The 57,671-nt window shown below is 31.6% G+C and carries 53 protein-coding genes, 4 pseudogenes and 1 other annotated feature (2 of these 58 running past the window's edge); of the genes and pseudogenes, 39 read left to right on the top strand and 18 right to left on the bottom strand.

What is annotated here, in order from left to right:
* Both G9F74_RS13000 and G9F74_RS12995 read right to left on the bottom strand, forming a co-directional pair.
* On the bottom strand, positions 1-601 hold the 5' portion of the coding sequence (locus G9F74_RS13000) for a sensor histidine kinase (RefSeq protein WP_016108463.1). 557 nt of this gene lie to the left of the window's left edge; the window shows 601 of its 1,158 coding nt (coding positions 1-601); the start codon lies at positions 599-601; the stop codon falls past the left edge of the window.
* Entirely contained in the window at positions 591-1,286 is a 696-nt protein-coding gene (locus tag G9F74_RS12995) for a response regulator transcription factor (protein WP_001043192.1), read from the bottom strand. Before G9F74_RS12995 ends, G9F74_RS13000 begins: the two co-directional genes overlap by 11 nt.
* Positions 1,287-1,484: 198 nt before the next feature.
* Between G9F74_RS12995 and yqeK the strand changes: the two genes are divergently transcribed.
* From yqeK to G9F74_RS12975, 4 genes are all read left to right on the top strand, one after another.
* On the top strand, positions 1,485-2,093 hold the full coding sequence (yqeK, locus tag G9F74_RS12990) for a bis(5'-nucleosyl)-tetraphosphatase (symmetrical) YqeK (protein ID WP_016108464.1): 609 nt from the start codon (positions 1,485-1,487) through the stop codon (positions 2,091-2,093).
* Between the two features lie 13 nt (positions 2,094-2,106).
* Positions 2,107-2,781: a DUF3885 domain-containing protein gene (locus G9F74_RS12985; RefSeq protein ID WP_016108465.1), complete on the top strand. Its 675-nt coding sequence runs from the start codon at positions 2,107-2,109 to the stop codon at positions 2,779-2,781.
* Complete coding sequence (mtnN, locus tag G9F74_RS12980; RefSeq protein WP_016108466.1) at positions 2,778-3,515, top strand: 5'-methylthioadenosine/S-adenosylhomocysteine nucleosidase; 738 nt, start codon at positions 2,778-2,780, stop codon at positions 3,513-3,515. The genes G9F74_RS12985 and mtnN overlap by 4 nt, the downstream gene beginning before the upstream one ends.
* Positions 3,516-3,596: 81 nt before the next feature.
* Positions 3,597-4,445 carry a GNAT family N-acetyltransferase gene (locus tag G9F74_RS12975; RefSeq protein WP_016108467.1) on the top strand — a complete coding sequence of 283 codons (849 nt, stop codon included), beginning with the start codon at positions 3,597-3,599 and terminating at the stop codon, positions 4,443-4,445.
* Positions 4,446-4,982: 537 nt separating this feature from the next.
* Here G9F74_RS12975 and G9F74_RS12970 read toward each other — a convergent pair.
* Complete coding sequence (locus tag G9F74_RS12970) at positions 4,983-5,147, bottom strand: hypothetical protein (RefSeq protein ID WP_001115305.1); 165 nt, start codon at positions 5,145-5,147, stop codon at positions 4,983-4,985.
* Positions 5,148-5,341: 194 nt separating this feature from the next.
* Between G9F74_RS12970 and G9F74_RS12965 the strand changes: the two genes are divergently transcribed.
* Together G9F74_RS12965 and G9F74_RS12960 are read left to right on the top strand one after the other, a co-directional pair.
* A complete protein-coding gene (locus tag G9F74_RS12965) occupies positions 5,342-5,716 on the top strand; it encodes a hypothetical protein (protein WP_001106152.1) in 375 nt (124 codons plus the stop codon).
* 540 nt (positions 5,717-6,256) lie between these two features.
* A complete protein-coding gene (locus tag G9F74_RS12960; RefSeq protein ID WP_033668519.1) occupies positions 6,257-8,911 on the top strand; it encodes a M4 family metallopeptidase in 2,655 nt (884 codons plus the stop codon).
* 432 nt (positions 8,912-9,343) lie between these two features.
* On the opposite strand, the pseudogene G9F74_RS12955 reads toward G9F74_RS12960, so the two are convergent.
* A pseudogene (locus G9F74_RS12955) lies at positions 9,344-10,571 on the bottom strand (AraC family transcriptional regulator).
* Between the two features lie 581 nt (positions 10,572-11,152).
* Here G9F74_RS12955 and G9F74_RS12950 point away from each other — a divergent pair.
* The 10 genes from G9F74_RS12950 (at position 11,153) to G9F74_RS12905 (ending at position 24,047) form a co-directional block, all read left to right on the top strand.
* Entirely contained in the window at positions 11,153-12,814 is a 1,662-nt protein-coding gene (locus G9F74_RS12950; RefSeq protein ID WP_016108471.1) for a SpaA isopeptide-forming pilin-related protein, read from the top strand.
* Positions 12,815-12,906: 92 nt separating this feature from the next.
* Positions 12,907-13,719: a class C sortase gene (locus tag G9F74_RS12945; RefSeq protein WP_080119775.1), complete on the top strand. Its 813-nt coding sequence runs from the start codon at positions 12,907-12,909 to the stop codon at positions 13,717-13,719.
* A 147-nt stretch (positions 13,720-13,866) separates the two neighbouring features.
* Positions 13,867-15,537 carry a SpaA isopeptide-forming pilin-related protein gene (locus tag G9F74_RS12940; RefSeq protein ID WP_097855251.1) on the top strand — a complete coding sequence of 557 codons (1,671 nt, stop codon included), beginning with the start codon at positions 13,867-13,869 and terminating at the stop codon, positions 15,535-15,537.
* Between the two features lie 395 nt (positions 15,538-15,932).
* On the top strand, positions 15,933-16,496 hold the full coding sequence (locus G9F74_RS12935) for a class I SAM-dependent methyltransferase (protein ID WP_016108474.1): 564 nt from the start codon (positions 15,933-15,935) through the stop codon (positions 16,494-16,496).
* Between the two features lie 185 nt (positions 16,497-16,681).
* Positions 16,682-17,161: an SRPBCC family protein gene (locus G9F74_RS12930; protein ID WP_000879008.1), complete on the top strand. Its 480-nt coding sequence runs from the start codon at positions 16,682-16,684 to the stop codon at positions 17,159-17,161.
* 79 nt (positions 17,162-17,240) lie between these two features.
* Positions 17,241-20,411 (top strand): ATP-binding cassette domain-containing protein, encoded by a 3,171-nt coding sequence (locus tag G9F74_RS12925; RefSeq protein ID WP_016108475.1) that lies wholly within the window; start codon positions 17,241-17,243, stop codon positions 20,409-20,411.
* Between the two features lie 409 nt (positions 20,412-20,820).
* Positions 20,821-21,162 (top strand): PadR family transcriptional regulator, encoded by a 342-nt coding sequence (locus G9F74_RS12920; protein ID WP_000376293.1) that lies wholly within the window; start codon positions 20,821-20,823, stop codon positions 21,160-21,162.
* Positions 21,159-21,671 carry a DUF1700 domain-containing protein gene (locus G9F74_RS12915; RefSeq protein WP_001243388.1) on the top strand — a complete coding sequence of 171 codons (513 nt, stop codon included), beginning with the start codon at positions 21,159-21,161 and terminating at the stop codon, positions 21,669-21,671. The genes G9F74_RS12920 and G9F74_RS12915 overlap by 4 nt, the downstream gene beginning before the upstream one ends.
* Complete coding sequence (locus G9F74_RS12910) at positions 21,671-23,128, top strand: serine hydrolase domain-containing protein (RefSeq protein ID WP_016108477.1); 1,458 nt, start codon at positions 21,671-21,673, stop codon at positions 23,126-23,128. Before G9F74_RS12915 ends, G9F74_RS12910 begins: the two co-directional genes overlap by 1 nt.
* Before the next feature lie 106 nt (positions 23,129-23,234).
* Positions 23,235-24,047 (top strand): MerR family transcriptional regulator, encoded by an 813-nt coding sequence (locus G9F74_RS12905; RefSeq protein WP_016108478.1) that lies wholly within the window; start codon positions 23,235-23,237, stop codon positions 24,045-24,047.
* Positions 24,048-24,243: 196 nt separating this feature from the next.
* Here G9F74_RS12905 and G9F74_RS12900 read toward each other — a convergent pair whose 3' ends face one another.
* The gene (locus G9F74_RS12900; RefSeq protein WP_016108479.1) at positions 24,244-24,960 is read right to left on the bottom strand and encodes an SDR family oxidoreductase; all 717 of its coding nucleotides are present in this window, start codon (positions 24,958-24,960) and stop codon (positions 24,244-24,246) included.
* Positions 24,961-25,155: 195 nt separating this feature from the next.
* Here G9F74_RS12900 and G9F74_RS12895 point away from each other — a divergent pair, with 195 nt between their 5' ends.
* The 3 genes from G9F74_RS12895 to G9F74_RS12885 all read left to right on the top strand — a co-directional run bounded on the left by G9F74_RS12895 (position 25,156) and on the right by G9F74_RS12885 (position 27,491).
* Positions 25,156-25,494 (top strand): winged helix-turn-helix transcriptional regulator, encoded by a 339-nt coding sequence (locus G9F74_RS12895; protein ID WP_016108480.1) that lies wholly within the window; start codon positions 25,156-25,158, stop codon positions 25,492-25,494.
* A gap of 278 nt (positions 25,495-25,772) precedes the next feature.
* On the top strand, positions 25,773-26,522 hold the full coding sequence (locus G9F74_RS12890) for a class I SAM-dependent methyltransferase (RefSeq protein WP_033668522.1): 750 nt from the start codon (positions 25,773-25,775) through the stop codon (positions 26,520-26,522).
* Positions 26,523-26,660: 138 nt separating this feature from the next.
* Complete coding sequence (locus tag G9F74_RS12885) at positions 26,661-27,491, top strand: alpha/beta fold hydrolase (RefSeq protein WP_000833435.1); 831 nt, start codon at positions 26,661-26,663, stop codon at positions 27,489-27,491.
* Positions 27,492-27,594: 103 nt separating this feature from the next.
* On the opposite strand, the gene G9F74_RS12880 is transcribed toward G9F74_RS12885, so the two are convergent.
* Positions 27,595-28,038 carry a carboxymuconolactone decarboxylase family protein gene (locus G9F74_RS12880; RefSeq protein ID WP_000194102.1) on the bottom strand — a complete coding sequence of 148 codons (444 nt, stop codon included), beginning with the start codon at positions 28,036-28,038 and terminating at the stop codon, positions 27,595-27,597.
* Positions 28,039-28,283: 245 nt separating this feature from the next.
* Between G9F74_RS12880 and G9F74_RS12875 the strand changes: the two genes are divergently transcribed.
* The gene (locus tag G9F74_RS12875; protein ID WP_016108482.1) at positions 28,284-29,078 is read left to right on the top strand and encodes a VOC family protein; all 795 of its coding nucleotides are present in this window, start codon (positions 28,284-28,286) and stop codon (positions 29,076-29,078) included.
* Between the two features lie 44 nt (positions 29,079-29,122).
* Here the strand turns inward: G9F74_RS12875 and G9F74_RS12870 are convergent, their stop codons facing one another.
* On the bottom strand, positions 29,123-29,530 hold the full coding sequence (locus G9F74_RS12870; protein ID WP_001117403.1) for a tautomerase family protein: 408 nt from the start codon (positions 29,528-29,530) through the stop codon (positions 29,123-29,125).
* Between the two features lie 110 nt (positions 29,531-29,640).
* Between G9F74_RS12870 and G9F74_RS12865 the strand changes: the two genes are divergently transcribed.
* Positions 29,641-30,510, top strand: coding sequence for a LysR family transcriptional regulator (locus G9F74_RS12865; RefSeq protein WP_000403088.1), 870 nt, complete (start codon positions 29,641-29,643; stop codon positions 30,508-30,510).
* Between the two features lie 167 nt (positions 30,511-30,677).
* Positions 30,678-31,427 carry an aminoglycoside phosphotransferase family protein gene (locus G9F74_RS12860; protein WP_016108483.1) on the top strand — a complete coding sequence of 250 codons (750 nt, stop codon included), beginning with the start codon at positions 30,678-30,680 and terminating at the stop codon, positions 31,425-31,427.
* An 80-nt stretch (positions 31,428-31,507) separates the two neighbouring features.
* Here G9F74_RS12860 and G9F74_RS12855 read toward each other — a convergent pair whose 3' ends face one another.
* A complete protein-coding gene (locus tag G9F74_RS12855; RefSeq protein WP_000661042.1) occupies positions 31,508-32,455 on the bottom strand; it encodes a phosphotransferase enzyme family protein in 948 nt (315 codons plus the stop codon).
* 323 nt (positions 32,456-32,778) lie between these two features.
* Between G9F74_RS12855 and G9F74_RS12850 the strand changes: the two genes are divergently transcribed.
* Positions 32,779-33,873 carry a helix-turn-helix domain-containing protein gene (locus tag G9F74_RS12850; protein WP_016108484.1) on the top strand — a complete coding sequence of 365 codons (1,095 nt, stop codon included), beginning with the start codon at positions 32,779-32,781 and terminating at the stop codon, positions 33,871-33,873.
* A gap of 14 nt (positions 33,874-33,887) precedes the next feature.
* Here G9F74_RS12850 and G9F74_RS12845 read toward each other — a convergent pair whose 3' ends face one another.
* Together G9F74_RS12845 and G9F74_RS12840 are read right to left on the bottom strand one after the other, a co-directional pair.
* Positions 33,888-35,579, bottom strand: a complete 1,692-nt coding sequence (locus G9F74_RS12845) for a M3 family oligoendopeptidase (protein ID WP_016108485.1) — start codon at positions 35,577-35,579, stop codon at positions 33,888-33,890.
* A gap of 17 nt (positions 35,580-35,596) precedes the next feature.
* Positions 35,597-36,535 (bottom strand): DMT family transporter, encoded by a 939-nt coding sequence (locus G9F74_RS12840; RefSeq protein WP_016108486.1) that lies wholly within the window; start codon positions 36,533-36,535, stop codon positions 35,597-35,599.
* A gap of 127 nt (positions 36,536-36,662) precedes the next feature.
* Here G9F74_RS12840 and G9F74_RS12835 point away from each other — a divergent pair, with 127 nt between their 5' ends.
* From G9F74_RS12835 to G9F74_RS12825, 3 genes and pseudogenes are all read left to right on the top strand, one after another.
* Positions 36,663-38,033, top strand: a complete 1,371-nt coding sequence (locus tag G9F74_RS12835; protein WP_016108487.1) for an aminotransferase-like domain-containing protein — start codon at positions 36,663-36,665, stop codon at positions 38,031-38,033.
* Between the two features lie 260 nt (positions 38,034-38,293).
* Positions 38,294-38,710 (top strand): VOC family protein, encoded by a 417-nt coding sequence (locus G9F74_RS12830; RefSeq protein WP_001285473.1) that lies wholly within the window; start codon positions 38,294-38,296, stop codon positions 38,708-38,710.
* Between the two features lie 237 nt (positions 38,711-38,947).
* Positions 38,948-39,151: pseudogene (locus G9F74_RS12825) on the top strand (hypothetical protein); the annotation flags it as partial.
* Positions 39,152-39,213: 62 nt separating this feature from the next.
* Here G9F74_RS12825 and G9F74_RS12820 read toward each other — a convergent pair.
* Positions 39,214-40,647 (bottom strand): 4-hydroxyphenylacetate 3-hydroxylase family protein, encoded by a 1,434-nt coding sequence (locus tag G9F74_RS12820; protein WP_016108488.1) that lies wholly within the window; start codon positions 40,645-40,647, stop codon positions 39,214-39,216.
* A gap of 18 nt (positions 40,648-40,665) precedes the next feature.
* Positions 40,666-41,109 carry a cysteine dioxygenase gene (locus G9F74_RS12815; RefSeq protein WP_000550163.1) on the bottom strand — a complete coding sequence of 148 codons (444 nt, stop codon included), beginning with the start codon at positions 41,107-41,109 and terminating at the stop codon, positions 40,666-40,668.
* Positions 41,110-41,319: 210 nt separating this feature from the next.
* On the opposite strand from G9F74_RS12815, the gene G9F74_RS12810 reads away from it, so the two are divergent.
* Positions 41,320-41,520: a hypothetical protein gene (locus tag G9F74_RS12810; RefSeq protein WP_000279693.1), complete on the top strand. Its 201-nt coding sequence runs from the start codon at positions 41,320-41,322 to the stop codon at positions 41,518-41,520.
* A gap of 70 nt (positions 41,521-41,590) precedes the next feature.
* Here the strand turns inward: G9F74_RS12810 and G9F74_RS30065 are convergent, their stop codons facing one another.
* The gene (locus G9F74_RS30065; protein WP_002156414.1) at positions 41,591-41,818 is read right to left on the bottom strand and encodes a hypothetical protein; all 228 of its coding nucleotides are present in this window, start codon (positions 41,816-41,818) and stop codon (positions 41,591-41,593) included.
* Between the two features lie 122 nt (positions 41,819-41,940).
* Between G9F74_RS30065 and G9F74_RS12800 the strand changes: the two genes are divergently transcribed.
* From G9F74_RS12800 to G9F74_RS12780, 5 genes are all read left to right on the top strand, one after another.
* Positions 41,941-42,867 (top strand): zinc-dependent alcohol dehydrogenase, encoded by a 927-nt coding sequence (locus G9F74_RS12800; RefSeq protein WP_016108489.1) that lies wholly within the window; start codon positions 41,941-41,943, stop codon positions 42,865-42,867.
* Between the two features lie 81 nt (positions 42,868-42,948).
* A complete protein-coding gene (locus G9F74_RS12795) occupies positions 42,949-43,806 on the top strand; it encodes an NAD-dependent epimerase/dehydratase family protein (protein WP_016108490.1) in 858 nt (285 codons plus the stop codon).
* A gap of 55 nt (positions 43,807-43,861) precedes the next feature.
* On the top strand, positions 43,862-44,359 hold the full coding sequence (locus G9F74_RS12790; protein WP_016108491.1) for a DUF421 domain-containing protein: 498 nt from the start codon (positions 43,862-43,864) through the stop codon (positions 44,357-44,359).
* 263 nt (positions 44,360-44,622) lie between these two features.
* Positions 44,623-45,252: a class I SAM-dependent methyltransferase gene (locus G9F74_RS12785; RefSeq protein ID WP_165406229.1), complete on the top strand. Its 630-nt coding sequence runs from the start codon at positions 44,623-44,625 to the stop codon at positions 45,250-45,252.
* A gap of 315 nt (positions 45,253-45,567) precedes the next feature.
* Positions 45,568-46,200, top strand: a complete 633-nt coding sequence (locus G9F74_RS12780; RefSeq protein ID WP_001194786.1) for a type 1 glutamine amidotransferase family protein — start codon at positions 45,568-45,570, stop codon at positions 46,198-46,200.
* A 149-nt stretch (positions 46,201-46,349) separates the two neighbouring features.
* Here the strand turns inward: G9F74_RS12780 and G9F74_RS12775 are convergent, their stop codons facing one another.
* Both G9F74_RS12775 and G9F74_RS12770 read right to left on the bottom strand, forming a co-directional pair.
* On the bottom strand, positions 46,350-47,051 hold the full coding sequence (locus tag G9F74_RS12775) for a class I SAM-dependent methyltransferase (RefSeq protein ID WP_016108493.1): 702 nt from the start codon (positions 47,049-47,051) through the stop codon (positions 46,350-46,352).
* Positions 47,048-47,950, bottom strand: coding sequence for an SMP-30/gluconolactonase/LRE family protein (locus G9F74_RS12770; protein ID WP_000492438.1), 903 nt, complete (start codon positions 47,948-47,950; stop codon positions 47,048-47,050). The genes G9F74_RS12775 and G9F74_RS12770 overlap by 4 nt, the downstream gene beginning before the upstream one ends.
* A gap of 139 nt (positions 47,951-48,089) precedes the next feature.
* Between G9F74_RS12770 and G9F74_RS12765 the strand changes: the two genes are divergently transcribed.
* The gene (locus G9F74_RS12765) at positions 48,090-48,260 is read left to right on the top strand and encodes a DUF2197 domain-containing protein (RefSeq protein WP_044810524.1); all 171 of its coding nucleotides are present in this window, start codon (positions 48,090-48,092) and stop codon (positions 48,258-48,260) included.
* 78 nt (positions 48,261-48,338) lie between these two features.
* Positions 48,339-48,595 (top strand) — a binding site (T-box leader).
* Positions 48,596-48,677: 82 nt separating this feature from the next.
* Positions 48,678-50,226 (top strand): annotated as a pseudogene (gene lysS, locus G9F74_RS12755) (lysine--tRNA ligase).
* A gap of 59 nt (positions 50,227-50,285) precedes the next feature.
* Here the strand turns inward: lysS and G9F74_RS12750 are convergent.
* Complete coding sequence (locus tag G9F74_RS12750) at positions 50,286-50,714, bottom strand: cell wall hydrolase (protein ID WP_001128413.1); 429 nt, start codon at positions 50,712-50,714, stop codon at positions 50,286-50,288.
* Positions 50,715-50,865: 151 nt separating this feature from the next.
* On the opposite strand from G9F74_RS12750, the gene G9F74_RS12745 reads away from it, so the two are divergent.
* The 3 genes from G9F74_RS12745 to G9F74_RS12735 all read left to right on the top strand — a co-directional run bounded on the left by G9F74_RS12745 (position 50,866) and on the right by G9F74_RS12735 (position 53,592).
* Complete coding sequence (locus tag G9F74_RS12745; RefSeq protein WP_016108496.1) at positions 50,866-51,780, top strand: acetamidase/formamidase family protein; 915 nt, start codon at positions 50,866-50,868, stop codon at positions 51,778-51,780.
* 124 nt (positions 51,781-51,904) lie between these two features.
* The gene (locus G9F74_RS12740; protein ID WP_000239006.1) at positions 51,905-52,612 is read left to right on the top strand and encodes a response regulator transcription factor; all 708 of its coding nucleotides are present in this window, start codon (positions 51,905-51,907) and stop codon (positions 52,610-52,612) included.
* Positions 52,609-53,592: a sensor histidine kinase gene (locus G9F74_RS12735; protein WP_000620173.1), complete on the top strand. Its 984-nt coding sequence runs from the start codon at positions 52,609-52,611 to the stop codon at positions 53,590-53,592. Before G9F74_RS12740 ends, G9F74_RS12735 begins: the two co-directional genes overlap by 4 nt.
* Positions 53,593-53,774: 182 nt before the next feature.
* Here G9F74_RS12735 and G9F74_RS12730 read toward each other — a convergent pair.
* A pseudogene (locus tag G9F74_RS12730) lies at positions 53,775-54,401 on the bottom strand (DUF6518 family protein).
* A 424-nt stretch (positions 54,402-54,825) separates the two neighbouring features.
* Here G9F74_RS12730 and G9F74_RS12725 point away from each other — a divergent pair.
* Positions 54,826-55,725: a LysR substrate-binding domain-containing protein gene (locus G9F74_RS12725; RefSeq protein WP_307838068.1), complete on the top strand. Its 900-nt coding sequence runs from the start codon at positions 54,826-54,828 to the stop codon at positions 55,723-55,725.
* Between the two features lie 74 nt (positions 55,726-55,799).
* On the opposite strand, the gene G9F74_RS12720 is transcribed toward G9F74_RS12725, so the two are convergent.
* Positions 55,800-56,789 carry an aldo/keto reductase family protein gene (locus G9F74_RS12720; protein WP_016108500.1) on the bottom strand — a complete coding sequence of 330 codons (990 nt, stop codon included), beginning with the start codon at positions 56,787-56,789 and terminating at the stop codon, positions 55,800-55,802.
* A 518-nt stretch (positions 56,790-57,307) separates the two neighbouring features.
* On the opposite strand from G9F74_RS12720, the gene abc-f reads away from it, so the two are divergent.
* Positions 57,308-57,671, top strand: partial view of a ribosomal protection-like ABC-F family protein gene (abc-f, locus tag G9F74_RS12715; protein WP_016108501.1) — the 5' portion only. It continues 1,265 nt past the right edge of the window; 364 of the gene's 1,629 nt are visible here — the first part of the coding sequence; the start codon lies at positions 57,308-57,310; the stop codon falls past the right edge of the window.

Here is a 57,671-nt window from a genome sequence, read left to right as displayed (position 1 = left end):
TGTAATGACGTAATTCCACTTCATCTCTATAATTATCATGATGGATTAAATTCACGTATCCAACTATTGATGTAAGGGGAGTACGTAAATCATGTGATACATTTGTAATTAGTTCGCTTTTTGCTTGTTCTGCCTGTCTTTCTTCGTCAATTGACTCTTTTAATTGTTCAACAATTTGATTGACCCCAGTCGCTAACTCTTCTAAATAATTATGATTTACGATGGAAACTTTATGATTGAAATTTCCATTTGCAATATAACGAATCTCTTCTATCATTTTTTTTATACAAGTTTCATAGTAAAGCTTTCTCTCGTGACGATAAAAAATATATAGATAGGATGAAAAAATAGAAAATAAAAATAAATAAGAAACAATCATCATCCATAAAGATTCTTTAATCCCTTTATACTTTTCATAACCAAAAATCCGAATGAATTCTTTACCGAGTTCGGTTAGAGTAAGTGAACTCTCGATTACACTCGTAATGAGGCGATATATAATTAATTCAGTAATAGGTGTAAGAGTGATAGCTAATAAAAACCAAAAAATTATCTTCCATTTTGGGATATCTTTTAAAATATCAAATGCTTCATTTCTCAATTTTATAGCCTACTCCCCATACAGTATGAATAAATTTTTCTCCATTCATTACTGTTTCAAGTTTATCCCGTAAATTACTAATATGAACCATTACAGTTTTATTTGAACCATAACCATCTTCATTCCAAACACGTTCGAATATTTCTTCGGAACTAAATACTCTTCCTGTATTGCTCGCTAGTAAATATAAAATATCAAATTCAATAGATGTAAGTTTAATATATTCATTATTTACTTTAACAGTATGATTATGCTTATGGATTTCAGCTGTTCGAATACGAATGATACCATCGTCTTTCTTTTGAGTAGCAGCGTTTTGGAAAGTGGATCTTCTCAGCAAAGCTTTCACTCTAGCGACTAATTCTAGTGGATTAAACGGTTTAATCATATAATCATCTGCACCTGTCATAAGCCCTAATATTTTGTCCATGTCTTCAGCCTTTGCACTCAGCATAAGGATAGGTACAGTATTATTTTCACGCACTTCCTGACAAACTTCTAATCCATTTCGCTTTGGCATCATAATGTCCAAAATCATGAGGTCAACTTCATATGCAGATATCATTTGTATTGCTTCATCACCGTCATAAGCTTTAAAAATGTTATATCCTTCATTTCGTAAATAAACAGCGAGTAACTCTACAATATCTTTATCATCATCAATAATTAATATGCTTTTATTCATTATATAGTTAGTTCCTTTCCTTACAAATCATCAACACTACTATAATAACAAACATTTATGTACTTTGTAGCAATGATTTTACATAAAATTTCATGTAACGTATTAAAAAGGAATTAAAGCATTCATAACGAATTAAAAATAGAAGAATTATTTGAATTTCCTATTATATTGAAGGGACGTAATAAGGAGGAGATTAACGTGTTATATAATGAAATATGTTCATTTACTCCAACTGGGAAAATAGAACATGATATAAAAGAGTTTCTATTAAAATACAATAAAGAATTTACATATAAACATTCAATTCGTGTGGCAAATGAAGCCCGAAAAATAGCGATAATGTTTCATGAAAATGAAGAAAAAGCAGAAATTGCAGGGTATTTACATGATATAAGTGCAATCTTTCCGAATGAGGAACGGATTAAAGTTGCTGAAGCAGTTGGAATCGAAATATTACAAGAAGAACGGAAATTTCCAATGATTATTCATCAAAAACTATCGAGAGTAATCGTAAAAGAGATATTTAAAGTGGAAGATGAAGAGATTTTAGATGCAATTTGTTGCCATACTACATTGCGTAAACATGCAACGAAGATGGATTTAGTGTTATTTGTTGCAGATAAAATAGAATGGGATCAAAATGGGACACCATCATACTTAGTAGGTATAAAAAATGGATTAGAAAAATCTTTAGAACATGCTGCTTTTGTATATATTTCATATTTGTGGGAAAGAAAAGATACATTGAAAGTTATACATCCGTGGCTAGAAGAAGCTTATTGGCATTTAAAAGAACTTGTAGAGTAGAAAGGATACGAAAATGCAGTTAAAAGAATATATGAATCAAACATTTCCAGGAGTTACGTTAGTACCGTCCATATACTCTCAGTGGGAAAATCATCTACATTTTAATTTTGGGAAAGATAAATATCAAATTGTAGAAGGAACCGACGATTTAAATATGGAATACTTCTCTCAACTATATACATATAATAAATACTTATTTGAAGATAGATTTTTAAAAGAAGATGTAGTGTTTATAGTAGCAAATGTTTATCGGTTTAAAAAGGAAAATATAAAAACTCCACAGAAAATAAATATATACAATAAATATATTAAAAAGAGAGATTTAAAGTTTCGTATAAGACAAGAAATGTTACCTTTTCTATTTGAAGATAAAGAAGCAGATTTATATTGTACATCTCAATTTTCTTTAAAATGTCTTGCGGAAGATATTAAATATGAACCACTTATTCAAGCTGTTAATCATGAGGATTTTCCAGATCTTTATCCTCGTTTTGGACGCAAAAAAGAGGTTTCTTATCCTGACGTATTTCTCATTAACGCAACGAAAGATATTGTCATGTTTATTTATGATGATAGAGGATGTGAAGTCATTGCGAAGAATAAAGAAATAATACGAGGCTTATATGAAAAATACAAAGAGTGGATTCCAGATTATGAACGAGAAAGTATAGATAGCTTATTTAAATGACAGTAGGGGAAGTGAAGTGTGTAATGAAACGTATCGCAATCGTATCCGCATGGGAACCAGAACTTACGCATTTGCATCAACATTATCCGAGTGAACGCATTGAAAAAAGAGCAGCTTGGGAATTTCATTTTCATTATATAAATGATCTGGAAATTATTTCAGTAATAACTGGTGTTGGCAAAGTAAGTTGTGCTAGTTGTGTACAATTATTAATAAGTGAATTTCAGCCGGACGAGCTATTTATGACAGGAATATGCGGAAGTTTATCAAATAAGGTGAAAAATGGTCACATTGTAGTAGCACTTAATGCAATACAACACGATGTTACTGCTGCTGGTTCAGGGGAAGATGTTTTTAATTTATATGATGGTAGAACAGCACCTATTGAAACAACAAAGTCAATTGTAAGAAAAATAAAAAAAATACGATCTTATGATCCAGTTCACTTCGGTACGTTCTTATCTGGAGATCAGCGTATTCGTAGTTCCGAAATGAGATATTTACTGCATACTGTATACGGAGCATTGGCGGTTGATCAAGAAGTCGCTGCTTTCGCTTACGTATGTCATATAAATAAAAAACCATTTTTATGTTTAAAAGCTGCTTCAGATCAAGCGAATGATAAAACGAAAGAAGAACAAAAGGTTTTTAAAATGTTAGCATGTGAACGAGCATGTGAGCATTTAATTGCTTTTTTACGTGTTTATGAGATTACTGTAGTAAATAATAGATAGTTAAAAGATTCAGGTGAAAGGAATTCATTTCATGTATTTGAATGTAGTATATAACAAGCCAAAGCGGAGGATTATATTTATATGATTCAATATAAAAGATGTAGTGAAGTAAGTATAGATTTAGTGTATGGAGCTTTTAAGGATGGATTTTCAGATTACATCATTAAAATGGATGTTTCAAAAGAAGATCTTATACAAAGGTTTTTGGGACCAGAAGGTAACTCGCTAGAACACTCTTTTCTTGCTTTAGATGGTGACAAATCTGTTGGCATAATACTTGGTGGTATAAAGGTTTATGAAACTATAAAAACAATGCGTTGTGGAACATTAGCTGTTCATCCAGAGTTTCGCGGCATTGGAGTAAGTCAAAAGTTATTTGAGCTACATAAAGAAGAAGCGATACAAAATGAATGCCAGCAACTTTTTCTTGAAGTTATTGTAGGTAATGATAGGGCGATTCATTTTTATAACAAATTAGGTTATGAAAAAGTGTATGATCTTTCTTATTATAATTTAAATGATGTAACTAAATTAACAAATAAAGATAATAAAAATATTGAAGTGCAAAGATTAGAATTTCAAACATTTAAACTTGAAATTCAGAAATGGCTTAACTTCCATATAAATTGGCAAAATGATATTGATTACATGGAAAAAACAAATAATACGTATTACGGTGCATATGTTGATAATGATTTAAAAGGGTCTGTATGTGTAAATGAACAAGGTAAAATTAGTTATATTTTCGTAGATAAAGATTATAGAAATATTGGGATTGGGATGAAATTATTACAAGTAGCAAGAGTAGAATCGAATTTATCAAGTTTATCTATTGGTTTTCCAAACAACAGTTTACTGGAAGGGTTTTTAAAGAAATCTGGGTTTAAAAAGAATTCTTTAGCACAATATGAAATGTATTTATTGTTATAAAAAGCGGAAGGAATTATTCTTTGCGCTTTTTATTTTTGCACTATGAGCGTAAAATGGTTCACACATATAATCCCCACATACTATATGTGCGGTTTTTTTATTAGAGGCTTATTTATAAAGTGACAGTAAAATAACGAGAGATTACATATTGAATAAGAAACGAGGAAGCAGGTTAGAAATTATATAACAGTTCCAGAAAGCAGGGAATAGTTTTTTGGAAATTAGATTTTTTTGAAAATAAAAAGGCGGTTGTTTCCGCAACCACCTTTCAGTAAAACAAAGCACTTTTTCAGAAATAAATTATGGATGATTCTAAAAAAAGTTATAGGATATAATCCCATTTTTATAACCGAAGTGACGAGCTTAATTTATAAGAAAGGAATGACTATATTATATGAAAATTTGTGTATAATGGTTACAAAGAAAAGAGCAGCTAGCAAAAGTGAACTGCTCCATTAAAGGCATATGGTTAAGAAATGGGTGTTTACAGTATTGATTGAATAGTAAGGTTTATCGAGACGAGAGGAATTATATAAATTAAATTATGATAGTCGATATTCTCCATATTGACCAGAAAAAAACTAAAAATTCTAGTGAAATTCCAAGCGTTCTTTTCTTAGGTTTTTGAATTTCTTTTATTAGATAACCTGCAGCACTAATTGCTATAAGTATGAAAAGAATGAGTTCTAATGTTTCTGGCATTACATCTACTCCTAATTATATATTTAGTTTATTATATAACAATTAAGAGATTATTTGAAGATTAAAAGTAAGGATTGAAAAGTTTGAATTTGTTTCTTCTTTCGTTATCTTTTTAAATGTCACTTTCATAATAATATTTTATTTTGTAAAATATTATTATTTTATGTAGAATAGATAGGATGGGAGGGAATGAAATGAATTATGGTTTAAAGTTTAAGATTCTTGAATTACAATGCTTCATTCAAAAGACTTATTCTGATATTAAAACAGCATGTGATATTGCTATTTATCAAGAAAACACTTCTAAATATTTAATTTCATTAGGATTTTTAAATAAATCATATATGACTTATATAGAAGCAAAAAGATTTTATCGTGAAAATGACGAGCTTGTAAGTGTAGAATTTGATAATTTCTTTGATGCGTATGACAAATTAGAACACGAATTAAAACAAGTTATTTCAAGAGAAGATAGAAATCCTTCATTGCTACATAGCAAATTTGATCAGTTTCAACAGAAAATTGAAAATATAAATGACCTAATAAAAGTTTTGGAAAATGCTCGTTAATAAATTATTTTTCTTTGTTACATAGAAATTATACATTATAAACATTTTTGGGGTAATATGTATTGCGAATCTATTGTAAGAAGGTGACTTTTGTTGATTACAGAAGTCACCTTTTTATAATATGCTTTATATCTGTAATTAATATATTGTGTTACACAATTCACTTTTATATGACTTCATTTATTGATGAAAATTAAAATAGAAAGATCTGAAAATAGAAACCTACTAAGGCTTATTTGCTATGCTAACCTTAAAAAACTCAAACTGGATCTTTAAAAAAAGAGAATTTACATGTGAAATTTAATTTATCGAATCTTATATATAGCGATGTAGTGCAACCATTATATATATCTATAAAAGAAAAGTTCATTAAAAGTAGTGATTTTTCTAGAATAACTATATTTAAATAATGAATTAACATCATTGAATTATACGATTTTGTTTAATTTTATATACTTTTTATTTTCTTTTTTTTGATACGAATGAATAGTATAATTTTTAGCAGTTTTATATTTTAGGAAATTATAAGAGGTAAATATCATGAAAAATAAAAAAGAAATAGCTATAGTTGCATTAACAACAGGATTGGCTTTAACAGCTGTAGCGCCATACGGAATAGGTCATGCAGAGGAAACAGATCAACTACAAGTTCAAATGCAGGAGGAATCGTTCCGCTCAGGTGAACTTACACAACCGTCACAAAAGGCACCAGAAAATGTAGTAAAGGATGCACTTAAGGAGAAAACAGAACAAGCGCTTTCTCCAAAGCAAGTCAATGGAGAAACAGGAGTAGATTATAAAGTCCTTCAAAAACGTGGTTCGTATGATGGGACTACACTCGTACGTATGCAGCAAACATACGAAGAAAAAGAAGTATATGGCCATCAATTAACTGCACACGTAGATAATAAGGGTGTTATTAAAAGTGTTTCAGGCGATAGCGCGCAAAATTTAAAACAAGAAGAATTGAAAAAGCCTATTAAGCTATCAAAAGAAAAAGCCAAACAATATATTTATACGAAGTACGGGAACGATATCAAGTTTATATCTGAGCCAGAAGTTAAGGAAGTTATTTTTGTTGATGAAAATAATGGACAAGCTTCAAATGCATATCAAGTTACATTTACTGCTGCAACACCAAGCTATGTATCTGGAACTTACTTAGTGAATGCCGATAATGGTGAAATGTTGAAGAATATGGTACAAGAATCAGGTTTAAAAGTAAGTGAAGAGTATGTTGAACCTTTAAAGGAAAGTAGAAAAAACAATTTCGTATCACTAACTGGAACAGGAAAAGATGATTTAGGTATAACTCGCACTTTTGGTATTTCTGAACAAAGTAATGGGAAATATTCGCTTGCTGATTACACAAGAGGGCAAGGAATTGAGACATATGATGTAAATTATAGAGATATTACAAATGAAGAAAAATATTATCCTGGTATATTAGTATCTAGCACTTCACCAACATTTACTGATCCAAAGGCGGTAAGTGCTCATTTTTTAGCAACAAAGGTATATGATTTTTACAAAGATAAATACAAGCGCAATAGTTTTGATAATAAGGGAAAAAAAGTAGTATCAGTTGTACATGCATGGGATTCTGGAGGAACAAATAACCCTAAAAATTGGGAGAATGCATTTAGTGCTAATATTAATAATATTAGTATGCTTATATATGGTGACCCCATGGTGAAAGCGTTCGATATAGTGGGCCATGAATTTACACATGCGGTTACCTCTAGCGAATCTAACCTTGAATTTTTCGGAGAATCTGGTGCAATTAACGAAGCGTTATCTGATATTATGGGAACGGCTATTGAGAAATACATAAATAACGGGGAATTTAACTGGACAACAGGAGAACAAACTGGATCGGTTTTCCGTAATATGAAAAATCCATCTTCAATCAATTATTCAAATGGAGTACCATATCCAGATGATTATAGTAAATATAATGATTTAAATGGAGAGGATAATGGAGGCATTCATTTCAACTCAAGTATTATTAATAAAGTTGCGTATTTAATTGCTCAAGGTGGTACTCATAACGGTGTAACTGTAAATGGTATTGGTGAAGATAAAATGTTTGATATTTTCTACTATGCAAATACTGATGAATTGAACATGACTTCTAATTTCTCAGAATTGAGATTAGCGTGCCTTAAAGTTGCAACAAACAAATATGGAGCGAACTCAATTGAGGTTCAAGCGGTCCAAAAAGCTTTTGATGCAGCAAAAATTAAGGGAGCAGTGACAGAAAACGAAAAAACTGCCGAAAACCAAGTCCCAGAGTTAACTGTACCGTCTACAATTACATTACATGTAGGTGACACGTTTGACCCGATGAGAAATGTAACAGCTGCTGATAAAGAAGATGGTAATTTAACAACTAGAGTACAGCATAAAGGTGATGTAGATACATCTAAACCAGGTAAATACATTGTGGACTACTTGGTTGTCGATTCCCAAGGGGGTAATGCAACGGCTACGCAGACTGTAATTGTAGAGGAAAATGGAGAAATATTAGATATAGAGCCTAAATTAACAGTGCCTGTTGGAGTGACTATTAATGTAGGAGATTCATTTGTTCCAATGACAGAAGTGTTAGCTATTGATAAAGAAGATGGCGATCTTACTTCTAAAGTAAAAGTAGATGGTAAAGTAGATACATCTAAAGCTGGTACTTACGTATTAACATACACAGTTACCGACTCTAAAGGTCATGAAGTAACTGCGAAACAAACTGTAACGGTTAAAGTTAGAGAAGAAGTTAAAAATGAAAAACCAATACTAAAAGTACCTGCTACAACTACAATTAATGAGAATGATCAATTTGACCCAATGGTAGGAGTATCAGCTACTAATAAAAAGAATGATGACCTTACTTCTAAAGTAAAAGTAGATGGTAAAGTAGATACATCTAAAGCTGATACTTATGAAATAATATATAGTGTCAGAGATTCCGTAGGTAATGAGGTAAAGGCAATACAAAAAGTACTAGTGAAAGATAAAGACACTAGCAAAGCTAATGGTCTTGCTAGTAATAGTAATTATGATAAAAAAGAATATACATATAAAGAGCTTCCAAAAACGGGTGCAAGTACAACTAACAGTGCAATAATGGGCATGTTGATGGTTATTGCAGCAACAGTACTCACTTTGGTTCGTAAATGTAGAAAGATACAAAAATAATGGCAGGCATAGGCATCATTCATTTGAAGAAAAGAATTCATAATCCAGAAAAAATAAAGTGAAAAATAAGTAAAACAAAAAAGGCAGTTTGTCTTAAGCGTAAATTATATTATTGGTACCGAAGGGCGAATATCACTAACTGAAAAATAGTTTGGCTTTTTTTTACACACAATAATTTTTAGATGAAGTTTTTACTTACTAAGATGTTAGTAGCTAAGTGGTACATTTGGCTTCCATAAAACTTTGCGCTTGGATGTGATTCTGTCTACAGAAATATATTACGTAAAAAACACGTTACTATTCTCATTAAAAATAGTAACGTGTTTTTGTTGTTTAAAAATAGCCTGAATCGTAAAGTTCATGAATGTTAGAGTAGTTTTAAATAGCCATTCATTAATTACTGAAAACACTTTGTATTAATGGAAGTTTCACCTATATGACAAGATGAGATTTCCGGTATTTACCAGGTGTTTCGTTAGTGAATTTTTTAAAAATTTTAGTGAAGTAGCTTTGATCAGTAAAATTGAGTGAAGCACAGATGTCAGATAAAGAATAGGTTGTAAAAGTTAATAATTTCTTTGCTTCTTCGATTCGTTCACGCTGAATATATTCACTTAATGAAATACCAACTTCTTTTTTAAATAATATAGATAAATAATCCGAATTCACGTTTGAAAATGTAGCAAGTTGTTTAACAGATATTGGATTGTAAATATTTTTGAAAATGTAGTTTTTGCAAATAGCAATAGTCTGTGAATGTTGCTGTGTTTTTTGTGCCTTCACACGGTCTGCAAAAGTACAGAAAACATTTTTTAATAAATGCCAAACAGATTCTTTGTCTTTTAAATTTTCTGTTCTTTGGATGTGTAGATCATAAATCTTGTAAGCAATCCCGGATGGAAGCCCTCCTTTTATCGCATATCTAGTAGCGAGTGTAATGGATGAAATACAAATGTTTTTATGTCTTCTTAATTGATGGAATGAAGGTAAGGATGAAAGAATCTCTTGTTGAAATACATAATAATATTTGAGTACTGTTTCTTTATCCCCGTTTTCTATAGCTCCAAGTAGTTGTTGCTCTAAATACAAATTATGACAGATAGATTCGTTATTTTGCATTGAAATATATACATCTTCGTTTAAGATACTGCTATGACTTACATGAAATGAGTCACTTTTATTTGCAAATGTACTTACATTTGCAAATTTTTTTATAAAGAATGTTATGGAACAAAATCGTCATATTTACAAAGAAATATTGATCTTTGAGTGACAATGAAAAGTAATAGTCTCTTGTTTTTTTATAATTCGGCATAAAATGAAAGCTGCTATCCGTTTCGTTTTTAGAAAAGCTTACATCTGTTACAGGTCCAATAATAACAGTGCCGTTCACCATATAATCGCTCTTTATGTGAATTAAAATGAAGTGCCCTAGATGTTGGTGAGTCCTGAAGATGGGAGAATTATATGAATCATTTCTCTGATAAAGCATATGTAACTGTTCTATTTTTGATGTATACAATGAAAGTGAATCATTTTTTGATGTAAAAGCTAAAAGAATATTTTTGTTGCAATCTAAAAAACAAACTGGAACTTCAAAAGATTGGAAAAACATATTGCAAATGTACTCTATCTCAACTAGACTGAGCTTTTTAGTCATATTCTTCCTCCTTACAGTTGTGCGTGATAGTTGAATAAACACATATTCCTTTTTTCATAAGTAGAAACGGAAAAACTTTATCAATAAAAATTATAAACTTCTAAGAATAATACCATAATTTAACATGAATAGCACATATTATTTGAATATACAGGTAATAGTTTTGGGGAGTAGCATAAAATATGAATCATCACACTTATTTGCTAGTTACTGCTAACATGTATCAAAAAATGTTTAAGATTGGATTCAAATAGAGATAAGAGGGGGAGATTAACGAATTGGCGCCTAAGTAATTAGTAAAAATTAGCGATGAAAGCTACTATGTAACAATAATAATTATTTTTGAAGTAGAGACATAAGTGAAATGTAGGAGAGAAAATTACATATATCATACGGGGAGACGACGTAATAGTAGAAATAAGAACAGTGAATAAGTGATTGTAAACAATGGGGTGTGGGGACAACTATGTTTTATGTTATTCGTTCAAGGCTAATACTTTGTACACAATTTTATTTTTAGATGGTAATAGTAAAAAATAGATTTTTAAAATGATAGAAGTAGTAAAGGGGATAATAGAGAAATGAAAAAAATATTAAGTGTGCTTCTAGTTGTATTCTTAACATTTTCAGCGTGGTCTAATGAATTAGTAAAGGCAGCTTCACCAACCAAAGGTTCTTTAACAATTCATAAGTACGAACAAGAAAAAGAGGGAACAACAGGAGTAGAAGGTGATGGTTCCGCAAATCAAGAGGTGCCAACAAATGTGAAGCCGTTAAAAGGTGTAACGTTTGAAGTAAAAAAGGTTGCATCGTTTGAAAAAATTTCAAATGATGGGAAAATCGTGAAAGAAGATGTGAAACCTGTAACGGGGGCAACTCCATCTCAAGTAGTAACTGATGATAACGGACAAGCTGTATTAAAAGATCTTCCGCTAGGACGTTATGAAGTGAAAGAGGTGGCAGGCCCTCCACATGTTAACCTAAATCCAAATACGTATACAGTAGATATTCCATTAACGAATAAAGAGGGTAAGGTGTTAAACTATGATGTTCATATGTATCCAAAAAATGAGATTAAACGCGGTGCAGTTGATTTAATAAAAACTGGTGCAAACGATAAAGCATTAGCGGGTGCAGCATTCTCTGTATTTAAAAAAGATGGAACAGAAGTGAAAAAAGATTTAGTAACGGATGCTAATGGTCATATTCGTGTGCAAGGATTAGAGTATGGAGAATACTATTTCCAAGAAACAAAAGCTCCGAAAGGCTATGTAATAGATCCAACTAAACGCGAGTTTTTTATTAAGAACTCAGGAACAATTAATGAAGATGGAACAATTACTTCTGGTACAGTAGTTAAAGTAGAATTGAAAAACTATGAAGAACCAACTATTGATAAAAAGATTAATGGTAATTTGGAAGCGTTACCAATAAATCCGTTAACTAATTACAATTATGATATTAAAACATTAATTCCAGAAGACATTAAAGAATACAAAAAATATGTGGTAACAGATACTTTGGACAATCGATTAGTGATGCAAGGAAAGCCAATCGTGAAGATTGATGGAGCGGAAGTAAATGCAAGCGTTGTAGATGTAGCTGTAGAAGGTCAAAAAGTAACAGCTACAGTAAAAGATTTTACAAAATTAGATGGTAAAAAAGAATTTCATTTACAAATTAAATCACAAGTAAAAGAAGGAGTACCATCTAGTTCGGAAATTTTAAATATAGCAAAAATTGATTTTACAAATAAAAATGATGTAATTGGAGAAAAAGAATCTAAACCAGTAGTTGTTGTTCCGACAACTGGAATTATTGAGTTATCAAAAATTGATGGTGATAATAAGAAGAAATTAAAAGGTGCAGAGTTTGTACTTAAAGATAAAAATGGGAAAATAGTTGTTGTAGCAGGAAAAGAAGTAATAGGTGTATCAGATGAAAATGGTGTTATTAAGTGGTCTAACATTCCATACGGAGACTATCAAATTTTTGAAACAAAAGCACCAACATATACAAAAGAAGATGGTAAAACAGCTTCTTATCAATTATTAAAAGACCCAATTGATGTAAAGGTTAGCGAAAATAATCAAACGGTTAAATTAACGATAGAAAATAATAAAAGTGGATGGATTCTTCCAGTAACCGGTGGTATAGGAACGACTCTTTTTACTGTACTAGGCCTTACGTTAATGGTTACAGCAGCGTTTGTTTTCTTTAGAAAAAAATTTGCTAATAAATAAAGTTTTAGGAACATGTAACCATGTGATGTGAAAAGGGGAGAAGCAAAATGCTTTCCTCTTTTCGATATTTTAGTATATACAGAGGTGGAAATATGAAACGAAATCTTTTTTTAGGAGGTATTTTTTTATTTGGATTAGGTATTTTTTTATATCCTACTATTAGTAATTGGTTGGCGACTCGTGCTCATTATTCTGAGATTAGTTCTTATGATAAGAAGATTAAAGCGCTACAAAAGAAAGAAATTGAACGTAGGGAAAAAGAAGCAGCCGACTATAATAAACAAGTTCAAACTTCCACGAAAACATTTGCAGATCCATTTGCTGAGGAAAATAGAAATCAACAAGCGTATGCCGATGCGTTAAATTTAGGTGATGTAATGGGGTATATTGAAATATCGAAAATTAAAATAAAACTGCCAATCTATCAAGGTACCTCTGAAGAAGTATTGAGTCGGGGGATAGGTCATTTAGATTATTTGTCACTCCCGGTAGGTGGTGAGAATACGCACACTATTTTAACCGGACATCGTGGTTTACCATCAGCAAAGTTATTTTCAGATTTAGATAAGTTAAGTGAAGGAGATCTTTTTTATATTCACTCTTTAGACAAAATTCTTGCTTATAAAGTAGATCAAATTAAAGTAGTTTTACCACACGAAACGGACGATTTGAAAATTGTGGAAAATAAAGATTATACAACATTAATTACATGTACGCCTTATGGAGTAAATACAAATAGATTGCTCGTTCGAGGTGAGCGTGTAGAGTTCAACCAGAAAGAAAAACAAGAAATAAGTACAGAGGTATTTATGTTTAATAAGTGGACGGTAATAGTTGTAATAGTTCCAATCCTATTGTTATGTGCGTTTCTAGTCGTAATTTATAAGAAAAAAATAACTAGATAAATTGCATGTATCCCGCAATAACGGGCAGTGGATCCATTAATTTAGGGATAAGTAAGGAAGGTATAGAAGGGATGAAGTAAATCCACACTGATTAATGTTCACTTTTTTTGACAGTAGAAAAATACGGTAAAGGTGGGAACAAGGAAATTGAGGCTACGATTAAAGCTGGTAAGTATTCATTTAATGGTTTTGTTAATGATATGTGTAAGTTTTGTCATATATGTACCAAAAGAAGTTTATGGATCCACGGTAGACTTAAAAGGTTTAGGTGACATATCGCGTTATAATGCAGTTATCTTTGGTAACCATAAAGCAGTTGGTGGAGACGTTGAAGGTGCAATCGCAGTTCAAGGTGATATGGATGCATCAGGTTATACGATTGTAGGTGCAGCGGCAGGTACATCTAATATAGCTGGCGAAAAATGGAGTGATGAAGGATATCCGTCCTTGTTATTGTCTGGAAAATTTAAAAAATCAAGAGATGAATCTTTTATCATTCAAAACGGAATAGTCGTTATGACAAAAGAGAGTGATCCAGATCGTACAATACAATCTTCTTATGATCGTATTGTTTTTAAAGAAAAACAAGAAATTGATGCGAAATTTAATGAGTTCCGTAACATAGTGAACCAAGTCAATCAAAATGCAGGTCAATATAAAACGAATACCTCAATTCCAAATATGAGTTTTGGTATCGGAAAAGAGATAAACAATCCTAATATTTATGTTTCATCAGAATTGACAGGGAAAATAAATTTAGAAATAAGAGATGTATTTTTACCCAATGCTAAGGACAAAGATTTTATTGTTATGTACTCGGATGCAAGAGAGGTTACATTTAAAAATGGGTCTATTCTATATGACACGAATAATATAGGAAGGGCTACAGAGATAATTCCTACATCACAACCCTATTCTCCAGATTCACCGTTTACTGAGCTATATGGGAAAGTGATTTGGGTATTTCCTAATGCGAAACAAATCACAGCAGAGGGGTATGGTGTTGTTGGAAGTGTATTTGCTCCAAATGCTGTATTAGAAACAAAAGGCGGCTCAATTAATGGACAAGCATTTGTCGGTGCAGTGCAACAAACTGGTGGATTCGAATTTCACAATTTCAAATTTAACTGGAAACATTGGAACAAGCCTAGTACAGGAAAAATAAAAATAAAAAAAGTAGATAGTAATAATGATGATAAAAAATTAGTGGGAGCAAAGTTTTATATAGAAGATTCAAACGGAAAAGTAGTTGGGGAGTTAATAACAGAGGAAAAAGGAGAAACGATATCTAAAGATTTACCAATAGGAAACTATAGCCTAGTGGAAATAGAAGCGCCTAAAGGTTATGAATTATTGAAAGATAAAGTAGCTGTAAAAGTAGAAAAAGATAAAGTAATAGAAATGAAAATAGGAAATAAGAAATTGCCAGATCCGGGTGGGAAAATTGAAATTGAGAAAGTTGATGACAAGGATATCAATTTAAAACTAAAAGGTGCTGTATTTCAAGTGTTAAATAAAGAAGGGAAAGAAATTGCTAGATTAACAACAGATGAAAAAGGAAAGGTGATTTCCAGGCAATTAGTACTAGGAAAATATACGATTAAAGAAATAAAAGCACCAAATGGATATATGTTACTTAGAGATCCAATAGAGGTAGAAATTACAGAGGCAGTAAGGACACAAAAAATAACAGTAAAAAATGCGAAGAATAATTGGATGATTCCTAATACTGGTGGCAGCGGTACAACAATTTTTTATGTGGTTGGTATTTTGGTAATGTTTGGTGTGTTATATTTCTCTAAGAAAAATCATGTGTAAATAGTTATGAAAACAGTATATATAATGAACTGTTTTCATAAAATTAGACAGATTTTGCATTAGACAATTTTAATGGCATGAATTCGGTATTGTACCGGGCTCATGCTACTGAATTTCCCCTTAATTCGTTTGTTGTGATAATAATCATTATATTTTTATGACGTTTAACAATTCATTTTTTCGCTAAAGTACCACATAACGGAATAATAGAAAAGTTACATTCGACTGAATGGTTTTATTTAATAAATCCAATTTGCTTCTTAGTTCATTCGGAAACAACTTTAAACTTTTCTTTCATATTAGAGGAGGGATATATGTTTCTTAATTTGTTGAAGCAGGAAAGGTTATAGTAAACATAGAATATATTAATAAATCAAAATGTTTACGGGGTGAAAATGATGGTAATAAAACAAGATGAAATTAAAGTAGTAGTTGGAGCTGGAGTGTTTAATAATAATCCAGGTTGGATTCAAACGCAAGAAGAAGAACTTAATTTACTAGACAATACCACTTGGGAAGAAAGATTTGAATACAATTCCATTTCAGCTATTTTAGTTGAGCACGTATGGGAACATCTTACGTTTGAAGAAGGTGTAAAAGCAGCTGAAATTTGTTATGAATTTTTAAAACCATCAGGTCATATTCGATGCGGCGTCCCTGATGCATTTTTTCCGGATGAAACATACCAAAATATAGTTCAAATAGGCGGACCTGGGCCGAAAGATCATCCTGCTGCAAGTCATAAAATAGTTCATAATTACAAAACATTAACGAAAATGTTTGAAACGGCTGGATTTGAGGTAGTTCTACTTGAGTATTGTGATGAAAATGGTCAATTTTATTACAACGACTGGGATGCGAATGACGGGGTTATTTTCCGTTCGAAAAGGTATGATTCTAGGAATCGAGGCGATAAACTTGGTTTTCCATCGTTAATTGTTGACGCAATTAAAAGATAAGTCATTCAAATAAAGTAGGTATTAGTTCATGAGCCGCAAATGCGGCTTTTTTATTTATAATAAATCAATTTTCAAAATGTCATCTACACATTAAATTAATATTTAGTTGCCATATAGATTTTTTTTATGTATAAATTCGTGTAAAATAAGAACATATATTCTGCGCGAGAGTGAGGGGAATAAATATGTTAGCTGAGATAGAGAAACAATCTAATGGGTATATTGTAAAATTTCAACGCCAATTTCCTTATACGATAGAGGAAGTTTGGTCTGTGTTAACTGAAAACAGTAAGCTTAAAAAATGGATGTCTAATTTGCAGATTGAAAACCTTAAAACAGGTGGAATGATAAAGTTCGATATGATGGATGGTTCATTTTTAAATATTGATATTTTAGAGTGTCAACTAAATGCAGTACTTGAATTCAAATGGGATAAAGATCGTGTCCGATTTGAAATACATAAAGCAGGAAATGGATCCCTATTACTTCTTAAAGAATTCATTCATGAATTAACAGATCATACACCGAAAGATATTGCTGGTTGGCATATTTGTTTAGAACTTTTTTCTTCCGTGTTAGAAGGAAAAGAGAAAGAATTTCCAAAAGATGAGTGGCAACAATGGTTTGAAAAATACAAGGTCAAGATTCATGAACTGAAAGGATAATTACATAATAGGTAATATTAATTATGTAATTATTATATTATAAAAATGATTTTTTAAGAAGATAAGAATAGAGGTTAATATGAAAGTAAATCAATTAATTGCAAATAACATAAATAAATTAGATGCAACTATACCATTTAATAAATCGTTTGGAATTGCTGGTTTATCTGGATCAGGTAAAACAACTTTTTGCCAAACAATTGGTGAAGAGTCAAAAAAACGATTAGTTTCTTTATTACCAAAGGCTGAATATCAATATTTATTTCCTAACATTATGGAAACAAATTTTAGTGCTATTAAGATGGAAGAAATGCCATTAGTACTTTTTCTAGGAAAATCATCGATTTCGTCTAATCCGCGTTCAACGATTGGTACTCATACTGGTGTTTTTACAGCGGTTCGGGAAAAACTTGCTGAAGTATTTAATCTTTCTCCAGAGGTCTTTTCATTTAATAATCAACTAGGCTGGTGTACTGGTTGTAAAGGTCGTGGTACTACAAAAAATGTTGAGTGTAAAAAATGTAAGGGAAAACGTTATAGTGAAGAAATTGAACAATATGAAATTGATTTGTTCGCTAATCCGCATTCAATTTCAAATATTAATGATTTAAGTGTTGAATCTATTCTTTCACTAGCAAAAGAATTAAATATTAGTGAAGAAAAACAGCATATACTGCAAAATATTATTAATATGAACATTGGCTATTTAACATTAAATCGAATTATGGGTACGTTGTCAGGTGGAGAATTAACACGACTTTACTTAGCTGAATTCATGGCAGTAAGTGAAAATGCAGTAATTATTATTGATGAGATTTCTGTGGGGCTTGATCACGTAACATTATTACAAATATTAGAAGAGATCAAAAAATTAGGGTGCAAAAATCAAATTTGGCTCATTGATCATTCAGATACAGTACTGGATACAACTGATGAGCAATTATTCTTTGGACCTGGTAGTGGAAAATATGGCGGGAAAATTGTGAAAGAATCACCAAGGCCAAAGCCATTACTATCAGAACGAAATAACGAAATGCCAACAGAATATTATACATTCCATGAATTATATTGTCGAAATATCCAAATGACTAAGTTTCAGATTCCTAAAAATAGACTTGTAACTGTTACAGGGGAATCAGGATGTGGAAAATCTACACTTGTTAATGAATGTATCGCTAAAGATTTTCAAAAGCGATATCCAAAAGACAAACTTGTTATGGTAGGACAAGATCGCAATCAGTCAATTACAAGTCGATCAACCGTTGCTACTTTCCTTGATATTAAAAAGAAACTGACAAAGTATAGTGAAGAAATTGATGATATTTTTGAACGTTCAATTGAGGATATTATTGATGACCTTCCAAATGAAGATATCGCATATAAGCGCTTGAGTTTACTAATCAAATTAGGACTCGGCTATTTAACATTAGAAAGAAAAACACAAACATTATCAACAGGTGAGTTTCAATGTGTTCATTTAGTGTCGGAGTTATTTGCCAACACAAGAAACCCACATACTTTATTTATTTTTGATGAGCCTTCAAAAGGTTTATCACAAAATATTTTAAATCAATTTATAGATAGTGTCAGAGGGATTTTACAAGATGAATCAGTCTCAATCATAATGATTGAACATAATAGTTACATGCTAGAAAGTTCGGATTACATTGTTGATTTTGGGAAAAGACAGCTTGAATCTGTAGAACATCTTGATGTTATTAGTCATAATGATTATTATCGTCAAAAGAGTAGTGTGAAAAAGGCTGCGCAAATACATATTTCTTCAACGCTAAAGTGTAAAGAAGGAATTCACTATGTAAAAGAAAATCATAATAACTATTTTAAAAATGCTGAAAACGTTTATAAGGGTGGTATTTTAAAAAGTTTATCATCAATGGCCCGATTAATTTATGGCGAATATGAATCTGATACAATTGCACCAATAATTGCTATTGATCTTGAAAGACATTTGTATAGTCAATATAGTTTCTTATATGAGATTGGTGGATTAATTAATCAAATTATAGCTTCCCATCCAACCAATAAAGATACGAGAAGTTTTGATTTTTATTCACAGGATAATCACTGTCCGTCTTGTTCAGGTCGCCTTAAGATTGAAATCTTTAATAAAGACATTACAATACAAGATAAAAATGTTCCATTTTGGGATGGTTTATTCGATCCGGAAATCATGAAAGTATTGAAATTTTATCAATATGAAAAAATAGAATTTTTATTTGAAGAAATTAAAAATGAACTCGGTCATGATTTATCAAAGAGCTATAATGATATGTCAGAAGAGGAAAAACATACATTTTGGTACGGGTATTTTGAAAAATCATTTTATGATAAGAAAGGTAAGACACGTAGAACATGGGTAGGATTTAATACGATCATTGGTGGATATATTGTGATTTCTAAAGCAGCTATTAAAGAACAAATTAAGGAATCTAAAGAAATCATGACATGTCCAATTTGTGAGGGGACGGTTTTAAATCATCATAAATCGCTTAAGTTTGGAAACTCAGATATTCGTGAAATAATTAATCAGCCTATGGATGAAGTGTTGAACACAGTTGGTAATTTACCGGCACTCGTTAAATTGAAGTCTATAATAAGTGGAGATATGAGATTGACGGAAGATGTTTCTTTATTGCCAAGAAAAGTACAAGTTGCACTGAAAATGTTCGAATTAGAACAAGCAAGTTTTTCAAATTATGAAATAGTGTTACAAAATGTTTTACCATTCTGGGATGAAATTAAAGGGAATATAGAATCCATTAGCGCCAATAATCAAGTAACTATTTGTGATTTTTCTAATGTTTATGAAACAAGAGAAACCATTATAGATCAGTATTTCACAAATGGAAAATATAAAAAACTAACATATGTTTACGAAGCATTTGGTTACAAAAAATTAGTTACACAAATTAATAAAATTAAAAAAAGCAAACCATGTCCATTCTGTAACGGAAAGAAAGTTATAACTGAAGATAACCTACATGATGGCGTGTTTAAATTAACAATTCCATGTGTAACTTGTAATGCAAGTGGTATTAATGCTGAAGGGCTTAAAGAAATTGTTGATGGCATAGATGTGCAAACATGGTTAACTGGAACAGTTAGTGATGTTGTGGATGAAAGTTTATTAACGGAGGCCGTTGCAGAAATACCGATTTTTAATCGTATTCGTGAGTTGGATAAACGAGATATGATGGCTGTTTATGAATGTTTGGAGATTAATAAGTAAAATTTTATTAGTTTATGTGTTATTAAAACCACTAACTCAATTAATATTTAGCGTGTATTCTTAATGGTAAATGTAATAGCACAGTATGATTATTACGAAATAACGAAAGAAGATCCAACTTCTTAATGTCAAAATTAAGAAGTTGGATTTTTTAGTATTTTTATGTCCCACATACAATATTTCTCACTATGGAAAGAAGTATAAGTGGAAGGGAGAATGAAAACTAAAAGGGATAAAAGGTTGATATATTATGTAATAATTATATTATAAAAATGAAAATTAGAGATAAATATAGGTCATGAGTGCTAATTTTGGTTGTTTATAAACCTTTTTGTTTTATTATCTGATTTTTTAAATTTAACAGAAATATACACTTGAATGAAGTATATATTTCTGTTAAATTTATCCTATGGACAGAACAAGTTTAATTAAAGGTCATTTAGAAATGTGTGTATTATCGATTTTATCGAGAAAGAAAAGTTATGGATATGAAATTATGAAAGAGCTTGAAGTACACAATTTAAAATTGAAAGGAGTAGGAAGTATTTATCCCATTTTAACTAAGTTGAAAAATCAAGAATGGGTTAATACATATCAAGAAGTAACAGCCAGTGGCAAAGTTAGAATTTATTATGAAATTAATGACAGCGGGAAAATACGACTTGAGAAGAAAATTAATGAGTGGCTAGAATTGCAATCTGATATTCAAACATTATTAATAAGCGGTTTGAAAGGAGACCTTTTGAAATGAGGAATGAATTAAAAGGTAAAGAACAGCAATTTTTAACTGACGTACTTAAAGAATTAAAGCAATACGATATAAGCATAGAAGAAAGGGAAAATATTAAACGACAATTATTAGAACATTTTCAAGAATGTCGTGAAGATGGTGAGGATAGTATAAATAATCTAGGAACTCCTCAATTATTTGTTCAAGATTTTTTGGAAATAAATGAAATTGATATACGAGTAAAAATGAAACAATTTCAAAATGTAAACGGAAAATCAAATGCATTACTATTAAGTGGTATATTCATCGCATTTATTACTTACCTCACCTCACAAACTACACTTTCAATATTTTTAACTGAATCATTTCATTCAACTCATAGTAAAAATTCATTTAATTATAATCTTTTATATCGTATAGCAGAGAATCAGTGGTGGAACTATGTATTAATAATGATTAGTTTTACGCTCTCTGTATTAGTATTTATTAGCCTAGTAATTTATAAAAAAAGAAAGCTATCTAAAGTATAATGAAGAAAATTATCTATAAAGTATTTCAAATTTGTATTCTTTGTAATGTATTAATATTATGTATCGTACATTCAAAAGTTTATGCTGAGCAAAATATTAAAGTTACTTTAGATAAGTACATTGAAAAATTTATAAAGGAGCAGAACATTCCAGGAGCTACTGTTGCAATTGTACATCATAAAGATGTATTCTTCGCAAAATCGTGGGGAATTACTGGAGAGTCTGAAAAAAAGGTAACTAGTAAAACGCCGTTTGCAATCGGTTCAATAAGTAAATCTTTAACAGCTTTAGCTATAGTAAAGTTAATAGAAGATAAAAAAATAAAATTAGAGGATTCAGTTCAACAACATCTCCCTTGGTTTAAACTAAAAGATACTCAATTAACCTCGAATATAACAATCCAACATCTACTAACTCATACGAGTGGAATAAATACATTTGAAGGTTTAGCATTATCAGATAAGCAATTAAAAAGTTCTACATCATTAAAAGAAAATGTAATGAAACTTTCAAATGTAAAATTAACGGCTCCACCAGGGGAAATATATCAATATAGTAATGCGAATTATATTGTTTTAGGTGCACTTATTGAGGAAGTATCAAATGAAACATATTCTTCATATATGGAAAAGCATGTTTTTCAGCCATTAAAAATGAATGGTGCAGCAGCAAATAAAGATAGTGCATATGAAAAAGGATATTTAACAGGCTATCAATCTTGGTTTGGAATACCAAGAAAAAGTGTAGTGTCCTATGATAATGCTGGGACACCATATGGTTATATTACCGCGAATTTGGAGGATATGATTCAATATATTATGTTTTTAAATCGTCAAGAGCACACTCAATTTTTAAAGAGAGAAAACATTGACCTTTATTTATCACCACTTTATAAAATAAATCCAGAAAAAAGTTATGGGTTTGGATTAAGAACAACGAATTTAAATGACAACGAAACGATGATTTGGCATTCAGGATCTACCCCCGATGCTCATGCTGAAATGTTTATTTTAAATAATAGCGGTTGGGGTGGTGTAATCTTAACGAATAAAAATCATGTATTAGAAGAGGGGGCACTAGTGGTATTGAAAAAGGGGATTATTAGTATTTTGAATGGTGAAGAACCTAATGAAGTTCCTAAAAATATCCCAATCACACAAATTGTTATGTCGTTAGTTATACTCATACTTTTCATTACATCAATTATGTTAAATAAAAAATATAAACATAAGAAAAATCGTAAAAAATCCAATTGGTTTTTCGTAGGGAGTCTATTTCTAATATTATCAATTATTTTAATCCCACTTCTTACTTATAGCACAAATTCACCGTGGCATACGATTGAAGTATTTTCAGCAGATGTAGCCTTACTAACTAGAATTATAATAATCTTATTTGCTGTAAACGGACTAATATCAATCTTAATTGCCTTAAGAAGGCAGAAAGAAGGTAATTAATTAAAGAATTATAATTCAAGTTGTTATAAACAGTTGACTCTCACACGATGTCATTGTTTAAAATAAAGTTGAGCTTCGAAGTAGACAGAATTTTTAGGAGGAAACCATGTTTAAAATTGGAGATTTTTCAAAATTATCTTCCATTAGTATACGTATGTTGAGACACTACGATAAAGTGGAGCTATTACAGCCAGTAAAAGTCGATGAGCAAAGTGGTTATCGATATTATTCAGCGGCTCAACTAAAGAAAGTAAATCAAATTCAAACGTTTAAAGATATGGGGTTTAATATCTCTACCATTAAAGAAATAATAGAATGCGATAATATGGATAGTATAAAGGAGCAATTTCTAAATCGTAGTACTCAAATTAAAGAAGACATGAATAACCTCCAAAAACAATTACGTCTCCTCGAAAACTCAATGAAAACGATGAGAGAGGATGTTGTTGAGATGAACTATCATGTTTCAATAAAAGAAATTCCAGAAAGAAATGTAGCTACTGTTAGAAAGGTTATTCCATCGTATAATTGTGAAGGCGATTTATGGAGTATATTAATGCAAGAAATTCATATGAAAAATATTAGTATGGCTCACCCGAGTTATAGTATCGCTGTCTTCCATGATCAAGAATACAAAGAAAATGATGTGGATATAGAAATACAGCTAAATATCTTAGGAAAGCATGAAAATACAAAAGATGTTCATTTTCAAAAAATAGAGCCAATCAAAGTAGCTTCTATAACAGTAAGCGGAAGTTATGAACAAATGACAAACGTAAATGAAGCAGCCGCAAAATGGATTGAGACGGAAGGTTACGAATTAGCAGGCCCAATGTTTAATATTTATCATGTGAGCCCAGCGATGGAAACGGATCCTAATAAGTGGGTTACAGAGGTTTGTTATCCAATCAACAAATAAGCAAAAAAAGGCATATTTTATGCCTTTTTTATTTTATTGTACTCAAAAGTGTATAGAAAAATGGTGTGTCTGTTGGATTCATTCACTATAAGTTTGAATGTGAGAATAAATGAGGTACTTAAAAATATTTTTCATCTAATTGAAATTGTGTTTTAAGTAAAGCCCTTAAGATAATATACAGGTGAATAAAATTAATTTAATGATATGTGTATCCTCCATCAGGAAATAATACACTACCCGTAGTAAACTCATTTTGCATTAAAAACAGGACAGTATGTGCAATTTCATCATTATGCCCAGGTCTTTTTACAAGAGAAAGAGACTTATAATCTTCATAAGCAGTTAGTCTTTTTTCGTTTTGTTCATTCTCTCTTTGTATCGTTCCAGGAGAAACAACATTAACTCTAATCGAAGCTAATTCAACAGCTAAAGCTTTTCCTAAACTTTCAATAGCACCATTACAAGCTCCATAAGCAGGAGCACCTTTAAGTGGCCTTTGGCTAAATGCACCAGACATTAACACAATAGATCCTGATTTTGAAAGAAAAGGAATGGCATATTTCACGGCATAATATTGAGGCCAAAACTTTCCGATAAAGCTACTTTCAGCAATTTCCTCTGTAGTGGTTATTGGTCCAAGTGTGTAAGAAGCCCCCGGTGTAAATAAATGATCAAATTTCCCGACATCTTTGAAAAAATTTTGTAATTGCTCTTTATTTTGATTATCCAATACATAAGTTTGAAGGTGATTGTTATTTATTAATTCTTGAGCAGCCTTTAGCTTTTCTTCCGAGCGTCCGGCAATAATAACATGTGCGCCTTGTTCAACTGCTTGTGTTGCTGTCGCTAATCCAATACCAGAACTTCCACCAATAATAACGATTTGTTTATCTTTTAATGTAGTAAAAGACATGATTAAGCCTCTCCCTTAATATAAAATTAAAAATAAATATGTGTTGCTTTTATTATTCGTTAAAAAATGGTTATTGAAAAGTAGGCACTTTACTTGTACTTAGTCGCAACTTTCGTACTAATGAAGTAGTGAACGGAGAAATAAACATGAAAAATGATTTATTATGATCTATGATGGGATGGGAGAGGTGAGAAGATGGATTTACAAGAACCTAAATTAAAAGGGGTAATAGCGACATTACAAATAATCGGTGGGAAATGGAAGCCATTGATTTTATTTATTTTGCTAACAGATGGAACGAAACGGTTTGGTGAATTAAAGAGATTAATACCCGATATATCTCAAGGAACATTAGCGAAGCAGCTTCGTGAATTAGAGCAAGATCAACTAATAAAACGTGAAATGTATCAAGAAATACCACCTAAAGTAGGATATAGTTTATCTGAGCATGGAAAAACGGTAAGCACGGTGTTGGATAGTATGTGTGGTTGGGGTAGAGGACATTTAGAATTCATCGATAAAAATAGACTATAAAATTATTATGTAAACTAAATGATTTTGCGGAAAGGTATTTTTTTGATAATTTATATTTTATTATATTATATATAATTAAACCATGTTATTATACATAGAATCTTCGAATTGAGATGGGGTAGATGAAATCCTATATTATTCGAAGTAACTAGTTGTTCGGGGCTGAAAAAATGCATACTAGATATAAAAGAAGCTTTACGAGAATATAAACTATGAGTCTATATCGAGGATCGTCAGTATTAAACATTTCATGCATTTTACAAAGGGGAAATAATAAAATGAACGAATTAGAATACAAAAACTTTTATGAGAAAGTAGGAAGATTAAATGGGTGGGATTTCAGTAAGCTGAAATGTGAAACGGTAGGAGACACTTGGGACTTTTATGGCGAAGTGAAAGAAAGATGCAAACCATCAGACATGCTACTTGATGTAGGTACAGGTGGAGGAGAGAATGTACTTAACATAGCATCTTCAGCTAAATTGTTAATTGGAATAGATAATTCTAATGGCATGATTGAAACAGCACATTCCAACTTGAAAAAAGTAGGTGTACAAAATGTTGAGTTTCTCCAAATGGGTTCTGAAGCTTTAACGTTTCCGCATGCTTATTTTGATATTGCTTCTAGTTGTCATGCACCGTTTCTAGCATCTGAGTTAGCAAAAGTAATGAAAAAAGGTGCTTTTTTCTTAACACAACAAGTTTGTGAACATGATAAATTAAACCTTAAAGAAGCATTTGGCAGAGGACAATGCTTAGGTGAAAGAGATGGCACTTTAAAAGAAAAGTATATGAGTGAACTTATTAGTGCAGGATTTGAACTCGTGCAAGTACGTGAATATGATGTTACCGATTATTACAGTACACCTGAAGATCTCATTTTTTTATTAAAACATACGCCTATTATTCCTAATTTTGGAGAAGAAGAAGAGGATTTTACTATTTTACAAAAGTTCATCGACGCGAATAGTTCTGAAAAGGGGATTCGTACGAATTCAAAGAGGTTTTTGATTATTGCTGTTAAATAATAATATACATTAGCGTAAAGGCAGATTTTCTTTTAAAGAAAATCTGCTTTTTTGTATAGAAAAAAGCAGGGTAAACTTGAAAAAAGTAGAAATAATCATAATGTAAATTTGAAAATTAAAATATGGAGGATAACTGTTTTGAAACGTTACTATATTAACAATGAAAAATTAAACGTACATATTACTGAGTGGGGAGAAAATGATAAACCCGTTATTTTTTGTTTACATGGATTAGGTAGTACAAGTTTAAGTTTTATAGAAATCGCAGAAAAACTAAAGGAAGAGTATAGACTTATATCCATTGATGCACCTGGGCATGGTAAAACACCGCCCTTTGAAAGAACAGAAGATTATGAGATGCAAAACTTAGCAAATTGGTTAAATGAAATAATAAATGAACTGAAAATTGAACATTTTTATTTTCTATCACATTCGTGGGGAAGTTTTGTAGCGCTATTTTATTTGTTACATAATCCAGAAAAGGTATTAGGGAGTATTCTCATTGATGGAGGGTACCAAACGAAAAGGCTTCAAGAAGAAACGTTGGAAGAAGAAATTGCTTATTATGAAAAGGACTTTGAAGAGTATGTATTTAATAGTTGGGATGATTTCTTTAAAAGTGAAAAAGAAGTGTATACAAGATGGTCTCCATTATTAGAACTTGCAGTTAAGGATCTTGGTATAGAAATAGATAATAAAGTATGTTGGCATGCGAGGGGTACAACAGCTGGTAATATCGTAAAGGGTATGCACAAGGATGAAATAATGGATATATATGAGGAGTTACCATCTAATATAATATTACTTCGTGCTACAGTACCAGAAATTTGGGATGAGTATAGAGGGAAGACAGCGAGTATTTTTAGTGAGAGAACAAAAGCGACAGTAAAACTAATCCCGAATTCTACCCATCTGTTACATTGGGATTATCCGGAGGTTATAGTAGAAGAAATAAGAAAACATTGGTAAAGTCCAATATAATTTAAAAAGGTTGATTCTTGTAATGTATTAGAATCAACCTTTTTGAAGTGGATGTAATAAAACGTATTGAGCAAGTTGTTTGCTTAAAGTGTTATTTTTTTGCCGGTGTATTTCCCATCGCGATAGAAATTCTATTCCAACTATTAATTTGATTAATAATCAAGACAAGGTCAATATATTGTTTTTCATCATAATGTTCACATACTCGTTTGTATAGGGAATCAGGAACTCTTTTAGTAGGAATAAGTGTAATATGCTCAGCTAATTCAATTGCGATTTTTTCCTCCGCTGTATAAAAAGTACATTCACCCCAAGTACTTAAGCAATAAATTCTTTGTTCAGTCTCTCCCATTTTTCGTGCATCAGATGTATGTAAATCTATGCAGTAAGCACAGCCATTGATTTGAGAAACTCTAATTTTAATAAGTTCTCTAGTCGTTCGATTAATCGTGGATTGTTTTGTGTACTTTTCCATGTCCATCATAATTTTCATAGCATCAGGTGCAGCATCATAGTAAGAAATTCTTTGCGTCACAACACAACACTCCTTTTAGCTTAAAATATTATTCATTATATCTTGAAGTGGTCGTTCATACTAATTATTTGTACTAAAACGCAAACTGCTTAAAGCTTAGATTGTATTAGCTGAAATGTTAACGCAACAGTTCTAATACAAAAGTAGTAGTTTGTTAATTAAAGTTTCAATCTCCAGATGGATTTTTCCTGTTAGTTTTTGAAATACAATACTAATAGAAATAATGAATTTGGAGGTTTATTATAATGATTACACACATTTCAGATATTAAACTACAAACTGTTTCTATAGAAGGAATAAAACAAGTATACAGAGATATATTATCTTTTCCGATAAAAAAAGAAACAGCATCATTTATTCAATTTGAAGTAACGCCATACACAACAATTAGTTTTCAGGAAGTGTATGAACCAATTGCACCTGCGCATTTCGCTTTTGAGATTCCATATTCAAAATTTCAAGAAACAGCAAACTGGCTTGAAGGATCTGGTTTACTCATTGTGAAATGGAAAGATGGTCATACAATTGACAAGGAGAGCGGTCGATTCAATTTATACTTTAAAGACGGTGATGGAAATCTTCTTGAAATTATCGCACATAGTTATATTAATGAAGAGGTATTAGTTTCACATTCACCGTTAAACGTTTTATACGTAAGGGAAATTGGTCTTCCTGTTAAAAGTGTACCTGTATTTACGGAGTGGTTGAAATCAAATCTAAATATGAAAACTATGGAAGATGGGGACATTTTTAACTTTGTTATAGGTGGCACTGCATACATTGTTGCAACTTGGTGGCAGCGAGCTTGGATTCCAATTGCTATGAAAGCTTTACCACCAAAAGTACATGTTTCTTTCGGAACACCAGATCAAGCATTTTTACAACGAATACAAAATAATTTGAAGAAAAATAGTGTTCCATATGAATGTAAACATAATGAAGTATTATTTATTGAGCAGGGATATACGTTTACTGTCTTGTATACACCAGAGTTCCGTTCTGATATTGCTAGTAAATTAAACTTACCACTTTCTATTTAGTTATAGAGAGCGGTAAGTTTATATTGTTTTAAAGAATATAAAATCTAGTTATTATGTTGATGTAACATTTGAGCTATTCCTTGACCAAATGACCAGTTCTCAATTGATGTCTCATGTAAAGTAATGAAAACATCAGCACTAGAGATGTGTAATATAGTAGCTGTGGTAGTTGCTATAGCATTATACAAATCCTTTTTTTGATTCATTGTTCTTCCTGGTCCACACGTAATTGAAACATAAATCATATTATTAGATCGTTTTGTTGAATCCTCTAATAGATAAGAAGAATCATAAAACAGCTGATGGGATGCATAAGGTAAAAACATTTGGAAATAATCGTTTTCGGGGATATTAAAATGTTCCATTAATGAATGATGGATTTTGATACTTACATTTTTTAATAACTTATTATCGGATAATTCTTCAGGATGATAAACAGTAACAAATGGCATATTAGAGCACTTCCTTTCTTTTGAATTCATTTTACTTCCAATCATTTCATTTGTATAATTGAAAATATATTAACTTATTATCAATAAAATCGATAAAGATGGTGTGTCAAATGGAAATAAAAGAATTAATTACATTTAAAAAAATTATTGAAGAAGGAACGTTTTCACAAGCTGCTAAACAATTAAACTATGCCCAATCAACTGTAACAGCACATATAAAAAAGCTAGAGAATGAAATAGGTTTTCTATTATTTGAAAGAGGATGGGATGCGAGATTAACAGAAGAGGGAAAACTCTTTGCAGAGGAAGTAGAAAACTTATTAACACATTGGGAGTATTCCAAATCTCAAGCACAACGTATTAGTAATGAAGAGAGAGGGAGTTTAAGGATTGGTCTATTAGAATCTTTTGCTAAAAGGTTAATTCCAATAATATTAAAGTTTTTAAACGATGAAAAACCATATATACATTGTGATTTTGTAGTGGGAAATACTGCACTTTTAGCAGAGATGATTAAACAAAATAAGGTCGATTTTGCGGTGTGTGGACATAATAATAGTTCGAATATAAAATTCACTCCAATAAGTGATGAACAAATTGAATTTATAGTAAACCATCCGAATCATCCTTTACTACAAAAAGATTTTGTTGAAGTATTTGATATTATAGATTACCCCATAATTGTAGGTGAAAATAGTTGTTTTTCATATCAATCTGTAAGTTCTTTATTAGCGGAAAATAATTTGTCTTTTAAGAGAGTATACAATTGTAGTGCTTTGAACCTTATTCCACAAATGCTCTTTGAGAATGCTATAGGAATTATACCAAAAGGTACAATTTTGAATGAAGAAGTACTATCTTTTAAGATTAAGGGTTTTAATTCTAACATTCCGATTGGTATATTAATATCTACTAAAAATAAAAATTATTTAAGTCAAACGAAACAAAAAATTATGAACATCATTAAAGTAGCCCTATAATTATGCAGAAAATAATTATAAGGCTATTTTTAATACGTATTTTTCATTTATTATTTCAAAGGTTTTATAATGACAGGATTTATATGAGTAGAAGGATTCCCTAACATTACAGTGAATTTAAAATAAAGGTGTAGTAATAATACTATATAGTTTAAGGAGGAGAAGATTTGAATTTAGGTGAGTTGATAGCCAAAGGAAATACAGCGAAGATATATCTTCATGAAAATAAAGTTATTAAATTATTTGAGGAATACCTTCCAAACACAGAGTCTACAAATGAAGCAAAAAAACAAAAATATGCTTATTCATGCGGACTACCAGTTCCGAACGTATTTGAAGTGACAAAGATACAAAATAGACAGGCAATTATTATGGAATATGTAAAAGGAGAAAATATTGGCGAACTCCTGCTTAATAATCTAAATAAGGCAAAACATTACATCAATATTTGTGTTAATGAACAAAAAAAGATTCATGCTATACGTGTGAATATAGATGAAATGGAACCAATGAGAGAAAGGTTAGAGCGTCAAATTAAATCTGTTCATAAATTGGATGAAAACAAAAAGAAAAATATTTTACAAAAATTAGATTCAATTGTATTTGATTCTAGGCTATGTCATGGAGATTTTCATCCGTTTAATTTGATTTTGAGTAACGATAACGTAAAAATTATAGACTGGATAGATGCAAGTTCAGGTGATATCCGTGCAGATGTATTTCGTACATACTTATTGTACGCTCAGGTCTCAGTAGAATTAGCTGAAATGTATTTACATATGTATTGTAGAAATACTGGCCTATCAAGAGATGAGATTTTTCAATGGGCTCCAATTATTATTACAGCTAGATTTGCTGAGAAGATATCTCCGCATAACGCAGTTTATTTAAATGGAGTGTTAGATCAGTATGTATAATTAAAAAATAAATAAAATACAGTAAGTAATTATCCTTATATAGGATGTGGTTTAACTATTGTAGCTAAACCACATTTGCTTTACATTTTGATTAATGAATCTTTATTTTCAAGTTTCATTCTATAAAGATTCATTATCCGTACTTGATTCTCAGTTAATTCTTCTTTATTCCAATACATGTGCATTAAACTATATTCAAATATCTCTTTTAATTTGATAAACAACGGAAGCTTGTCTATCATTTCTTTAGGTAGTTCTCTTTCTTCTTGATACCCGTCAAGTATCGCTTTTGTAATAGAATTCTCATAGTCAACAATATTCCCATTTCCAGCAAATGAATATTCTATTGCACTATAAATTGGAACTGCTAAATCGAATATGTAAAAGTGTTTTTCACAGTCTTGAAAATCAATCATGGATAAGTTTGAATCGCTATCAACTAAAATGTTTTCTAACCATAAATCTCCATGGATCAGGCCGTAGTTCGTAGATGTTTTTGGTAGGTTCTTAATGGAAGATAAAACATCGCATGCAATTTCTCTAATAATAGTCTCTTCATTAGGGATATATTTAAGGAAATTATATTCTTCATTTTCATACCAAGCGTTAATATGTTTAACTCGTTCAATACTTTCAAAGTCTTGAGATATCAGATGTAATTTGCCAATTTCTTGACCTAATTGTTTAAATACATCGGGATTCCATTCACTTCTTGGTAAGTGAATGCCAGGAGCAGCTTTATAAACTACAGCAAATACCTCCTTGTCTAATGTTAAATTTTCTACTAAATTCCCCTGTAAAGAAGGTATGATTGGTGGAACACCTAATCCAGTTTGATATAAAAAGTTTGTATATTTAACTTCTTCTAACTGTTCTTCATATGTTTTATAGTTTGTAATTCTAATGAAGTAATTCCCTTGTACTGTATTACATTGATACATTTCGTTTGTTATAGGTTTAATGTTAATAAAATGTAATGGATAACGTTCGTTTACTAATGTGAGTATTTCTTTTTCTAATTCCTTCATTTTGAATTCCTCTCTATATTTAAATTTTTTCAACCTAAAAACTAAAAGTTCCCTAATTTACAAAATTCGTGTTTTATTTTATGAAATCCTTTAAAAAGATATATCCTGTAATTTACGTGTTAATAATTAGTAGGGTAGGAACACTCCACAATGATTAAAGTTAAATTGAAAAGTGAATAGAATATATGACAAAATAAGATAGCTGAAAAAATATAAAACAAAGTATTTAAGGATTTTAGAGAATGGTTCGTGTTATAAACCACAAGAAACATCAAAAGAAAGAAACGTATCCCTCTTATAATTTTTAGTGAGGAGTGAAGTAAATGAATGAGTATATACAGCAAATGATTGATTGGATTGAGAAGAATTTGAGGAAGGGATTCTCATTGGAAAAATTATCGCATTACATGGGATATTCCCCTTATTATTGTTCTTTCAAATTTCATCAAGCAACAGGTGTCAGCATTAGGCGTTATGTTCTTCTTAGAAGATTGTATTTATCTACGGAGGAATTGACGAACGGTAGAAAGATAATAGATATTGCAATGGATTACGATTACTCTTCGCAAGAGGCTTATGGTAGAGCTTTTAAAACTGTTTTTGGTATAACCCCAAAAAATTTCCAACTTAGCAAGATGCCAATTCAATCATTTGTTAAACTCAATATAAATAAAGAAGAGGAGTTTAAAATGAATATTTCTAGAAAAATAGAGGTTGAGCAGTTACGAAATAAGAAATGTGAACTGTTCGATAAAGACGTACTAAATATATTAAATGGCCAATTTATGTATGAAGAATTTAAAAACGAAAAATTAATGGGAGAGTCTGATTATGCCCCATTTAATGAAGCAATGTGTGTAAATGCTACTAGTACACAAGTTTTCGATGAAGAATTCATTGAAGTAAGAGCAAGGGGGCATAATAGTTCAGTAGAGAATTATATAAAAAAGGTTATAGATCCATTAGAAAAGTTTTTTAAGAATAATTATGAATGTATTGTTTTATGGTTTGGTGAAGATATGTTTTGCCAAATGAACCTAGTAACAATACTTTCTTATCTTGAGCAGTCAGGCTATGAGGGGAGAGTGATTTTAAATAGCTTTAGGGAAGATGAATTCAAAGTCAGTCAAACTGAACTTAAGTTAGGTAACTATTGTTCTGTATACAAAGAGGTATTGGTAAACCATAGAAAACCATCTGTGGATTTACTCCCAGTGATGTATCAGGCTATAAAGTTATATTTAGAAATGTTAAAAGAAGATAATGCTGTAACAAAATTCATCTACAAAAATAAAGAATTATCAAACCAAGAATTATTAATAAAGTTGTTCCATCTTTTTCACGCAATCGGATATGGAGATTCTCAGTACATAGAACTTATTAATAAAATAAAGAAGAAAGCTGCACCTAAAATATAGGTGCAGCTTTCTATTTATATACGTTCAAGTGAATCTAACTCTGCTTCTACAAACGTCATTAATTCTTTAATAGTTTCACCAGAGAAATCAAAACGAATACCAGCTGCTTCATACACTTCTTTTATAGATTTTGAGCTTCCTAGTGATAATGCCTTTCTATAATTATTTAGTGCTTGTTTAGGATCTTCTTTATATTGTTTATACATTTGCAGTGCACCAAGTTGTGCGATTGCATATTCGATATAATAGAATGGTACTTCAAAAATATGAAGTACTGGCAACCAACTCGTTGCTATCCAGTTTTCGTAACCATCGATATGTATGACGCTAGACTGATAAACTTTTTGAAGTTGTAAGTATTTTTCGTTTCTTTCCTCAGCAGTATGATTAGGGTTTTCATACAACCAGTGTTGGAACTGATCTACGATAAGCATACTTGGTAAATATGAAATAACATCTTTAAAGTAGTTTATTTTTGCTTGTTTTAAATCTTCTTTGTCTGTATAGAAAGTATCCCAATAGTCTATGGAGAATACTTCCATTGTCATACTAGCTAGTTCAGCCGTTTCAGCAGGAATTTCTATATACTGTCGTAATTCTAATGGTTTTACGCACTCATTATGAATGCTATGACCCATTTCATGTATGAAAGTAATAATATCATCTTGTGTATAGTTTAGGTTCATAAATATAAAAGATAATTGAGAAGCAGGTAAGTACTCACAAAAACCACCAGCTGCTTTTCCTTTACGACTTCCTAAATCTAAGCAATCATGACTATACATTCGGTTTAATAACGCTGAAAATTCAACATCTAGTTTATTGAAGATGTAAGTGCATTTTTCAATTAAATCTTTTTCATTTGCAATTGGTTTAAGCACTTTTTGATCAGGGGCTACAGCTGTTACATCCCATGGACGAAGCGTATCTACTTTTAGTTTCTCTTTTTTCTCTTGTAATATTTTATCTTTAAGTGGTACAACGTACTCTCGTATTGATTCGGCTAGTTCATAGCAATCTGCTGCTGTATAATCAAAACGCTCATATTTTTTAAACATATAATCACGATAATTCTCGACTTGAATGTTTTTTGCTTTTTGATGGCGAATGTTAATTAATGTATTTAAGATGCTTTGGAGTTCTTTTTCAACAGATAAAAACTGTTCAGAAATAATTGTTTTTGCTTTTTTACGGATGTCACGATTCGGATTTTGTAAATAGGATTGTAATTCCGTTATCGTTTTTTCTTCGCCGTCCCAATTTCCACTTAGTCCTCCTGTAATTTCAAAGTACTCTGTTACTAATTGGTCTTCTTTAATTTCTAATTCGATATTTTCCTCGCAAAATAAAGTTTGAGCATTTTTTATTTTTACATCTAATAAACCATATACTTTAGAATCTAATTCCATTCGAAATGGTGACTGTAAGTATTTATTATTAAATAAATTTTGATAACGTTTTAAAAGTGGCTTTACAAATTGTTGATCATGTTCAAAAGTATCTTTTATTTCTTTATTATCTGTATTACTTTGAAAGGCGATATAGTGTAATCGTAATTGTTCTTCGATTTCCCAAATTAATGTAGATTGTTCTTTTAACCAGTGTTCAAGGTCTAGTTTTGAAGAAATCTTTTTATTTATTAAAGTTGAAAGAGCTTGTTCCAATTCAAGTATATTACTAATATCAATCGTATTTACGCGCTGCATTATATATCCCTCACTTTTTATTTACTTAAGGAAGTATTCTTTTTCTTTATTACAATCCCTTTTTTTCCTAAAAAGTTTGTGCCCACTACTCCAAGAACAATCAGAATTGTGCCGATGATATGGTAGTATGCGATTTGTTCATGTAAGAATGCAACTCCTGCGATAATGGTAATAAGTGTAGATAAATTGCTGAAAACACTTATTTTAGCTGCTTCAATATAAGATAATGAATAGTTTAATAACAATGCGGTCAGTAAAGAAGATAGTAATCCTAAATATAAAATGGAAATAAGAAATGTTCCATTCATAAATGGCTTAAAGAATATAGTTAATGTACCTTTGTTTATATGGCTAGTGATAGCAATTACATTAAAACTAATAAAACCAATCGCTGTCATTGTGTAAGTTAGATCCATTAGCCTGAAATTCTTTGTCATTTTTCGAGCTAACACATTATAGCAAGCAGATGATAATGCCGATAACAGAATAAGAATAACACCGATGAGACTAGTTTCATGAGCCCCTAAACCATTCATGATAAATATATAAATGACACCGATGACAGAAATGAAAACAGAGATTTTTTGCCATATATTCGTATATTCTTTTAAAAAATAAGAAGCTAATATCATCGTAAATATAGGAATTGCCGCTTGGATAATTCCAGCTTCAGATGAGCTTGTATACACTAAGCCAAACGCTTGGAAAGCAAAAAATAGTGCTGGATAAAATATTGCAATTGGTAAAAGGGCAAGTATGTTTTTAAATGATATATTTAACTTTACAAAACCGAAAATAACGGGAATGCTTGCAGCTACGAAAGCAATTGTAAAACGATGAGCAAGAGTATCGAGGGGACTCGTAACTGTTAGTGCTAATTTCACAAACATAAAGGAGAATCCAATAATAAATGAATAGAGTAATGCTGATAAATATGCCTTTGTTGTATGTTTCATAATTTCACCTCATAGTAGTTGATTTCATACTGGCCAGTATACGTACATAGTAATCTTTCTGATCTAGTGCTACAATGTGAACAAATACAAACTGTACCGGTACAAATTAAATGTTGAGGTGGTAATGATGTATAAGTATTTACATGTTTTAAACGACTTAGAAAGTATGATTCAAAATGGAGAGGTAAAAGAAGGGGAAAAATTACCGTCTATTCGGGCTTTAGTTACGCAATATGAATGTAATAAGGCGACAGTTATACGTGCACTTCATGAATTAGAAAAGCGTCATATTATTTATTCCGTCCCTCAAAGTGGATACTACGTTGTTAAGAAATCCGGGAGTATCATAGAAACTAACGAGATAATTGATTTTGCTTCCTCAGCACCAGATCCAGATGTGTTTCCGTATTTAGATTTTCAACATTGTATTAATAAGGCCATTGATACATATAAAAACGACTTGTTCATATATGGAACGCCGAAAGGTTTACCAACTCTAATTCCAGTTATTCAAAAACAGCTGACAAACTATCAAGTTTTCACAAAAGAAGAAAATATTTTTATAACGTCAGGTGTGCAGCAAGCGCTTGCTATATTAACATCAATACCATTTCCGAATGAAAATGAAACGATATTAATTGAACAGCCAACCTATCATCTATATATTGAATATCTAGAAATAAATAAAATTCCTGTAATCGGTATTAAACGTACGAATGAAGGTATCGACTTAAATGAATTGGAACGTATATTTCGAACAGAAAAAATAAAATTCTTTTATACGATACCGAGATATCATCATCCGCTTGGAACTTCTTATTCTAAAGATGAGAAAGAAAAAATAGTGCTATTGGCTAAGAAGTATAATGTATTTATAGTAGAAGATGATTATTTAGCAGATTTAGAAACTGATTCAAAAGCAGATCCGTTATATAGCTTGGATAATTGTAATCATGTCATATATTTGAAAAGTTACTCGAAGATTATATTTCCTGGTTTACGAGTCGGTGTGGCGGTTATTCCACCAGCTATTGCAAATGCTTTTCATAAATATAAAAAGATTTTAGATATCGATAGTCCAATGATATCCCAAGCTGCATTAGAAATTTATATAAAGAGTGGCATGTTCGAACGCCATAAAAATAAAATTAAATCTTCCTATTACGATAGATCAAAAAAACTAGCAGAAATATTAGAGAAAGTGCAAAATGAAAACCCACTTTTATTTACATATAAAAAGCATAGTACGATAGGAATTCATAATTGTTTAGAAATACATAAAACAAGTATTTCGGAAATGTTTTTTGAGAAATTGAGTGACATTCAAATAAATATTGATTCTATTGATAAAAATTACGTCAAAGGTTTTCCTAAAGAGAGATTGTTAAAGTTAAACGTATCGAATGTAAAAGAAGATAAGATTGAAGAAGGAATTCGCAAAGTAATCGAGGAAGTAAAGCAATCGGCACGTCTAGATTTTCAATTTAAAAAAGAATAATACGAATAAGGAGGTTTATTGTGAGAGGGAAAATAATAACCTTGTATGTATTGTTGTGAAGTTACTATCAAATTGTTGAATTTCAAATGACATCAGAAACTTCTACAATGAAGATGCTTAAAAATCTCAGCTGTGTCACTAAAGGGTCATTTTCTGAAATAAGAGATAGGAATATTAATAAGAAAATCGAAATTAATTCAGAAGATGTTATTTCGTTAAGCATTGAGAAGTGAAACTCAACAGTATGGAGGGAATCGATTATGAGCGACACAAAGACATTACGAGGATTAACCACCGTTAGTTTTTGGGCAGATAATCTAGAAGCAGCAAAGGAATGGTATGCTGAATTATTAGGTAGCAAACCATATTTCGAACGCCCGGGATATGCCGAATTTCGCCTTGGCGACTACCAACACGAGCTAGGTTTAATCGATAGTCGTTATGCGCCATCTGATGCAGTGACCGGACCATCTGGTGCTATAGTATACTGGCATGTTGATGATGTAACAGAAACTTTCAATAAGCTGCTATCTATGGGTGCGAAAGAGTATGAGGCACCTACAGAGCGCGGTGAGGGATTCATCACCGCTTCCATAGTCGATCCCTTCGGAAACATATTAGGTATTATGTACAATCAACACTATTTAGATGTGCTCATTTCGAACAGGAAAGTGTGAATCACGCTTCTGCGCAACAAGGTATAAGGTTGTAATAATAAATAACTGTAATTAGTTATATTTTAACCCCTTCTTAAAATCAGAACGGGGTAATTTAATTTTAGGTTTTAAAAATAAATAACTGTACTATCATTTTACAGCGGATAATTAATATGATTAAAATTATTACGAAAAAATATGATGGTGAGAGTACGTGGGAAATAATTTAAATTAATTATAAAAAGTAAGAAGAAGTACATGAAACCATTACAAGGAAAAGTAGCAGTTATAACCAGAATGACAAGAGTTGCTGGAAGAGGCATTGCGATGATGCTCGGCGAATCTAGAGCAACTGTATATGTAAAAGGAAGACGTAGAGAAGGAAATCTATCGTATATGGGGAGAGCTGGAACGATTGAAGAAACTGCAGAGCTTGTTACGAAACAAGGTGGTAAAGGAATTTTTTAATTAGACAGCTGTATAATCTTTTTAAGAGCGCTCTTAGCAAAGAGTGCTCTTTTTCATTAAGATAAATATTTATTTAGCATCTTTTTAAAGTGGTTTTTATCGTAATTTATATATTGGGTAGCTGTATTCCGTATGGGGTCTCCTGCATAAAACCTTTCATACAATTCGTGTCTGGATCCTAGCGGGCTTCCGACGATATCCCATGCTAATTTAAATAGTTTTGTACGTTGTTTGGCATCGATGTTTGTTCCTTTAAAATGTTTTTTCAACAAATCGGATATCGGACTTTGGAAATCTTGCATGCTGGAAGGTAGTTGAATAAAGCCACCTGCTCCAATTAACTGCAAAATCTCTATTGCGCGGGGATAATATTTCGAACCAAGATTTCTTGCCGTTTCAATATATTTAAAGTTTGGCAAATATGTTTGATTTTCGTAAATAGTACCTTCAACTTCTGCGGCAATTAAGAGAGCGCGGATTGTTTTAATTTGCATAATTAATTCTCCAAGTTTCTCTTGAACATGCAAATAAGTAGTAGCACCGATTGCTTCAGCAATTTCACAAGCAATTGCCGTTATAAATTCCAGCTTTACTACTAATCGTACAATTGCTTGGTGATAAGCTAAACTACTAGAAGCTATATCTGATTTTAAGGTCCATAATGCTTCAGGGTTGTTATACAGTAAGACACGTTCCCATGGCACAAATACATTATCAAAGATTAATAGTGCATCCATTTCATCGTACTGTGAGCTAATAGGGGAATCAACTGTATTTGAATGTGTATTCGCAAATGGTTCTCTACAAACCATATGTAATCCAGGGGAATTGGCTGCCACAATGAGGAAATGAGCTAAATCTTTTTGAGCGTCAGTCAGCTTTGTTAATGGATAGATTAATAAATCATTTGAATAAGGCGAAGCGGTTCCTATCATTTTTGCACCATTTAAATAAATTCCGTCAGAAGTTTTCTTCGTAACTCTTAGTAATCCTAAATCATCTGCATTTAACATTGATTCTGTAGAGCGATTTATCTGTGGATCACGTTGGACTACACTTAAAAACGAGTGCTTATCTCTCGCTTCTTCATAATAAGATGTAATTTTATCTGGAAACCGCGCATCGAATTTTTTATAAAAATATCTTGATACGTACCAGCCAGTAAGTCTCGACCTTGCGTAATCAGATAATCTACTCATTACGCCGTCTGTAGCATAACTCCACGTTTCAAAAGCTCTTCTCCTCATTAATAATTCGTTATAGGAATTCGGAACTAAAAATGCTGTATGGACAAAGTCTTTCGTTTTTGGACTTACGTATCCAACAGAATCTCTTCGTATTGGATCATCAAACAATGAAAATAAATTGGAAATGGTACTTAGTGTTCCTGCAAAATGTTTGTCTGTAGTTACATCTACTTTTTTTCCATAGAGCCAAACGTTACGACCGTCTTGTAAGCTCTTTATATAAGAATCCTTCAAATTATGCATATTTCCTCCTCCTAAAGACTATTCATATATTTGGACATCTTTTAATGGTGGGGAATATACGTGGAAAGTTATTGCTGTTGAATCTGTAGCATTATACATTTTATGCACAGTATCTTTTTTTACGGTGAAAATATTTCCCTCTGAAAATTCTTCAATCCGCTCGCTATTGTTTTCGTACGTTATATTTTGTAAGGTACCATCGACTATTAGTATACAACCTAAAGATATTCCGTGATCATGAACAAAAGTCTTTGCTTTGCTGGGAAAATTTAATACTAAAATCTCCACAAATTCAGACTGATAGATAACGTTTCTTCCGTATTCGTGGTTAACTGGTGAGGTAATAAAAGGAGATATTTTATGAAGTGAAATATTTAATGATTGAATAGCGTGTATTAAATTCTCCGTATCGTAGCTACATAGGTTATGAAACGCTTTACTTATGTTATGAATCAAATGCATGTACAACTTCCTCCTAAGCATTTGCAGTGAAAGAAAGTAATCTCCTATTATATCGTGTGTAGTTGATTACATAACATTGTATTGAAGAAATTCAAAAAGGTGACTGGTTTTAATTGGGGAATATCTGTTTTATGTGATGTGGTAATTAGTTCCATTTTTATGATATGCTTGAACTATAGCCTATTTTCTATTGGAAAGGTGATGAAATAAATGGCAGTTCTTTTAGTGGAAAATTTATATCAATTATCCATTGTTTTATTACTTTTATGTTCATTTTGTTTTTATAGATATTTAAAGAAAATGAAAAGAGAAAGAAAGCTTACTGGTTTTGAAATTACGATGTATATCATGACGCAACTTGCTTATTTCATTTGGGCGACAACAACTCTTCTTAAAATGTTATCAGAATAGTAATCTTAATATTAGATGTTGAACAGAAATGTATAGAAACATAAACGGTACAAACATGGGCAAGGATAATTTATCTATTAGGTAAATAAATATAGGCGGTATCTAGACTTATAACGTCTTTATAAAAAGAATGGGGAATACGTTCATAATTATGTCGAACACAAAATAAATCGATGAAACCATCATTAGAAATTTCTTCATGTTTTACATTCAAATACATCCTTTGTAATTTCGTAATTGAGATGTATTGTCCAATTACATACTCATTAATTCCATATCCATCAAATTCAATTATCATATTATCACTGTTGATTACTAACCGACTTTATAGTTTAAATTTTGGATGAAACATTCACATTAATGATTATAAATAGTTCAAAAGCTATTTTGAATATATTTTTATAAAAAGAGAGGATATAAATGGAAAGATATAAGTTAATTTTAAAAGGACCTAAACAACTTGAGTGGGAAACGAATGAAATTAGGTCCATACAAGATGATGAAATTATCGTTAAAACAATCGCGGGAGCAATAAGTATTGGGGCAGAGTTACCGCAGTATAATGGATCCGATGTTACAGATACGAATCCTTTTTATCCAAGAAAAACCGGATATGAAAGTTATGGTGAAGTGATTCGAGTTGGGAATAAAGTAACAAATTTAAAAGTAGGTGATAAAGTAGTTTCTTTTTATGGACATGAAACGATAGGAATAGTTAAGGCGCATAAAGTAATTCGAGTACCTAGTTCTATACAACCTAAAGTTGCTTTATTATCTATTCTTTCGTGTGATGCTGCTAAAGGAGTATTAAAATTAAATCCAAGTAAAAATAAAAAAGTACTTATAACTGGATTGGGAGTTATCGGTTTACTCGCTTGTTATTACTTGAAAAACAATGTAGGTGTTGAATATGTGGATGTTGTTGAACCTGATGGGACTAGAAGAGAATTTGCAAAGAAATTTGGTGTAAAAAACACATTTGATTCAGAAGAACAGATAATAGAAACATATGATTATGGTTTCGAATGTTCTGCTACAAATAGCGGATTCCATGTATTGCAAAAAGCTCTTAAAACTAATGGACAAATATGTATACTTTCTGATGGTAATATTGAAGAACTAACATTAACCGCCAACTTTTATCAGAAAGAATTGCAAATTATTGGATCAAGTGATGGATACGATTATCAAAAACATGCAGCTTGGTTTTTTAAAGAAATAAGAAAAACACCATTTATAGAAGAAATCTTTCAACATGAAATACAGTATACTTCACTCATACAATGCTTTGAAGAATTGAGTTTAGGGATAATTAAACCATTAAAAGTATATGTTTCATATGAATAACGAAAAAATAGAGAAAATATTTGTCACAAACCTCACATCTGTTTCGTCACATTTATGATTACTAAATGAGGAGGAACATATATGAAAATATTTGTAGCAGGTGCAACAGGTGTTATAGGACGTTCTTTATTACCTATGTTAATAAAAGAGGGGCATACGGTATTTGCAATGATTCGTAATGAATTACAAGTAGAAGCAATGAAGAAAATTGGTGCTATACCAGTAATAGCCGATGTGTTTAATCGACAGGCTGTATTTTCTGTATTGGAAGAAACAACTCCCGATGTAGTTATACATCAATTAACGTCATTGTCAACATGGAATTTTGAGGATAATGCAAAAATTAGAACAAAAGGCACTTGTAACCTTGTCGATGCCGCAAAAAATGTAGGGGTAAAGAAAATAATCGCTCAAAGTATTTCATGGGCGTATGAAGCAGGGGATACATTTGCGACAGAAAAAGATTCACTACATATTACTGCTCCTATGCCTCGGCAAATCACTGTTAATGGCATATTAAAATTAGAATCAGCTGTTTCTGAGTTACCAGAATCGATTATTCTTCGTTACGGTACACTATACGGACCGGGAACATGGTATGCGGAAAACGGCTTAATTGCAAATCAAGTTCGTAATAATGAAATGATTGCAACAGATGGGATAAGCTCTTTTATACATGTCGAAGATGCCGCTAGAGCAACTATGTTAGCTCTTAATTGGCCTCCAGGAATCGTAAATATTGTAGATGATTCCCCAGCAACTAGTAAAGAATGGTTACCAATATACGCAGCTGCAATTGGGGCACCGGCTCCTAAAGCTCAAGCTGGGAAAAATAGTTGGGAAAGAGGAGCCTCAAATTATAAGGCACGTAAAGAGTATGGATGGACACCTTTATTTCCATTATGGTCTGAAGGATTTAAAAATTTGATAAGTATGTAAAATAATCTTTTAATGGGAATGCTAATAACATTCACCATTAAAGGATTGGGCTATTATGAATATAATTTGGGAAAGTATTATTTTAACCCTTACTGGAATTATTGTTTTAAAAATGACAGGTAGTACATCTGTTAGCCAAATGACGAGAGCTGAAATAATTATAGTTGTATCAATTGGACGTATTATTGTAGAACCTGTATTAAGTAGGAAAGTAGTTCCATCTATCTTTGCTGCAATCATATTTTCGAGCATACTACTTATCATTCATTTCTTTGAATTGAAATCAAGGAAGGTGGAGCAATTCCTAAATGGAAGTAGCATTGTAATTGTTGAAAACGGAAAGATTTTAAAAGCAAATTTGATACGGGCAAAAATGTCAGAACAACAACTTTATATGCAATTAAGAGAAAAAGGGATTCATGATGTGAAAAATTTACAGCAAGTTACAGCGGAACCGAATGGGCGTATTGGCTATCAATTAATAAAACAAGCACAACCAATAACTTTAGAAATATTAGAAAAAGTATTAGATCAGTACAATATAAAAAGATAATTTTTCATGAGAAACAGCCAATACTACAATAAAAATATTGGCTGTTTTTTTATTTTCTATAAACGTAAGGATTAATAAAATAGGGTAGATTTTTAACCAATCTTTATAATAGATATAGGCTTATTATTATGCTATATTCAATGGGGCTACGATGACTAAGGTAAGTCGTATGAATAGAAGAAAAAACTATATACTAACAATACAAAAAATTTGCCTTTACTTTGATACTAAAAATGGATTGAAAATAAGGAGATAGATACATAATGGGATTTTGGGAGTCAAGTTTTATTGAAAAACAAACGATGTGGGGGTTTGAACCTACAGAATCCGCAATTATGACGAAAGATTTTTTTCTTGAAAAGAACGTTAAGAATATATTAGTTCCGGGTATTGGATATGGAAGAAATGCAAAGGTTTTTATTGATAATAGGATAAATGTAACAGGTATTGAAATTTCAAAAACAGCCATCGATTTAGCAAAGCAAAACGGACTAGAAAATATTAGTATGTATCACGGTTCAGTAAATGATATGCCTTTTGATAACAATCTTTATGATGGGATATTTAGTCATGCACTTCTTCATTTGTTGAATAAGCATGAGCGTGAGAAATTTATTAAAGATTGTTATAATCAGTTAAAACCAAGCGGATATATGGTTTTTACAACGGTTTCTAAAAAAGCGCCAATGTACGGAAAAGGGAAACAGTTGGACCAAGATTATTTTGAGATAATGGAAGGTGTAAAAATGTTCTTCTATGATTCTGAATCTATAAAACATGATTTTAATGAATATGGACTAGTACAAGTTTCGGAAATTGACGAACCAAATAAGAACATGGAAAATAAGCCTTCAATCAATTTTTTAATGATAAAATGTAAGAAAGAACAATAAATAAAGAATTGTAAGCATTACTAACAATCTCTATATGTTGAATATGAACCAATAAAGAGGACGAGCATATATTATAAATACCTCTTAACTTTAAGTAACCTTAACTTTCGTTAATAGGATATCTCAAAATCCCCGAAAAGAGCACTTGCGGAAACGAGTGCTCTTTTATTTATGTGATAATAGATTTTTATGGGTATTCTATTTGGGATTTTAAACCATAAATATAGAATATAATGTTAAACTTAATGTAGCACTTGTTGAAATTAATAGTTGTGCTGTAATAGAGAATAAAGTACTTGAACGGAGTGTTATTGAATGCAAACAAGAAAAGCTTATTTATATGTATTTCATACGATGTCAGATTGGGAATACGGACATTTAATTGCTGAACTGAATACAGGAAGATATTTCAAAAAAGGGTTAGCGCCTTTAAAAGTAATTACAGTAGGAGTAAATAAAGAAACGGTTATTTCAATGGGAGGCTTGAATATAAAGCCAGATATTTCCCTAGATGAATGTGTGTTTGAGAGTAACGATCTATTAATTTTACCTGGAGGAAATACTTGGAGTGAAAATATACATAAACCTATTTTGCAAAAAGTTGATGAAGCTTTAAAGATGGGCGTAATTGTTGCTGCGATTTGCGGTGCAACTATAGGGCTTGCAAATTACGAATTCTTAGATGATAGAAAGCATACAAGTAATAGTTTAGATTATATGAAAATGGTTTGCCCGAATTATAATGGAGAAAATTTGTATGAAATGGGACCTGTAGCATCTGACCAAAATCTCATTACTGCATCTGGAGTAGCCCCTCTGGAGTTCGCAATGGAAGTACTGAAAAAATTGGATGTACTTGCGCCGGATACACTTCATTCATGGTATAACTTACATAAGACTCATGAACCTGATTATTTCTTCCAGTTAATGAATTCTCTTAATAATTGAGTAGTTTTATAGTATCTCGAATAGGAACCATGCTTTAGATAGACAACGTCAAAGCATGGTTTTTTTGTTTTATTTCATGAATATTTAAATATACAAATCTCGTATAATAAAAATGAATTCGAGAGAAATATTCTTCTCTTTTTATACGATTATTGCTGAACGACAAAAGTAATAGCATTTGTTTTTAATTGAATCTTTCTTTCATTTCGAACTATATCATATGCTAATTCTTTTATTTCAAGTTTTATTTCTTTCCATCCAGTATAAATGCTTTTTAATAGATGTATCATTTCTTCGGTAGGGAGATTAATTTCAATTAAAGCATCTAATGTTTGATTCGTTTTCTTGTCTATTTCTCGTATGTTCGAGTTGATAATTAAACAATTGATACCATCATTCTTTGTGCCTTTTTTCATAGAGTGGAGCACGTTTTTAAAATCTTCTTCTGATTTAACATGCTCTAAACTTGATACTGCAACGATATAGTCATAAGTGTTAGGAGGAATATAGTAGTTTTCAATTACTATTTGTTCCGTTTTTATTACTTCAAATACACCATGTACTTTGCTATAAACTTGTAACTTTGTTAAAGCAGAATGAAGTAAATCAACACAAGTAACAGTGCCGCTACAATTTTTTATTTTTTGTGCAATTGGAATACTATTTCTTCCAACGCCAGATCCGAGGTCAAGTACTTGCAAGTTGTTTTGTCCTTCGAAATAGTCCATCATGTCCATAACTGTTTTAACTGGTTTGTAAAGCCAAGATCCAGTCTCAAATAGTTTATATTGTTCATAACAAAGGTCATGATATTTCTTTTCTTCTTGTCTTATGTAATCGATACGATTCATATTGTTTCAGCTCCAATATGTTCACTGCAAAATGAATAGGTAGGACAGCCTTTTATATTCGTTTGAATTCGAAAGATACCACCAGCATGTGGGTACTTTTTTAATTCTTCATCCGTCATTCTTGTTCTGGCTGTCGTAACATATAAGTCAGTTGAATTATGGCCTCCAAATGTACACGACGTTACATATAATGCAGGAATTGGAACACTTAATATTTGTTCTCCAGTCAAAGGATTCCATCTAGTAATCTTCGAACCACCCCAATGTGCAATCCATAAGCAACCTTCTTCATCGATTGTCATCCCATCAGGTAAACCATCATTTTCAGGAAAAAGGATAACATCAGTTGGATTACTAATTTCTCCAGTACGTATATCATAATGAAAACGAACTACTTTTTTAGTAGGTGTATCAATAAAATAAAGGTATGTATGATCAGGTGACCAAGCGATTCCATTTGATGTATTTACATATGAAACTTTTTTCTCAACGCTCAAATTATTATATAAACAATATAAGGAACCTGCAGCATTTATTCCATTTAAATCAGTAGTACCCGCCCAGAAGCGACCAGCTGGATCACATTTCCCATCATTAAAACGATTTTCTACTAAATGTGGTTCAGGATCATAAATATGTGTCAGTTTTTCTGTTTTCAGGTTAAGAGAGTAAAATCCGTTTTCCGTTGCTAAAAGTACTACATCCTCTACATATGGAACAACACAGCCGATTTGCTGATTAAGGGCAATTACCCGGTTTGTATTGTTAGTGGGATTATAGATGCATAATGTTTTCTCCATAATATCAACCCAATATAAAAGTTGCTTTTTTTCATTCCAACATGGTCCTTCAGCTAAAGTTGCTTTAGCATCTAAAACTAATTCTATATTACTAAACAAGATGTTCACCTCGCATTATAAGATATTTATATAATTCGATAAAAATAGAGGTAAACCTTTTAGCGAGAGAATCTTAAGATTTGCAATGTAGAAAACAGTCCTTCTCATATTAAAAAAGTGTATAAACACAGAGAGGAAAATGCATATGATGTTTTATGAGGTTGTTTGCTTTTCTTGTAAAAATATATTCCGAGTATATGAAGGTAGTGAACAATATAAGCGGTTTAAAGAGAAATCGAAAGGGATATATTGTTGTGATGAATGTAGCCACAAGATTCAATTAGAAGCGATAAAACATTTTTTTAGATAATTATATGTAATGTATTACCGTTCAGAAAAATTTGACAATAAACGTGTAATAAATTATCATATGTAAAAATCAACATTTAAAATGGCATGGAAGAGAAGAGTAGTTAAGAAAGAATACGTACAGAGAGCTCTGGTAGCTGAGAAAGAGCGGTATACATCTTAATGAAAAAAGACTTGGAGCTGCGCAAGGAACTAATTTATTTAGGGATGGTGCGACGGGTTCTCCCGTTATAGAGATAGGGTATAAGCATATTTTGCCGTACCTGAAAAGGTTAATATGGTGACGTATTAACAAACTGAGGTGGTACCGCGAAGCTAATAACTCTCGTCCTCAAGATGAATAATCTTGGGGGTGGGAGTTTTTTTGTTGTATAAAACTGAAAATGTGAAAACAAAAAATAATTGAGGTGAGTGACATATGCATTGGGCGTATGAAGTAGCACATGAATTAATTAGAAAACATCCAAATAAAGAAACTTTTGTTTGTGCATCTGGAATTAGTCCATCTGGTTCTGTTCACATTGGAAACTTCCGTGAAATAGTAACGACTTATTTTGTTGTAAGAGCTCTGCAAAATTTAGGGGAAAAGACTCGTTTTATCTTTTCATGGGATGATTATGACAGGTTTAGAAAAGTTCCTAAAAATATTGATCCATCTTTTGCAAGATACATTGGTATGCCGTACTGTGATATCCCTGATCCGCATGGATGTCATAACTCATATGCAGAGCATTTTGAAAAAGAGTTTGAGAAATCGCTTCAAGCATTTGGGATTGAAGTGGAATTCATATATCAACATGCTGAATATAGAAGCGGAAGGTATAATGGCAATATATTAGAGGCTTTGCATAAAAGAAATATATGATATTTTAATGCGTTTTAAAACAGGAGTTCATTTTGAAGAAGATAGAGAAAACTTTTATCCAGTTACGTTATATTGCGAGAGGTGCGGGAAAGATGCAACAACGATTACACAATTTGATGAAGTATTAGAAACAGTACGGTATGCATGTGAATGCGGAAATGAAAATGAATTATCGGTAGTAAATACAAATAAAATGAAACTGAATTGGAAAATTGATTGGCCGATGAGATGGATGATAGAGGATGTTATTTTTGAACCAGGCGGAAGAGATCATTCATCGGAAACAGGTAGTTACAATGTATCAAAAGAAATTGTAAGGAAAATATTCAATCGTGAAGCGCCTCATTACGTTGCTTATGATTTCATTGGTATTAAAGGTAATCATGAAAAAATGTCTAGTTCTTCAGGGAATAGCATTACACCTAGCGACTTATTAAAAGTGTATGTACCAGAAGTAATTCTTTTTATATTTGCAAAATATAGGCCAGGCGCAGCTTTTCATATTGGCCTTGATGAAGATGTGATCCGAAATTATACAGAGTATGAACGATTGAAAGATAGTTATGAAAATGAAGCACTAAAAAATGAAGATTTATTTGATGCAATTAAACTTTCTAGAGTTGATAACCGATTTAAAGAATATCCAAAGTTTAATCAAGTTGCAAGTACTTTACCACTATTAAATTTTGATTCCTCTATTTTACAAAATATATTAGAGAAAATAGATAGGAGTTATGCATTACCTGAAATGATTGCGATAAGTAATCGTGCAGAGTATTGGATAAGAAATTTTCAATCTGAAAAATTGATTACGGTAAATAAAGAGAAGAATACGGAGTTTTATAACACATTAGAAGATAGACAGAAAAACTGGGTGGAAGAAGTTTGTAAAACACTTCGTTCTAATAAAGAATATTCTAATTTAATGGAGCAACTGTATACGATTTGTCATCATGAAAATAAAAAAATAATGAAAGGAAATCAAAAGCTATTATTCACCATTATATATAGGCTCGTTATGAATCAATCAAGTGGCCCACGTATACCGTTATTAATACATGTGGTAGGCATCAAAAAAATCATCACTTTATTAGATTTCTAATATATAGCTAAAAGCAACGCAAGTACTCAAAGATCTAAGTGCTTGCGTTGTAAATTTTACTACCGTGTATACAGTTTTGGACATTCATCACCACTTGGCTCATAAAAACAATGGCTTTTAAATTGCCCTACAAACGGCTGATTATACCATTCAGGTAGGCAAGCTCCAACTGGACGGAAATACCAAAGAGCCCATCGTGCTGGCCAGCGCCATTCACCTTGTAAAACCTTTCTTGCAATTTCTTTTTCTGACTCACGAGCGCGTTGATAAAAATATCCATATTGTACCGCTTCAAATCCACCGGGGCTTTGATATACAGCATCACGAACGGTACGGAGTTGTTTGAAATCTAAGCAATCGCAAAATACACGATTCACAACAACGCAGCCAACAAGCTGTTCACCTTGTCGACCTTCTCCTTCAGCTTCAGCACGAATTAAACGAGCTAGTAAATCAACATCGCTTTCGTTATATGGAATAAGGGGCATAGTGATACCACCTTTCTGTTATAGTAAAGAGTGTATGTTATAAAATAAGCTACGTGCTTTTTTACATAAAAATAATATTTGATTTTAATAGGAGTTTGTATAAAAAAAGTTAATTAGTAATAGTAGATAAATAGAAAAGGGGAGAGGTATTATGTATCGAATTCATAAAGATGACATTATTTACGCAATGTCACCAGAAAATAAGCCGTATATGGAAGTGGAAATTGGGAGCCGTCTTGTATTTGAAACATATGATTGCTTTGAAAACCAAATTGATTCTGAAGATGTTGTGTTCCAAGAATTAGATTGGAACCGAATTAATCCAGCGACTGGGCCTGTATATATTACAGGTGCAGAACCGGATGATATATTGGCCGTAACGATTGAAAAGATTAAAATTGCAGAGCAGGGTGTTTTAACTACAGGTGCGAACCTCGGTGTAATGGGTGAAGTGCTAAATGAAAATACAGTGAAAATCGTCTCAATACATAATAAACATGTTTTGTTTTCAAATGAACTGCAAATTCCGATTAATCCAATGATCGGTGTGATTGGTACTGCGCCGAAAGAGGAGAGTATTTCCTGTGGAACACCGCATGACCATGGCGGAAATATGGACTGTAAAGAGATAAAAGAAGGGACAACATTGTTATTACCTGTAAATGTTCCTGGTGCTCTATTAGCATTAGGCGATTTACATGCAGCGATGGGTGATGGTGAAATTGGTGTTAGTGGAGTAGAGGTTGCTGGTGAGGTGACGGTAACAGTTCAGATTATAAAAGGAAAGAAATGGCCACTACCAATGGCTATCCAAAAAGAAAAAGTAATGACGATTGCTTCAGAGAAATTGTTAGACGATGCAGCGAATCGTGCTGTACATAATATGGTGACATTTTTACATGAGGAATTAGAAATGTCTAAAGCAGATGCAACTCTTTTATTATCAGCAGCGGGTAATTTAAAAGTTTGCCAAGTAGTGGATCCACTAAAAACGACGCGGATGGAACTAGGAATGGAATATGCGGAAAAGCTAGGTTTTAATTGGAGTAAATTTAATATTAAATAAGAATACTAGAAGAAGGATGCTGTTTTTTAAAAGTATCCTTTTTTAATTTACGGATGAAATAAAAAGAGGTAGTATTTACTTTGTATAAGTATATTTGAGATTGTGAATTAAAAGGAGTTTAAGAATGGTCAAAATTATGATTGTTGAAGATGATATGAAAATTGCGGAGCTATTATCAACTTATGTTGCGAAATACGGTTACCAAGGAATTGTAATATCGGATTTTCAAAATGTGTTAGACATATTTTTAGAAGAACAACCAGAGTTAGTTTTATTAGATATTAATTTACCAAGCTTTGACGGTTACTATTGGTGTCGTCAAATTCGCGGAGTTTCCACATGTCCAATTTTATTTATCTCGGCCCGTGAAGGTACGATGGATCAGGTTATGGCGTTAGAAAATGGTGGCGATGATTTTATTCCGAAGCCTTTTCATTATGAAGTTGTAATGGCAAAAATTCGTAGCCATTTAAGACGTGCTTACGGTGATTATGCACCGAAACTAGAAGAAAGAATGGTTGAGCAACAAGGACTTAGTTTATATCCCGAAAGGCTTGTATTGAAGTTGCGGAATCAAGAGATTGATATAACGAGAAACGAAGCCATTTTATTAGAAATGTTAATGAAAAATTATCCGCGTGTTGTGAGTAGAGAAGTGTTACTTAATAAGTTATGGGATAGTGAATCTTACGTTGATGATAATACATTAAGTGTAAATACAACACGTGTGCGTAAAAAGTTAAAAACATTACATATTGAGGATGCGATTGAAACAATTCGTAGTGTTGGATATAGGTTGCATATTACTTGGGAAAATGGTGTGGAAAAATGATAAGGCTGTTTATACGTGACCATATACCACTTATTTGTTTTACAGTGCTCCAACTACTAGCCATATTCCTCGTATATTGGTTTGATGGACATAATCATATTACAACAGCATTATATGCAATGTTTTTAGGTGCTTTTTTTATGGTAAGCTACTTAATATTTCGTTATTTTACACATCGTTCTTTTTATGAGCGTTTAGCAAATCCATTGCAATCTTTGGATGAATCCGTTCAAAAATCTGATTTTGCAGTTGTATCTACTGCTCTCCAAGATTTGCTTGATGCACAATATCGTCATTATCAAAATCAACTGCAATTACAAGAAAGAAAAAATAATGATCATTTAACTTTTATGAATCAGTGGATTCATCAAATGAAAACACCTCTATCTGTAATAGAATTAATTACACAGGATGAAGTGGATTCGCGTTTTGAAAGTATTAATGAGGAAACAGATCGCTTGAAAAAGGGATTAGAGATGGCATTATATGTCGCGCGTTTAGAAGCATTTACACAAGATTTTTATGTAGAAAGAGTCCAACTACATAAAGTAGTAAATGATTCCGTGCATGAACATAAACGCTTCTTTATCCGGAATTTTGTATATCCAGAGCTTGAAATTGATAAAGGTATTACTGTAGAAAGTGATGCGAAATGGTTGCAATTTTTAATAGGACAAATTATATCGAATGCGATTAAATACTCATCAGGTAGTAGAGAAAAGATTAAAGTGAAAGCATGTAAGGAATGTAATACTGTTGTACTTGAAATAGCCGATAGTGGCGTCGGGATACCGAAGCAAGATTTACCAAGAGTATTTAAACCGTTCTTTACAGGAGAAAATGGTAGAGATTTTAAAGAATCAACTGGAATGGGGTTATATCTTGTATATGAAATTACGAAACAATTAGGGCATCGTGTAGAAATTCATTCAGAAGTTGGTAAAGGTACCATTGTACAAATAACATTTTTTAATGTGTAAAAAAGTGATCTAGGCTAAAGAACTTTGGAGTTAAGTTTTTTAGCCTTATTTTATAGCGAGTAAATGAAATGATAATAAATACGACTGTTAAATTAGAAGGATTTAATAATAAGTTAATTGATAGATAATTTTTTGTAAGAAACAAGCTACCCCTTTGAAAGAGCTAGCTTTATGAATTGTAATTAAGCAAACAAACTTAATAATTTATATCCAATTAAACCTAAAATAATGATAGGAATCACCACTAAAAAAGAAGAAATTCGATTAGCATTAGATCGTTCCAATACAAGAATCAAGATAATTCCGACTATCACTTCGGTATATCCAACAGGTAACATGTGACTGTAGTCTTCAAAATTTAAAAGAATGTGAAGCCCATCCGTTACAAAAACTCCACTTATAAGTGCGCTTCCGAATTTATGAAGAGGATTTGTAGTATCTTTCCATAGAAAACCTGCAATTCCGAAGATAGTTCCTCCTATACATGCACATACAATCCATACAGATATAAAATAAATAGAGTGAGCTACATTTTTAATAATTATTGCATAACCATAATAGCCTAAAACCATACCTAGCAGCGCAAGTATACCGGAAAGCATAGCTGTACGCTTAGAATAACTAAGACTAGCCACAAAAAAGGATGGAACTAACCAAACACTTCCTAGGTTAGCTAATGAATTCTAATTTCCTGGAAGTATACCTTGACCCAATTTAGTTAGTATACCAACAATAATCCCTACTATAATCGGGATGAGAAAAATCTTTAAAAACATATTTGATTTTATGATTTTTAATGTCTTGTCCATAAATTCAATCCTTACTTTCATATTTTCTGCAAACTTATAATAGCTTATTAAGGGGAAATAATCAATAAAATTTTATTGAAAAACAATAAAAAAATATTGAATAATAAATGATACTTTGTTTTTACAATTAGGTGAATACAATATCAAAAACTAGTTACTCAACTAAAATGGTAAATGAAATAATATATGCAAGTAATAAAATTGCTGAAAACATATAATTCAACTTATCATAAGATGCTCTTGAGGATAACATTCACTCTTATACTTGTAATTTAGAATTTTTAATGATTTTCATCTCGTATTTACAATGAAATGATTTATGATAAAAAAGAAAAGGGATTGATATATTTTCCTCCTGTTTTTTATTTACGATTTATTAGAAGGAGGGCTTCTTTGCTAGTTGTTAATAATAGGGGGGATTGCAATAGATATTCGGAAAATGAGATATTTTATAACAGTGGCAGAAGAATTAAACTTTAGTCGTGCAGCAGAGCGTCTTATGATGGCACAACCGCCTTTAAGCCAAGAGATTCGTAAATTAGAAGATGAATTAGGGGTTCAACTTTTTTACCGGACAAAGAGAATGGTTGAGCTTACCGATGCTGGGAAAATATTTTTAGAAGGTGCGCGACAAACGCTGCTTCAAGTAGATAGAACGATTAAAGAAACACAGCTTGCGGATGAAGGAAAGATAGGACATTTAATAATTGGGTTTGTCGATTCTACAGAAACCGTTATAAATGTATTAAAAAAATTTCGAGAACGGTTTCCTAAAATTAAGCTCATATTACGCGAAATGACAACAGATCAACAAATAAAAGCACTCTATGAAAAACAAATTCATATTGGATTTATTCGTTCCAAGCAGAATAATGAAATTTTAACTTCCGAAGTTTGTTCTGTAGAATATTTAAAATTGGTTTTGCATGAAGATCACCCTTTCGTTATGTTACGTAACATTCCAATTAAATCATTAGTGGATGAACCATTTATTTTATTTCCACGTCATTTTGGTACAAACTTTTATGATGTAATTATTAGTTACTTTTGGGAACATGGAGTAAGTTTAAATATTGTTCAAGAAGCGATTCAAATGCAAACGATTGTGAATTTAGTTGCAGCAGGAATGGGGATTTCTGTCGTTCCGTCATCAGTGGAAAGTTATAAAAAAACGGGAGTTATATATAAAGAAATTCAAGAAAATACCCCAAAAATAAATTTATATGCTGGATGGAGACTAGATGAACAGTCTGTTGTGTTAGAGAACTTTTTAACTGTTGTTAGAGAGGTTTATACAACTTCACAATGTGAATGTAAAAGATAATAACCCATCTGTATAGGATGGGCAGTGTAGATTTGAAAAGGAAAGCTTCTTTATAGGTAGAACAAAAAGGTGTTTTAACCTGTTTTGCTCGGATCATACTCAATGAAATCTTTTAGTACACCATCAATTTGATCCATAATTTCAGGTTGTAATTTAACACTAGAAGCAATTACGTTTTCTCTTATTTGCTCTGGATTTGATGCACCAATAATTGTAGAGGAAACAGCTGGATTTTGTAATACCCAAGCAACTGCAAGTTGAGGTAAGGTAAGATTAGTTTCTTGCGCGATGGGATTAAGTTTCTGAATTGCATTGAGTACATCATCGCTCATCCAGCGTTGCACGAGTTTTTGGAAAAATGGTTTACCAGCATCAGAGTTAGCACGTGATTGATTCGGCAATGGTTTACCAGGTTGATATTTTCCTGTGAGAATACCTTGTGCAAGGGGAGACCAAACAACTTGACCAAGTCCCTCACGTTGACATGTTGGTATTACATCAGTTTCAATAACTCGCCACAACATCGAATATTGAGGTTGGCTAGCGATAAGTGGAATGCTTAATTCTCGTGCAAGTGCTGCACCACGGGTGATTTGTTCTGATGTCCACTCACTTACGCCTAAGTAAAGGACTTTACCTTGTCTTACAAGATCAGCAAAAGCTAACATCGTTTCTTCAAGGGGAGTTGTTGTATCAAATCTATGTGCATAATAGACATCAATGTAGTCTGTCTGCAACCGTTTTAATGATGCATTACAATTTTCAATAATATGTTTCCGCGACAATCCACGATCATTTTTTCCAGGTCCGGTCGGATGACATACTTTTGTACATAGTTCTATACTTTCTCGCCGTATGCCTTTTAAAGACCGGCCTAGTACTTCTTCGGCTATCGTGTCCGAATAAACATCAGCAGTATCAAACGTTGTAATTCCGACATTTAGTGCGGTTTTCACACAATCATTTGCAGTATCTTCATTTACCTTTCCGCCATGGTTTATCCAGTTCCCGTATGCAATCTTACTTACTGTTAACCCACTGTTTCCGAGTTTGCTAAATTCCATTGTAGAATCCCCCCTTAAAAATGATACCTTTATTATAAGAACTGAAATTTAGTATGTATAATATATGATTTATGATGAATCTATATAAAAATTATATAAGAGGGAGATGTTTAGAATTTTATTGTTAGGGGAATCTAAAGCAAGTAGTACAACAAATGTGGTTTATGCTTGTTCAATATGAAGTTTAGAATTGATAAATAGACCTTAAAAAAAAGCAATCTTTTTAAAAGCACATATAATTGCATTTACTCATACAGTACTATTATGGTACAATATGGTTACTAACGACGGAAAGGAATGATGGGTGGACGATGATTAACTAATCTTATTTTTAAATGTTGAAATTAAATAAATTTCAATTTGTAAAAAATAGGATTAGTCTGCCCAATTCCATTCAACGGTATTGCTATTTGATTTGCGTAATAGCTTATTTGGGTATAAATAATGTAATGACTAATCCTGCCAAAATTACTTTGGGAGGATTTTTTTGTTCTCCCTTTATGAAAGGGATCGGTAATATGAAAGAGCTTTTAAAACTAAATGATGTGTATGTTGAAATAAAGGAAAATACTTTGTTAGAAAAAATGAATGTAGTAGTAAAACAAGGGGATATAATCGGATTAATTGGTAAAAATGGTGCTGGTAAATCAACGTTACTTCAATTAATAAATGGGAAGATTGAGCCATCAAAAGGAATTGTTGAGTGGCAGCAAATGAATATGACAACAGCATATGTTGAACAAGAAATAGAATCTTTTATTAGTAAGGATGTGATTGCAAAAGAAGCAGAGCTTCTTGCAAAATGGGGCGTGCCAACGAACGATTTTCGTACTTTAAGTGGTGGTGAAAAGCTGAAAGTTCGGTTAGCGAAAGGATTTGCGA

The sequence above is a fragment of the Bacillus sp. EKM202B genome (genome assembly GCF_011066025.1).
Classification (GTDB): domain Bacteria; phylum Bacillota; class Bacilli; order Bacillales; family Bacillaceae_G; genus Bacillus_A; species Bacillus_A toyonensis.
This window is presented reverse-complemented; position numbering and strand designations above follow the sequence as displayed.

Coding starts and splice junctions, on each gene's coding strand:
- G9F74_RS12995 (WP_001043192.1), bottom strand. CDS start 1,286: ATGAATAAAAGCATATTAATTATTGATGATGATAAAGATATTGTAGAG.
- G9F74_RS12985 (WP_016108465.1), top strand. CDS start 2,107: ATGCAGTTAAAAGAATATATGAATCAAACATTTCCAGGAGTTACGTTA.
- mtnN (WP_016108466.1), top strand. CDS start 2,778: ATGACAGTAGGGGAAGTGAAGTGTGTAATGAAACGTATCGCAATCGTA.
- G9F74_RS12975 (WP_016108467.1), top strand. CDS start 3,597: ATGATTCAATATAAAAGATGTAGTGAAGTAAGTATAGATTTAGTGTAT.
- G9F74_RS12970 (WP_001115305.1), bottom strand. CDS start 5,147: ATGCCAGAAACATTAGAACTCATTCTTTTCATACTTATAGCAATTAGT.
- G9F74_RS12965 (WP_001106152.1), top strand. CDS start 5,342: ATGAATTATGGTTTAAAGTTTAAGATTCTTGAATTACAATGCTTCATT.
- G9F74_RS12960 (WP_033668519.1), top strand. CDS start 6,257: ATGAAAAATAAAAAAGAAATAGCTATAGTTGCATTAACAACAGGATTG.
- G9F74_RS12950 (WP_016108471.1), top strand. CDS start 11,153: ATGAAAAAAATATTAAGTGTGCTTCTAGTTGTATTCTTAACATTTTCA.
- G9F74_RS12945 (WP_080119775.1), top strand. CDS start 12,907: ATGAAACGAAATCTTTTTTTAGGAGGTATTTTTTTATTTGGATTAGGT.
- G9F74_RS12935 (WP_016108474.1), top strand. CDS start 15,933: ATGATGGTAATAAAACAAGATGAAATTAAAGTAGTAGTTGGAGCTGGA.
- G9F74_RS12930 (WP_000879008.1), top strand. CDS start 16,682: ATGTTAGCTGAGATAGAGAAACAATCTAATGGGTATATTGTAAAATTT.
- G9F74_RS12925 (WP_016108475.1), top strand. CDS start 17,241: ATGAAAGTAAATCAATTAATTGCAAATAACATAAATAAATTAGATGCA.
- G9F74_RS12920 (WP_000376293.1), top strand. CDS start 20,821: ATGGACAGAACAAGTTTAATTAAAGGTCATTTAGAAATGTGTGTATTA.
- G9F74_RS12915 (WP_001243388.1), top strand. CDS start 21,159: ATGAGGAATGAATTAAAAGGTAAAGAACAGCAATTTTTAACTGACGTA.
- G9F74_RS12910 (WP_016108477.1), top strand. CDS start 21,671: ATGAAGAAAATTATCTATAAAGTATTTCAAATTTGTATTCTTTGTAAT.
- G9F74_RS12905 (WP_016108478.1), top strand. CDS start 23,235: ATGTTTAAAATTGGAGATTTTTCAAAATTATCTTCCATTAGTATACGT.
- G9F74_RS12900 (WP_016108479.1), bottom strand. CDS start 24,960: ATGTCTTTTACTACATTAAAAGATAAACAAATCGTTATTATTGGTGGA.
- G9F74_RS12895 (WP_016108480.1), top strand. CDS start 25,156: ATGGATTTACAAGAACCTAAATTAAAAGGGGTAATAGCGACATTACAA.
- G9F74_RS12890 (WP_033668522.1), top strand. CDS start 25,773: ATGAACGAATTAGAATACAAAAACTTTTATGAGAAAGTAGGAAGATTA.
- G9F74_RS12875 (WP_016108482.1), top strand. CDS start 28,284: ATGATTACACACATTTCAGATATTAAACTACAAACTGTTTCTATAGAA.
- G9F74_RS12870 (WP_001117403.1), bottom strand. CDS start 29,530: ATGCCATTTGTTACTGTTTATCATCCTGAAGAATTATCCGATAATAAG.
- G9F74_RS12865 (WP_000403088.1), top strand. CDS start 29,641: ATGGAAATAAAAGAATTAATTACATTTAAAAAAATTATTGAAGAAGGA.
- G9F74_RS12855 (WP_000661042.1), bottom strand. CDS start 32,455: ATGAAGGAATTAGAAAAAGAAATACTCACATTAGTAAACGAACGTTAT.
- G9F74_RS12850 (WP_016108484.1), top strand. CDS start 32,779: ATGAATGAGTATATACAGCAAATGATTGATTGGATTGAGAAGAATTTG.
- G9F74_RS12845 (WP_016108485.1), bottom strand. CDS start 35,579: ATGCAGCGCGTAAATACGATTGATATTAGTAATATACTTGAATTGGAA.
- G9F74_RS12840 (WP_016108486.1), bottom strand. CDS start 36,535: ATGAAACATACAACAAAGGCATATTTATCAGCATTACTCTATTCATTT.
- G9F74_RS12835 (WP_016108487.1), top strand. CDS start 36,663: ATGTATAAGTATTTACATGTTTTAAACGACTTAGAAAGTATGATTCAA.
- G9F74_RS12830 (WP_001285473.1), top strand. CDS start 38,294: ATGAGCGACACAAAGACATTACGAGGATTAACCACCGTTAGTTTTTGG.
- G9F74_RS12820 (WP_016108488.1), bottom strand. CDS start 40,647: ATGCATAATTTGAAGGATTCTTATATAAAGAGCTTACAAGACGGTCGT.
- G9F74_RS12815 (WP_000550163.1), bottom strand. CDS start 41,109: ATGCATTTGATTCATAACATAAGTAAAGCGTTTCATAACCTATGTAGC.
- G9F74_RS12810 (WP_000279693.1), top strand. CDS start 41,320: ATGGCAGTTCTTTTAGTGGAAAATTTATATCAATTATCCATTGTTTTA.
- G9F74_RS30065 (WP_002156414.1), bottom strand. CDS start 41,818: ATGATAATTGAATTTGATGGATATGGAATTAATGAGTATGTAATTGGA.
- G9F74_RS12800 (WP_016108489.1), top strand. CDS start 41,941: ATGGAAAGATATAAGTTAATTTTAAAAGGACCTAAACAACTTGAGTGG.
- G9F74_RS12795 (WP_016108490.1), top strand. CDS start 42,949: ATGAAAATATTTGTAGCAGGTGCAACAGGTGTTATAGGACGTTCTTTA.
- G9F74_RS12790 (WP_016108491.1), top strand. CDS start 43,862: ATGAATATAATTTGGGAAAGTATTATTTTAACCCTTACTGGAATTATT.
- G9F74_RS12785 (WP_165406229.1), top strand. CDS start 44,623: ATGGGATTTTGGGAGTCAAGTTTTATTGAAAAACAAACGATGTGGGGG.
- G9F74_RS12780 (WP_001194786.1), top strand. CDS start 45,568: ATGCAAACAAGAAAAGCTTATTTATATGTATTTCATACGATGTCAGAT.
- G9F74_RS12775 (WP_016108493.1), bottom strand. CDS start 47,051: ATGAATCGTATCGATTACATAAGACAAGAAGAAAAGAAATATCATGAC.
- G9F74_RS12765 (WP_044810524.1), top strand. CDS start 48,090: ATGCATATGATGTTTTATGAGGTTGTTTGCTTTTCTTGTAAAAATATA.
- G9F74_RS12750 (WP_001128413.1), bottom strand. CDS start 50,714: ATGCCCCTTATTCCATATAACGAAAGCGATGTTGATTTACTAGCTCGT.
- G9F74_RS12745 (WP_016108496.1), top strand. CDS start 50,866: ATGTATCGAATTCATAAAGATGACATTATTTACGCAATGTCACCAGAA.
- G9F74_RS12740 (WP_000239006.1), top strand. CDS start 51,905: ATGGTCAAAATTATGATTGTTGAAGATGATATGAAAATTGCGGAGCTA.
- G9F74_RS12735 (WP_000620173.1), top strand. CDS start 52,609: ATGATAAGGCTGTTTATACGTGACCATATACCACTTATTTGTTTTACA.
- G9F74_RS12720 (WP_016108500.1), bottom strand. CDS start 56,789: ATGGAATTTAGCAAACTCGGAAACAGTGGGTTAACAGTAAGTAAGATT.